Source organism: Chloroflexota bacterium, assembly GCA_020850535.1.
Taxonomy (GTDB): domain Bacteria; phylum Chloroflexota; class UBA6077; order UBA6077; family JACCZL01; genus JADZEM01.
The window spans coordinates 1-55926 of sequence record JADZEM010000049.1 but is presented as its reverse complement, the minus strand read 5'-3'; the positions used below and the strand labels follow the sequence as shown (position 1 = coordinate 55926).

General features: G+C 68.3%; 40 protein-coding genes. 25 read left to right on the top strand and 15 right to left on the bottom strand.

All coding sequences use genetic code 11. From position 1 onward, the window contains the following. Window positions 1-565: 565 nt before the first annotated feature. From IT306_07880 to IT306_07820, 13 genes are all read left to right on the top strand, one after another. Window positions 566-3244 carry a hypothetical protein gene (locus IT306_07880; protein MCC7368325.1) on the top strand — a complete coding sequence of 893 codons (2679 nt, stop codon included), beginning with the start codon at window positions 566-568 and terminating at the stop codon, window positions 3242-3244. A 218-nt stretch (window positions 3245-3462) separates the two neighbouring features. Continuing rightward, window positions 3463-4437, top strand: coding sequence for an aldo/keto reductase (locus tag IT306_07875; GenBank protein ID MCC7368324.1), 975 nt, complete (start codon window positions 3463-3465; stop codon window positions 4435-4437). 400 nt (window positions 4438-4837) lie between these two features. Then, a complete protein-coding gene (locus IT306_07870; GenBank protein ID MCC7368323.1) occupies window positions 4838-7450 on the top strand; it encodes a hypothetical protein in 2613 nt (870 codons plus the stop codon). A gap of 191 nt (window positions 7451-7641) precedes the next feature. Continuing rightward, window positions 7642-8583 (top strand): ABC transporter permease, encoded by a 942-nt coding sequence (locus IT306_07865; GenBank protein MCC7368322.1) that lies wholly within the window; start codon window positions 7642-7644, stop codon window positions 8581-8583. A 75-nt stretch (window positions 8584-8658) separates the two neighbouring features. Beyond that, window positions 8659-9561, top strand: a complete 903-nt coding sequence (locus IT306_07860) for an ABC transporter permease (GenBank protein MCC7368321.1) — start codon at window positions 8659-8661, stop codon at window positions 9559-9561. A 408-nt stretch (window positions 9562-9969) separates the two neighbouring features. Further along, the gene (locus tag IT306_07855; protein MCC7368320.1) at window positions 9970-11208 is read left to right on the top strand and encodes a CoA transferase; all 1239 of its coding nucleotides are present in this window, start codon (window positions 9970-9972) and stop codon (window positions 11206-11208) included. Between the two features lie 51 nt (window positions 11209-11259). Continuing rightward, the gene (locus tag IT306_07850) at window positions 11260-12474 is read left to right on the top strand and encodes a CoA transferase (GenBank protein ID MCC7368319.1); all 1215 of its coding nucleotides are present in this window, start codon (window positions 11260-11262) and stop codon (window positions 12472-12474) included. Window positions 12475-12484: 10 nt separating this feature from the next. Next, window positions 12485-13327 carry an enoyl-CoA hydratase/isomerase family protein gene (locus IT306_07845; GenBank protein ID MCC7368318.1) on the top strand — a complete coding sequence of 281 codons (843 nt, stop codon included), beginning with the start codon at window positions 12485-12487 and terminating at the stop codon, window positions 13325-13327. A 56-nt stretch (window positions 13328-13383) separates the two neighbouring features. Next, complete coding sequence (locus IT306_07840) at window positions 13384-15090, top strand: FAD-binding protein (protein ID MCC7368317.1); 1707 nt, start codon at window positions 13384-13386, stop codon at window positions 15088-15090. 349 nt (window positions 15091-15439) lie between these two features. Continuing rightward, window positions 15440-17155, top strand: coding sequence for a hypothetical protein (locus IT306_07835; protein ID MCC7368316.1), 1716 nt, complete (start codon window positions 15440-15442; stop codon window positions 17153-17155). A gap of 158 nt (window positions 17156-17313) precedes the next feature. Further along, window positions 17314-17847: a cupin domain-containing protein gene (locus IT306_07830; GenBank protein MCC7368315.1), complete on the top strand. Its 534-nt coding sequence runs from the start codon at window positions 17314-17316 to the stop codon at window positions 17845-17847. Window positions 17848-18173: 326 nt separating this feature from the next. Continuing rightward, window positions 18174-19925 (top strand): hypothetical protein, encoded by a 1752-nt coding sequence (locus IT306_07825; protein MCC7368314.1) that lies wholly within the window; start codon window positions 18174-18176, stop codon window positions 19923-19925. 58 nt (window positions 19926-19983) lie between these two features. Continuing rightward, window positions 19984-21108, top strand: a complete 1125-nt coding sequence (locus tag IT306_07820; protein ID MCC7368313.1) for a Gfo/Idh/MocA family oxidoreductase — start codon at window positions 19984-19986, stop codon at window positions 21106-21108. Between the two features lie 348 nt (window positions 21109-21456). On the opposite strand, the gene IT306_07815 is transcribed toward IT306_07820, so the two are convergent. Further along, window positions 21457-22548: a mandelate racemase/muconate lactonizing enzyme family protein gene (locus IT306_07815; protein MCC7368312.1), complete on the bottom strand. Its 1092-nt coding sequence runs from the start codon at window positions 22546-22548 to the stop codon at window positions 21457-21459. A 470-nt stretch (window positions 22549-23018) separates the two neighbouring features. Between IT306_07815 and mftG the strand changes: the two genes are divergently transcribed. From mftG to IT306_07760, 11 genes are all read left to right on the top strand, one after another. Then, the gene (gene mftG, locus IT306_07810; protein ID MCC7368311.1) at window positions 23019-24569 is read left to right on the top strand and encodes a mycofactocin system GMC family oxidoreductase MftG; all 1551 of its coding nucleotides are present in this window, start codon (window positions 23019-23021) and stop codon (window positions 24567-24569) included. A 468-nt stretch (window positions 24570-25037) separates the two neighbouring features. Next, complete coding sequence (gene queC / locus IT306_07805) at window positions 25038-25811, top strand: 7-cyano-7-deazaguanine synthase QueC (protein MCC7368310.1); 774 nt, start codon at window positions 25038-25040, stop codon at window positions 25809-25811. A 173-nt stretch (window positions 25812-25984) separates the two neighbouring features. Further along, window positions 25985-28576: a hypothetical protein gene (locus tag IT306_07800; protein MCC7368309.1), complete on the top strand. Its 2592-nt coding sequence runs from the start codon at window positions 25985-25987 to the stop codon at window positions 28574-28576. 64 nt (window positions 28577-28640) lie between these two features. Then, window positions 28641-29672 carry a LacI family DNA-binding transcriptional regulator gene (locus IT306_07795; protein ID MCC7368308.1) on the top strand — a complete coding sequence of 344 codons (1032 nt, stop codon included), beginning with the start codon at window positions 28641-28643 and terminating at the stop codon, window positions 29670-29672. A 188-nt stretch (window positions 29673-29860) separates the two neighbouring features. Further along, the gene (locus IT306_07790; GenBank protein ID MCC7368307.1) at window positions 29861-31882 is read left to right on the top strand and encodes an ABC transporter substrate-binding protein; all 2022 of its coding nucleotides are present in this window, start codon (window positions 29861-29863) and stop codon (window positions 31880-31882) included. 37 nt (window positions 31883-31919) lie between these two features. Beyond that, window positions 31920-34040 carry a beta-galactosidase gene (locus IT306_07785; protein MCC7368306.1) on the top strand — a complete coding sequence of 707 codons (2121 nt, stop codon included), beginning with the start codon at window positions 31920-31922 and terminating at the stop codon, window positions 34038-34040. A gap of 23 nt (window positions 34041-34063) precedes the next feature. Further along, entirely contained in the window at window positions 34064-36169 is a 2106-nt protein-coding gene (locus tag IT306_07780; GenBank protein MCC7368305.1) for a beta-galactosidase trimerization domain-containing protein, read from the top strand. 6 nt (window positions 36170-36175) lie between these two features. After that, complete coding sequence (locus IT306_07775; GenBank protein ID MCC7368304.1) at window positions 36176-37168, top strand: ABC transporter permease; 993 nt, start codon at window positions 36176-36178, stop codon at window positions 37166-37168. 3 nt (window positions 37169-37171) lie between these two features. Beyond that, on the top strand, window positions 37172-38323 hold the full coding sequence (locus tag IT306_07770) for an ABC transporter permease (protein MCC7368303.1): 1152 nt from the start codon (window positions 37172-37174) through the stop codon (window positions 38321-38323). Then, entirely contained in the window at window positions 38320-39339 is a 1020-nt protein-coding gene (locus IT306_07765) for an ABC transporter ATP-binding protein (GenBank protein ID MCC7368302.1), read from the top strand. The genes IT306_07770 and IT306_07765 overlap by 4 nt, the downstream gene beginning before the upstream one ends. Beyond that, complete coding sequence (locus IT306_07760; GenBank protein ID MCC7368301.1) at window positions 39336-40394, top strand: ATP-binding cassette domain-containing protein; 1059 nt, start codon at window positions 39336-39338, stop codon at window positions 40392-40394. The genes IT306_07765 and IT306_07760 overlap by 4 nt, the downstream gene beginning before the upstream one ends. 64 nt (window positions 40395-40458) lie before the next feature. Here the strand turns inward: IT306_07760 and IT306_07755 are convergent, their stop codons facing one another. The 9 genes from IT306_07755 to IT306_07715 are packed head-to-tail and all read right to left on the bottom strand — an operon-like array spanning window position 40459 to window position 48692. Beyond that, window positions 40459-41562, bottom strand: coding sequence for a 5-(carboxyamino)imidazole ribonucleotide synthase (locus tag IT306_07755; protein MCC7368300.1), 1104 nt, complete (start codon window positions 41560-41562; stop codon window positions 40459-40461). Beyond that, window positions 41559-42071 (bottom strand): 5-(carboxyamino)imidazole ribonucleotide mutase, encoded by a 513-nt coding sequence (gene purE, locus IT306_07750; GenBank protein MCC7368299.1) that lies wholly within the window; start codon window positions 42069-42071, stop codon window positions 41559-41561. The genes IT306_07755 and purE overlap by 4 nt, the downstream gene beginning before the upstream one ends. 15 nt (window positions 42072-42086) lie before the next feature. Then, on the bottom strand, window positions 42087-42482 hold the full coding sequence (locus tag IT306_07745) for a hypothetical protein (protein MCC7368298.1): 396 nt from the start codon (window positions 42480-42482) through the stop codon (window positions 42087-42089). Further along, window positions 42482-43111 (bottom strand): hypothetical protein, encoded by a 630-nt coding sequence (locus tag IT306_07740; protein ID MCC7368297.1) that lies wholly within the window; start codon window positions 43109-43111, stop codon window positions 42482-42484. Before IT306_07740 ends, IT306_07745 begins: the two co-directional genes overlap by 1 nt. A 25-nt stretch (window positions 43112-43136) precedes the next feature. Further along, window positions 43137-44084: an alpha/beta fold hydrolase gene (locus IT306_07735; GenBank protein MCC7368296.1), complete on the bottom strand. Its 948-nt coding sequence runs from the start codon at window positions 44082-44084 to the stop codon at window positions 43137-43139. Window positions 44085-44089: 5 nt separating this feature from the next. Beyond that, on the bottom strand, window positions 44090-45598 hold the full coding sequence (gene crtI, locus IT306_07730; GenBank protein ID MCC7368295.1) for a phytoene desaturase: 1509 nt from the start codon (window positions 45596-45598) through the stop codon (window positions 44090-44092). 48 nt (window positions 45599-45646) lie between these two features. After that, window positions 45647-46657: a phytoene/squalene synthase family protein gene (locus IT306_07725; GenBank protein MCC7368294.1), complete on the bottom strand. Its 1011-nt coding sequence runs from the start codon at window positions 46655-46657 to the stop codon at window positions 45647-45649. Continuing rightward, complete coding sequence (locus IT306_07720; protein ID MCC7368293.1) at window positions 46654-48213, bottom strand: FAD-dependent oxidoreductase; 1560 nt, start codon at window positions 48211-48213, stop codon at window positions 46654-46656. Before IT306_07720 ends, IT306_07725 begins: the two co-directional genes overlap by 4 nt. A 5-nt stretch (window positions 48214-48218) precedes the next feature. Beyond that, window positions 48219-48692 (bottom strand): hypothetical protein, encoded by a 474-nt coding sequence (locus IT306_07715; GenBank protein ID MCC7368292.1) that lies wholly within the window; start codon window positions 48690-48692, stop codon window positions 48219-48221. 218 nt (window positions 48693-48910) lie between these two features. Between IT306_07715 and IT306_07710 the strand changes: the two genes are divergently transcribed. Next, on the top strand, window positions 48911-49714 hold the full coding sequence (locus IT306_07710) for an SDR family oxidoreductase (GenBank protein MCC7368291.1): 804 nt from the start codon (window positions 48911-48913) through the stop codon (window positions 49712-49714). Window positions 49715-49717: 3 nt separating this feature from the next. On the opposite strand, the gene IT306_07705 is transcribed toward IT306_07710, so the two are convergent. From IT306_07705 to IT306_07685, 5 genes are all read right to left on the bottom strand, one after another. Next, window positions 49718-50671: a sugar phosphate isomerase/epimerase gene (locus IT306_07705; protein MCC7368290.1), complete on the bottom strand. Its 954-nt coding sequence runs from the start codon at window positions 50669-50671 to the stop codon at window positions 49718-49720. Between the two features lie 186 nt (window positions 50672-50857). Further along, entirely contained in the window at window positions 50858-51973 is a 1116-nt protein-coding gene (locus tag IT306_07700; GenBank protein ID MCC7368289.1) for a cellulase family glycosylhydrolase, read from the bottom strand. 308 nt (window positions 51974-52281) lie between these two features. Beyond that, the gene (locus IT306_07695; protein MCC7368288.1) at window positions 52282-54006 is read right to left on the bottom strand and encodes a hypothetical protein; all 1725 of its coding nucleotides are present in this window, start codon (window positions 54004-54006) and stop codon (window positions 52282-52284) included. A gap of 148 nt (window positions 54007-54154) precedes the next feature. Beyond that, window positions 54155-55018 (bottom strand): glycerophosphodiester phosphodiesterase, encoded by an 864-nt coding sequence (locus tag IT306_07690; protein ID MCC7368287.1) that lies wholly within the window; start codon window positions 55016-55018, stop codon window positions 54155-54157. After that, complete coding sequence (locus IT306_07685) at window positions 55015-55608, bottom strand: hypothetical protein (GenBank protein MCC7368286.1); 594 nt, start codon at window positions 55606-55608, stop codon at window positions 55015-55017. Before IT306_07685 ends, IT306_07690 begins: the two co-directional genes overlap by 4 nt. Window positions 55609-55926: the final 318 nt, after the last annotated feature.

Below are 55926 nucleotides of genomic sequence, written 5' to 3'. Positions count from 1 at the left end.
GGTCAGCGTGGTGTCCTTCGCACGTTCACCATCGCTTACCGGCGGGGCCCTCCGGCCGGCTCATTCAATCGCGAGGCGGGGACTTTTCGTGGCCACCACTGGGGACTTTAACTTGGCCACGGACAATACGATTGCACTGGTAGCAGCATCAGGGCGATGGCATGTTCATTGGTGTCCCCGAAGCATCATGGAACGGGCGGTCGGGGACTGAAGTCCCCGCCTACAGTCATTCAGTCGCCGCGCGACGGACGCCGGGCACGGACAGGGACTGGTGAGACTACAGCGTCGCGCAGCGACTGCAGGCGTGTAGGCGGGGCTTTCAAGCCCCGACGCGGCGGCACGACGACATCAACATGCAATCGCCCTGACGGCCATCTGTCATTGCGTTCCCAGGGTCGCCTCGGTATGCTTCGGTGGTGACGGCCCAGATTCGCGACGGTCAGAGCGCGATCAGGTCGTCAGCGCGGCACGATCCGTTCGCCATCGTAGCGACCTCTGGCGCCTGCTGATGACCGGTCCACCTCACGATTCCGACGACAGCAGCCACGGCCCCAGGCCAGTGCATGTGCGAGACGTACATGTCAGTCCGGTCGGGCTGGCTCGTCTTTCGAGGGCACCGGTCGAGGCGCCGTTCGTTGGGCGCGAGCAGCTCCTGGAGTACATCCATGAGTTTGCGGACATTGCGCGCAGCGGCAACGGCATCGTGGTTGCCCTGTCGGGTGAGGCCGGTATCGGCAAGACTCGCCTGCTCCACGAGGTCAGCCGACGCGCGCCCGGATTCGGCTTTCAGGTCGACTGGATCCGCGACGTGCTGCGGATGGAAGAGGTTCTGAGCGGCCTCGCCCTGGGCGGCTCCGCCTCTCCCGATCTCCATCAGTGGGGCGAGCCGGTTCCCTTCCCGCTGCTCAAGTGGTCGCGAAAGCCACGGATCGTCATTCTTGACGATGCGCTCCAGTCGGAGCGTCTGCCCGCCCTCACGGTACTGGCAACGGCTGGCGTCGCTCGCCTTCCGGTGCTGGTGCTGCTCGGGCTGTCGCCTGACCTGGATCGACCGACCCTGGAGGCTCGACAGGCCTTGGCATCGCTGGCGCGCCAGCGAGCACTCGCCCAGGTGCCGGTGCCGCCGCTCGCAGAGTCCGAGCTATCGGAGCTGGCGACGCATCTGCTCGGCGGCCGCCCAGACCCACGCCTACAGTCGGCGATCAGCTCGCTGACCGAGGGCAACCCGCTCCTGGCGGAAGCGCTGATGGCAGATCTCCTCGAGCGCGGCCAGGTGAGCCTGTCGAGCAGTGGCTGTAGCCTGCTCGGCGAGATATCCCCCACCTACACGCCGCCGTCCATCGGTACGATGATCGGGCATCTGTTCGAGCAGCTCGACGCTGAGATCGTGCAATCGCTGGCTTCGGCAGCGGCCCTCGGATCCGGCTTCCGATGTACAGCGCTGGAGGAGGCCACCGGTCAGCCCCCAGACCAGCTGCTGAAGCATCTGGAGGCCGGGCTCGCGTTCGGGATCCTGCGCGAGACGACTGAGCCGCCCGACGACTTCCAGTTTGTCCACGAGCTGGTGAGACGGACGCTGCGCGGCGGCCTGAGTCGCGTGCGCGAGCGCCGTCTGCTCCGAGCGGCAGCGCAAGGGGCTGCCCGTACGGGCGGCGCAGCGCCGGGCGGCGGGCCGGCGTCGTCACGCGCCGACGATGGGCGGCGGCGAGGCGATGGCGAGGAATCCCTCCCTGCGACGCTCCAGCTGCTGGAGCGTGCGGAGCGGCTCTGCAGCTGGGAAGAGGCGATCCGCCGATGCCGATCCGCGTTGGATCTCACGCGGCACGACGACACGACGACCTGGATCGACGAGATTCAGCTGCTGGATCGGTTGGCGGCGCTCTACTTCGGTCGCGTGCAGTCGTTCGCGGCCGGGGCCTGCCTCCGAGAAGCGCTCCAGCTCTGCGAGCACGTCGAAGAGCCGCTTCGCCGCCTTGTCCTGACCGCGCGCCTCGCCGCGCTTGGCCCCTCCTGGTGTTCCGTTCAGGCGGCTGAAGCGCTCTTCGAGCAGGTCGTGCAAGCAGCGCCGGATGTCACCGCATTCGACCGCGCAGCACTCTTCGACGCCCACATGGAGCTTGGATTTGCCCATCAGCGGCACGGAACGTTGAAGTCTGCCCGACCGTACATTCAGGCGGCCTGTGAGATCGTCGACCCGGCCGACCGCGCGAGACAGAGCCTCGGGCAGTATGCGCTCGGCTCCCTGCTGCTCTCGATTGGCGAGGCCCCCCGCGCCTGTGCGCTCCTGCGTGCCGTGGTCACGTCGCTCGACTTCGGGATGGCGGAGGGGTGGAGTCACGACGACCTCGCGCACTGGCGTGACCCGAGGCGGACGCGTTGTCTGGCCCTCGCCGAGCTGGCGCGGGGACTGGATCTGCTCGGACGAGTGGACGAGGCGGAGGGGTACGCCGAGGCGGCCCGCGCCGAAGAGGTCCGCTTCGGGATTCTCGGGGGGCGCTCGCATCGTGCGAGCGCCCTGGTCAAGCTCCGTCGCGGCGAGCCTGCCGCGGCCCTGCGAGAGCTTGCCGTCACCTCAGGCGAGGCCGTGCCGGGCACCCTCGGGATGCGGCGCGCAGCGGATCTCGTGGTGGCGTCGGCGTGTCACCTGGCGCTGGGCAACGTGCACCTCGCGCTTGAGCGGGCGATGGAGGGTGTGTCGATCTGCGTCAGGATGGAGGCTGGCGAGTTTCTGGCTGGCTTGCAGCTGGCTCGCGCCCGTGCCCTGCTCGCGTACGGCCGGCTCGACGAGGCCCACGAGGCGGTCATGGCTGCTGGCCGCGCGATTGACGATATCGGCGCTGGCGTGTACCGGGAGGAAGTCCAGGATGTTGCGAGGCAGGTCACATCGGCGCTCAACGTCGGGCGGCCGCACGTCGGCGGCGCTCCGCATGATGCGGTCAACGATGCGATGATGCGTGGTGGCGCCCGGGCATCTGCCGCCGGCGTCGAAACCGATGCGGCCAGACCGGTCGAGATCGAGTACGTGCGCGGCCGGTCGCTGACCGTTCGCGAGCGACAGGTTCTCGCGCTGCTCGCCTCCGGCAAGACCAACCGGCAGATCGCCGCCGACGTCGGCGTCAGCGACAAGACCGTCAAGCGTCACGTGAGCAACATCTTCAACAAGCTTGCCGTGAACAGCCGCGCGATGGCCGTTCGGCAGGCGCTCGAGGCCGGACTGCTGTCGGTGAAAGGCCAGGCTCCGTAGAGGCAGCAGCCGCACTGCTGCTCGACCGCGCCGTCTCGGCTGGCCTGGATGCGATCCGGTCGAGCAGCCACTGAAGGCGCCGTGCCCGTTGCTCTCGGAATGGGCCGTTCGGACGATGCTCGGCCACGGGGGCGTCGCTACGCTTGCCTTCGTTCGGTGTTCGCCGTCGCACACAGCGTTCCGCATGTCCGTGCGGAATCCAGCGTGGGAGAATGGCTGTGAGATATCGAGAGCTTGGGCAGACCGGCCTGCAGGTATCTGAGATCGGAATCGGAGCGTGGGGCATCGGCGGCGTCATGATGATCGATGGCCGCCCCGGCTCCTACGGTGCTGCCGACGACGCCGAAGCGATCAGAATGATCCATTGGGGGCTGGATCAGGGGATCAACTTCATCGACTCGGCCCCGGCCTACGGCTTCGGGCACAGCGAGGAGCTGGTCGGACAGGCGCTCAAGGGCCGCCGCGACAAGGTCATCGTCGAGACGAAGGTCGGCGAGCACCATGTTGACGGCCGGCAGGTCTGGCGGTTTGACCCGCCGTTCGTGCGCGAAGCCATCGACCAGAGCCTGCAGCGACTTCAGACCGACTACATCGACAGCTACGTGCTGCACCTGCCGGCCGCCGGCGGCGTCAGCACCGAGGAAGCGCTCGAAGCCATCGAGACGGCCCGCGACACGGGCAAGGTGCGCTTCGTTGGGGCCTCCATCTACAGCAATGCCCAGGGCGTGGAGCTGATCGAGAGCGGGCGTTGCGATGTCATCCAGCAAGTCGTGAGCCTGCTGCAGCCCGAGGCGACGCAGGCGCTCCTGCCGGCCGCCATCGAGCACGGCGTCGGGATCGTGGCGCGGCAGGTGCTCTTCAAAGGCTTCCTGACGGATGCCGTGACGCGCGAGACGGTGTTCGCCGAGACTGACATGCGGTCGCGCTATCCGAAGGACGCCGTACGCGGGTACTTCGACCGCATCGACGAGCTGTCGTTCCTCTGGTCGGATGGACGCCGCCGACGGATCGAGGCGGCGATTCAGTTTGCGCTCAGCCAGCCGGCCGTCGGCACCGTGATCTGCGGCGCCGTCACGCAGCAGGAGCTTGCCGACGCGGTCGCAGCCGGCGATGCTGCCGCGCTCTCGGACGAGGAAGTGGCGCGCGTCGCCGATATCCAGCAGCGGCAACTGGCGGCAGCAATCGCGCGCTGATCCAGCGCGGCGCTCGTGTCGGCTGCCTACGACGCCAGCGCCGCTTTACGCTCAGTGCATCGCGACGTAGCCCCAGCGGGTGGTGACAAACCCGCCGGGGCTACGTCACTGTCCGGCGCGTTGCACGACGAGCCGTAGGCCTGAATGAGACTGACGTGAGGCGCGCAAGGCGTGCAAGCATTGTCGGTCCAGCCGTCGGTCATCCGGGTATACTGCAAACGGTGGTCGCTGCTGTTGCGACGCCTGGACGTTCGACCACCGGTGCGCTGGTCTTCGCGGTCTGGGAGGAGGGGGAAGCGCCTTCCACCGCGGCTCGTCAGCTGGGAGGAACGGGCCCATGATGGTCCCGCGATCCGCGCAAGAGTTCCGATCATCCCTCCATGACTGGCGGGTGGCAGCGATGCCACAGAACGGTATCGCCGCGGGGCTGAGACGCCACGAATCGCCGTTCGTCGGCCGTGAGCCGCTCCTCGGCCTGTTCGACAACACGGTGGAGCGGGTCCAGCAGTCTCGACGCATGGTCGTGCGCCTCGTGGGCGAGGCGGGCATCGGAAAGACCCGACTTCTCAGAGAGTTTGCGCACCGTGGCGAAGATCGCGGCCTCGATGTCCGGTGGATCGACGATGTGTCGCCAGGGTTCGACCGACGCGCCGACAGCAGCGAGTTGTCGGTCATCTCATCTCCCTCGTCCCGAGACGGTGACGTGCCGCCGTGTGTCGTCCTCGTCGACCTCACCGGGCGGCCGGATCGCCTGCACAGCGTTGTTGACCTCGTAGAGGACGCTGCGCCCTCACGTCCGATCATCGTCTTTCTGGCCCTGTCGTCGGTCGGGTCGTCACTGTCGCCTGTTCGCCGCGTCCTGGCCCAGCTTGCGCGACAGCGGCTGCTCTACGAGATCGACGTCCCGCCGCTCGCCGATCCGGAGGTGCTCGAAGTCGCCGGCCACATCCTCGGCGGGACTCCGCACGCACGGCTCCATCAGACGATTGGCTCGCTCAGCGAAGGGAACCCCGCCCTCGTGGAGGAAGTCGCGTGGGATCTCCAGCGTGTCGGACTGGTCCGGCAGCAGCGTGGTACGTCCTACCTCCTGGGCGATGTCTCCGACACCTACGTGCCCTCTGGCATTGCCGCGGCCTTGACGGTGGAGCTTGATGCTCTTGAGCCAGAGGTCATCGAGACACTCAGCGCAGCCGCCGTCCTCGGTCCCGCCGTCGACTTCGATGTGATCGCCTCCGCCCTCCCCGACGCCGAGGGACAGATCCTGCGGCAGCTCGAAGCAGGGCTCACCCACGGCATCCTGCGCGAGGCGGTTGACTCGTCAGCGGATTTTCACTTCACTCACGAGCTTGTCCGCCGCATGCTCTATCGCCGCCTGAGTCAGACGCGCCGACGGTCCCTGCACCGGGCCATGGCGGAGGCGCTCGAACAGGTCGAAGGCCCAGGGCGCACGGATCGGAGCGCGACGCTGGCGCACCACTTCACGCTGGGACGCGATCCGGGACGCGCGCTTGACTACGTGCTGCAGGCCCAGGAGTCTGCCGAGCGAGACACCCGCTGGGACGACGCCATTCGCTACTGCCGGCGGGCACTGGATCTGGCGCGGCAATCGCGTGCGTCCGACCGAGGCCTCCAGATCGAGCTGCTCGAACAGCTCGGTGCGCTGTATTTCGGGCGGGCCGAGACGTTCGCAGCCGGCGCCTGCTGGCGAGAGGCCCTCCAGTTCTGCGCCGAGTCCGGCAGCCTGACGCGGCGTGCCGCGCTCGCCGCGCGACTCGCGGCGCTTGGCTCATCGTGGTACGCCATCGAGGACGCTGAATCCGCCCTGGAAGAGGCTCTGCAGTCTGATTCCCCAGACGCCGCGGACCACGCCGTGGCCGTCGCAGGCTGGTGCAGCGACGCGCACTACGAGCTTGGCCTGGCCTATCAGCGCCAGGGGCGGCTGTCGCCGGCCATCGACCATCTCCGAACCGCCTGCCTCACGGCGCTGCCTGATGACTGGCCGCGTCGAGTCCTCGCGGAGGCGTCGCTTGCTCGAGCGCTCGTCACGGCCGGGCGCGCACACGATGCGCTCGCGATACTCACGGCGACGGTCGACCGGCTCTCCGACGACCCGGCAGCGCCGGCCGGCCGCTCTGGCCGTATCGACCATCTGCGGGACGCACGGCGAGTTCGCTGCGTCGCGCTTGGCGAGCTGGCGCGGGCGCTCTCGTATCTCGGTCGTTTCGACGAGGCGGCGGACGTAGCAGCCACGGTCATGAACATGGAGCAGCAGTTCGATATCCTGGGCGGCCGTGGGCGGCGCGTGATGGCCCAGGTGGAGCTCGAACGGGGACGCCCCGAGATCGCGATTGAGGTGCTCACCGAGCGGACCCGGAAGTCAGCAGCCGGCTCCCTCAGCGCTCACCGCGTGGTCGATCTGCTCCTGCTGGCTGAAGCGCACTTCGCCAGTGGGGCGATGGATCTCGCGATGGAAGCCGCGAACGACGGCGTTCACCTCTGCCGGCGCACCAGTGCCGACGAGCACCTCGCGGGCTTGCAGAGTGTGTTGGCGCGTGCGCTCCTGGCGCGTGGGGATGCTGGCGCAGCGAGCGCCGCCATCGCGGCGGCGCGGCAGACCATCGCGGCGACCGGGGCCGAGGTCTACCGTCCGGCCGTTGTGGCGGCCGAGCGTGCGTACCTGGCCGCCCGCTCGCCGGTGCGCCTGGGACAACCAGCGCAATCTGCCCTGGACGCGGCTGTGGGGGCTGTGCACCGGCCGGACACCGGCCCGTCAGGCGGCGTCACGGCCACACCTGAAGGGCGTCGCGGCCGTGGCCGTCAGCAGGTGCTGACCGAGCGTGAGCGCGAGGTGCTCAGCCTGATGGCGGAGGGCCGCACGAACCGCCAGATCGCAGCGGTGCTGATCCTCAGCGAAAAGACCGTCAAGCGACATCTCAGCAATACGTTCGCCAAACTCGGCGTGGGCACCCGCGCCGCCGCCGTCCGACGAGGGTACGAGGCCGGCATGCTGTAGCACGCGCTGCGCCAGCGCTCGCGTCGATGGAATGGGCCGTTTGGCCGATGTTTCGCTCAAAACCGCTACCTAGAGTAAAGGTCTGTGCTCGGTCGGGCCTGGCGAGATCCGGCCCCGGACGCTGGCTTCACTGATCCAATGGCGGGTTGGTGCTGTCCTGCATGCCCCCAATGAAGGGAGACTCGTCCGCGATGACGACGTACATCGCGCAGAAGCTGCTCGCCACGATTCCGGTCATGCTGCTGGTCTCGGCAGGCGTGTTTCTGCTCTTGCACTTGATCCCTGGTGACCCGGTCGCCGCGATGTTGGGAGACAACGCGACCCCCGAGGCCTACGCGAATCTCAAGCGCGAGCTTGGGTTGGATCTTCCGCTGCACGAGCAGTACGTCCGCTGGCTGGGGCGCGTCGTGACCGGCGACCTGGGGCGGTCGATCCGGAGCGGCCAGCCGATTGGCGCGGCGCTTCGGAACGCTGTCGGGCCAACTGCCGAGCTGACGGTGCTCGCCCTGCTGTTCGCCATCGTGGTCGGGTTACCGGCCGGGATCATCGCGGCCGTCCGGCCCGGTTCGCTGCCCGATGTGCTGCTCAACCTGTTCGCGCTGCTCGGCGTCAGCATGCCGACCTTCTGGTCGGGCCTCCTGCTCATCTTCCTGTTCTCGCTGGGCCTGGGGTGGCTCCCGCCCTCGGGCTACGCCAGCCTCTTCGATTCGCCGGTTGAGTCGCTGCGGTACATGGTGCTGCCGATGATCGCGCTCGGCTCGACGGTGGCGGCGGTCGTGATGCGCCAGACCCGGGCCAGCATGGTCGAAGTGCTCTCGAATGATTACATTCGCACGGCCTGGAGCAAGGGGCTGGTCGAGCGCTCGGTGATCCTGCGCCACGCCCTCTGGAACGCGCTGATCCCCGTCATCACCGTGGTGGGGCTGACCGGCGGCCTCTTGCTCGGGGGCGCGGTGATCACCGAGACCATCTTCGCGATCCCAGGGATGGGACGCGTGATCGTCACGGCGATCTTCGAGCGTGACTTCCCGACGGTGCAGGCGGGGGCGCTGTTGATCGCATCGACCGTGATCATGATGAATCTGGTGGTCGACGTGTTGTACGCCTACGTCGATCCCCGTGTTCGGTACTAGACCGGTCAGGTCAGATCAACCGGCCCGCGTAAGGTAGGAGAGAGGACGAGGACCGTGGCATCGACCGTTCATGACATGGCAGCACCGGCACTCAAGGAGGCGGATCGCGCCGAGGTCGGCCGGTCCCGCTCCAGGCAGGCCAGGCTGCGGCGGCTCGTTCTGCGGATGGGCGTGCGCGGCGTGCTCGGATTCTGCATGGTGACCGCGATCACCCTGGTCGCGTTTCTCGCGCCGGTCCTCGCGCCGTACGATCCCGGAAAGCAGGACTACACGGCGATCATGAAGCCGCCGAGCGCCGCTCACCTCCTCGGCACCGACAACCTCGGGCGGGATGTCCTCACGCGCGTCATCTACGGGGCGCAGGCGTCGGTGCGCGTCGGCCTGATGGCGGTCACCCTGGCGCTCGTTCTGGGGACCATGATCGGACTCCCTTCCGGGTACTTTGGCGGCTGGGTCGACAAGGTCATCATGGGGCTTATGGACGCCCAGTTGGCCTTCCCGGGGCTGGTGCTGGCCCTGGGGATCACCGCCGCGCTCGGGCCAGGGCTGAACAACCTGATCGTCGCGATCGGCATCACCGCAACCCCGACGTTCGGGCGCCTCTTACGGGCGCAGGTGCTGACCCTCCGCGAGCGCGAGTTCATCCAGGCTGCCCGGTGCATCGGTTCGAGCGACCTGCGGATCGCGCTGCGCCACATCCTGCCGAACGCCGTCAGCCCGCTGATCGTGCAGTTCTCGGTCGCGGTCGGCGCGGCGATTCTGACGGAGGCCAATCTCAGCTTCCTGGGGCTGGGCGTCCAGCCGCCCGCGCCAAGCTGGGGCTCCATGCTGCGCGAGGGGTACGGCTTCATGGACCGGGCCATGTGGTTCCCACTCTCGGCTGGCACGGTCATCACGCTCACGGTGCTCGGTGCAAGCTTCCTGGGCGATTCCCTGCGCGACCTGTTCGACGTGCGGGCGCGGGCCGACGTCTTGTAGCTCTGTGCGCCCGATCGGCGCCTCGGAGAGCGGGCCGGCCGCGCGAGCGCCGGCCCGCTCACTCTGTCTCATGCTGGCCGTCCAAACGCATCTGCGCGCGGCCTGCCAACGAGCGGGCGTTCGTAGCGGATCGGCCGGCCCGGCGCCCGTCGGCGCACAAGAAATGGTCCGTTTGGCCGATGTTCCCGCCCCGGGATGCACGTAGCCTTCGATCAGATGACCATCCTCCGGTCGTCTGAGTTTGGGCCTGCCCTCCAGGCCTGACTCATCGGGTCGCGCACGTGCAGCGCTCGCTGTTCACTGGCCGACCGTATCCCACTGCTTTCAACACGTTCAGCTTCGGGTGGTGGACGGTGCGCCAGCACCGCGTCTTTCGGTGCAGCGGCGTGCCTCCCCGGGAGGATCACGTTGAATCAAGACGATGGATCTGTCGGTGCTCTGAGTCACGTTCGGGTTCTTGACCTTTCTGACGAGAAGGGCGTCTACGCCGCCAAGCTCCTGGCCGACCTGGGAGCTGACACGATCAAGGTCGAGCCGCCGGGTGGCGATCTGACGCGTCAGTTCGGCCCGTTCGTGGACGACGTCCCCGATCCAGCCAGGAGCCTCTTCTTCTTCCACTACAACACGAACAAGCGCGGGATCACGCTCGACGTCGAGCGTGCCGAGGGCAGACGGCTCCTGCTCGAGCTTGTGCGTCGCGCAGACATCCTGATCGAGAGCTTTCCGCCCGGCTTCCTGGCCGGCCTGGACCTGGCCTATGCGGACCTGGCGCGGATCAACCCGGGTCTGGTGATGGCCTCCATCACGCCGTTCGGGCAGCACGGCCCCCATGCCCACTACAAGGGGTCCGATCTCGTGGCCTGGGCCATGAGCGGCTACATGGCGATCATGGGCTACGAGGATCTCAGCCTGCCGCCGCTGACCGTGCCCTTCCTCCAGTGCTGCCACACAGCCGGCTACTACGCGGCGACCACCGCCCTTGCGGCCGTCCTCTACCGCGCGACGACCGGACGCGGCCAGCACATCGACGTGTCGATGCAGGAAGCGATGGCCACCATGTCGGAGACGCCGAACGTCTTCTACAGCATGGACGAGGTCGTCCTGACGCGCCAGTGGGGCTACAACGGCGATCCGAGCGGGCTGCGGGTCTTCCGCTCCAAAGACGGCTACGTCGATATGGGCCTGGGGCCGTTTCGGCGCGATATCTGGCCCCGCTGGATGACCTGGATGGACGCCGACGGTCAGCTCGGTGACCTGGGTGACGAACGGTGGCTGGATCGCGAGTGGGGCATGGCGCACTGCGACCAGATGTATGGACAGGTCGAAGCGTGGACGACGACCCGGACCGGCTACGACCTCTTCAACGAGGCGCAGACACGTCGGCTGGAAGTCGCGCCGGTCAACGACATCCCGGCCGTGTTGGCGGACCCGCAGCTCAACGCCAGGGGCTATTTCGTCCAGGTGCCGCACCCCGAGCTTGACCGAACAGTCACCTACGCCGGGGCGCCCTACGACCTCCACGGGACGCCCTGGAGCATCCGGAGGCGAGCGCCGCTGCTGGGCGAGCACAATCGCGAGATCTACCTGGGCGAGCTTGGCCTCACCGAGCAGGCTCTGCAGGAGCACCGCGAGCACGGCGTGATCTGACCGCTGGCTGACTGCCCACGCATCCACGATGGGCAGAAAGGGGACAGGAGCATGGTTCCTACTGGTCCTCTCCAGGGCATCCGCGTCATGGACTTCGGCTGGGTCGTCGCCGGGCCTCGCTGTGGGAAGACGCTTGCCGACCTGGGGGCAGAGGTGATCCGGATCGAGGGACGCGGCCGGATCGACACGTTCCGCCAGGGTGGCGGATTCGTCGATGGCAAGGAGCTTGCGCCGGGCGGGCGCTTCAAGGAGATCAACCGAAACAAGGTCGCCATCACGCTGAACATGCGCCATCCGAAGGGGCTTGAGATCGCCAGGAAGCTGCTCGCGATCAGCGATGTCGTGATCGAGAACTTCACCTCGGGCGTCATGGACCGCTGGGGCTTCGGCTACGACGTGATGAAGGAGATCAACCCGGGCGTGGTCTACGTGAGCATGTCCGGCTACGGGCACTCCGGCCCCTACGAGCATTACGTCAGCCACGGGCCGATTGTGCAGGCGCTCGCAGGCTTCACCCACTGCACGGGCCTGCCGGATCGGCGGCCGGTCGTCATGGGCGCATACGCTGACTTCATCGGGGGCGCGTCGGCAGCCTTCGCCGTCGTCGCGGCGCTGGCGCACCGCCAGCAGACCGGACTCGGGCAGTACGTCGATCTCGCCCAGTACCAGGCCATTGCCGCTACGACCGGCACCGCCGTCCTGGACTACACCGTCAACGGGCGCGCGGCCCAGCGCATCGGCACCGGCAGCTACCACCAGCAGGCTGCGCCGTACGGACCGTACCGCTGCGCCGGCGAGGATCGCTGGTGCGCGATCGCCGTGACCACCGAGGCGGAGTGGGAGGCGTTTCGCGCCGCGCTTGGTGCGCCGGCCTGGACCCGGGACCAGCGGTTCGCGACGATGGCCGACCGGGTGGGCAATCGAGCGGCCCTTGATGAGCGGGTGACGGAGTGGACTCGTCAGCACAGCCCCGACGAGGTCATGTACCTGCTGCAGAAGGCCGGCTGCCCAGCCGCTGCCGTCCAGAACGCGGTGGACATGGCCCGCGATCCACACCTGCACGCGCGCGGCTTCTGGGAGTACCAGCAAGACCCACAGCTCGGCACCCAGCGGTTCGAAGGCGTCCCCGGCAGGCTCTCCGAGACGCCAGGCCGTGTGCGCCGGCCCGCGCCCCAGGTCGGGGAGCACAACGACTACGTCTACGGATCGCTGCTCGGGATGGACGAGCATCAGATCCAGCAGTACGCCGAGGAGGGCGTCTTCTAGGGAGACGAGCATGGCAGCGACAACACCCCAGGCCTATCAGTACGCCCTGTACGAGAAGCGCGACCACACCGCGATCATCACGATCAATCGGCCCGAAGTGCTGAATGCCCTGAGCTACCCTGCCAACGAGGAGCTGTACGACATCTGGACCGACGTCATGGAGGATCCCGACATCTGGACGGCGATCCTGACCGGCGTCGGCGACCGGGCCTTCTGCGCGGGCGCTGACATCAAGTACATGGCGTCGCTCACCGAGCGCCCCTCGTCGGGCGCGCGCGAGGCCAGCGACTCGCGCATCCAGTTCGCCGGCTTCGTCCATCGGCAGATCAACAAGCCGATCATCGCCGCCGTCAATGGCTACTGCCTGGGCGGCGGCCTGGAGACGGCGATGGCCTGCGACATCGTCATTGCCTCCGAGACCGCCCGCTTCGGCACCCCGGAGATCAAGAACACCGGCGGGTACCCATCCTCGGGCGGCGTTCATCGGCTGCCCCGCCACGTGCCGCGCAAGATCGCGATGCAGATGCTGCTGACCGGCGACCACATCACGGCCGAGGAGGCGCTGCGGTACGGCCTGATCAACAAGGTCGTGCCGCTCGATCGCGTGATGCCCGAGGCGATAGCGCTCGCGGACCGCATCAACGAGCGCCCGCCCGTGGCGGCCAGGGTGATCAAGGAGCTGGTCAACCGGAGCCTGGACCTGCCGCTGGAGTTCCCGGTCGATACGCGCCTGAGCGCCTGGGATCTGGACGACCTCGTGGGCGGCAAGATCCGCGACTCCGAGGACTGGCAGTCCCGTGAGGGGCCGCGCGCGTTTGTCGAGAAGCGGAAGCCCGTCTGGAAGGGTCGGTAGCAGCCGGCCTGCCACGCGGACGTGCAGACCGCGTCGTGGCAGAAACGAGGAAAGCCATGCCAGACCAGATAGAGACCGATGTCCTGGTTGTCGGTGCGGGCGGGGCCGGCATGCGCGCCGCCTACGAGGCCAGCCTGGCCGGGGCGCGGGTGTTGGTCGCCGTCAAGGGGCGATTCGGGGCTATCGGGACGCGCGGCGCGGGCGGCACCGCCGCCGCGATCTCCGAGCGGGGTGGAATCAAACGCATCGGCGCGCCGAACCGGACGCCGGAGGAGCGCCTCGACCCCGATCAGGTGTACGAAGACGTGATCCAGTGTGGGCTCGGCCTGGCCGATCCGAAGCTCGTCCGCGTCCTGGTCGAGGACGCGCCAGCAACGCTTCGCCAGCTCGAAAGGTGGGGGCTGGTGCCAAGCTTCGCCGAGGGCTACGGCGCGGGCACACACGGCGTGCCGATCTCGATGGCGTTGCAGCGAACGATCCAGAACAGCGACGTGGTCGTGCGGAACCGTACCGCCGTCTGCGAGCTGCTCGTGCGGGACGGGGCCTGCGTCGGGGCGCTGGCCGTCGACGAGACGACTGGCGAGACCGTCACCATCAAGGCCGGGTCCACCATCCTGGCGACCGGCGGGCTTGGCCGGACGTACTGGCGAAACTTCCACCCCTCGTGCGTGACCGGCGACGGCTACGCGCTCGGGTACCGCGCCGGCGCGCAGTTGTTCAACCTGGAGTTCCACCAGATCTTCATCGAGACCGTCGCGCCCAGCATCAACCTCGTCCACACCTGGCTGTGGGAGTCGTATCCGAGCCTGACCAACGCGGCCGGTGAGGAGATCCTGGAGCGGTACACCCCAGCCGGGGTGGACCCGCGCGAGTGCATGGATCAGCGCCGCCTGCACAACCCGTTCAGCACGCGCGATCCGTACTCTCGCTACATCGACGTGGCGATGGCGGGCGAGGTCAAGGCCGGACGCGGCACGCCGAGCGGCGGCGTCTACGTGACGATCCAGGATGCCGAGCGCCAGATCCGGCCCGACTTGCTGGACTGGTACCGCTATCGCGGCGTGCACTGGGACACGGGGCCGGTAGAGATCAGCGTCGGCCACCACTGCAGCGACGGTGGCCTGCGTATCGACACTGACGCGCAGACGACGGTGCCGGGCCTGTTCGCGGCCGGCGAGCTGGCGGCCGGGCCGCATGGCGCTGACCGCATGGGCGGGAACATGCTGCTGGCGTCCCAGGTCTTCGGTGCGCGGGCCGGCCGGGCCGCGGCAGCGCATGCCCGGGCCAACGGGCCGGTGTCGCTCGACGCGACGCGGCTGGCCGAGCAGGAAGCCACCCTCAGTGCGCCGGGCGAAGGCGATCTGCCGGTCGCGGACACCGTCAACACGCTCGGACGCGTGGTCTGGGATGAGCTGCTGGTCGGGCGCACTGCCGAGGGCTTGCGGCGGGCACAGCGCGAGATCGCCCGGATTCGCGCCGAGGACCTGCCGCGCCTGCTGATCCAATCGCCGCTGGACCGGGTCAGAGCGTCCGAGCTGCGAAACGGACTCCAGGCCGCCGAGCTGGTGGCGCACGCGGCGCTGACGCGGCAGGAGAGTCGAGGCGGGCATCACCGCGCGGACTTCCCGAGCCAAAACGATGCCGAGTGGCTCAAGGTCATCGTCGTGCAGGACCGCGACGGCGAGATCCACTCCAGCTTCTGGGCAGTTGATCCGGCGTGGCGGCCACGCTCGACGGACATGTTCGGTCGACGGTGGGGGTGACACCTGGGCTGGCACGATCTCGAATCCACGCAGACGCGCCCCGCGGCGCACCCTCTCCCGAGCATGAGCCGCTGAACGCGGACTCCCCAACGGGGTGAATCGCACCCACCGAGGCAGCATCGGCCCGACCGCGCATGGCGGCGTTTCTGCTGGGAAATGGGCCGTTTGGCCGATGCTCCTCAAGGTGGTGCGACCTACGTTTGGGGAGTCGTGACGCCGGACTGGACTGCCGTCCGGTGTCTCCGTGTGGGTGCTGCTGGCCAACGCGGCGGCCAGCAATCCGATCGATCAGGGACGATCGAGGAGAGGGACCACGATGCAAGGCGATGATGCTTTGGTGGATGGGCGCATGACGCGCCGACGATTGCTCGTACGGTCGGTCCAGGTGGCGGGGGCCGGTCTCGCAGCAACCTTGTTGGGGGCGTGCGGCCAGCAAGCGCCGGCGGCCGCACCGAAGCCGGCCGAGCCGGCAAAGCCGGCCGCCCCGGCCGCGACGACCGCCCCGGCGGCTGCTGCCAAGCCGGCAGAGGCGGCGAAGCCGGCGGAGGCTGCCAAGCCGGCTGCTCCCGCCGCGGCCGCTCCGGCCCAGGCTGCGCCGCCCTCGAAGCCGGCCGGCGGGTCCGGTGGCACGCTGCGGGTCGGCCACATCGCCAACCCGTCGCAGCTCGATCCGCACCGCTCGGTGGCCGGCTTCGACAAGCACGTCAGCCTCTCCATCTACGACCCGCTGGTTGGGATGGACCGCAGCCTGCGGCTCGTGCCGGGCCTCGCCGAATCCTGGGACTCGCCAGACCTGACGAACTGGACGTTCAAGCTGCGGAAAGGCGTCAAGTTCCACGATGGAACGGACTTCAACGCTGCCGCCGTCAAGTTCAACATCGACCGAATCAAGGATCCCGCCACCAAGAGTCCGCTGGCTGGCCAGGTGGCCGTCATCGACCGCGTCGAGGTCGTGGACGACTACACGGCGAAGCTGATCACCAAGTCACCGTACGCCAACCTGCCGGCGCTGCTCGCGGATCGCCACGGCTACATCAACTCGCCGGCAGCGGTTCAGAAGGCCGGGGCAGACTATGGCGTGACGTCCGTCGTGGCGACCGGGCCGTTCAAGTTCGTCGAGTGGCGCCAGAACGACAAGGTGATCCTTGAGAAGAACACGAGCTACTGGGATCCGGCCCGGCCCAAGCTCGACCGCATCGAGATCAGCGTCATCGTTGACGACAATGTCCGCCTGGCGAATGCGAAGACCGGACAGCTCGACGCGATCTACTCGCTGGCGTTCAAGGACATCCAGCCGCTCAGAAGCGACAAGTCGCTCCAGTTGACCGAGGCGCCCGGGCTGGCGTTCTGGAACGTGTACATCCATGCCCAGAACCCGCCGTTCAACAACCCCGCGCTTCGGCAGGCCTGGGCCTACACCATCGACCGCGAAGCGATCCTCCAGGCAGCCGCGTTCGGTTCCGGCACGGTCGCGAACACGGTCTTCTCGCCGGCGTTCGGGGACTACTATCAGAAGGATCTGAAGCCGCTCCCGCGCGACCTCGACATGGCGAAGAAGAAGCTGGCCGAGGGCGGCCAGCCGAACGGCTTCGAGTTCGAGTTCGTCGCCATCAACGTCGGGCCGTACCAGACGATTGCCCAGATCCTCCAGGCTCAGGCCGCCGAGGTCGGGATCAAGGCGAACATCAACGTGATGGACGACGCGGCCTGGTCCGTGCGTAACAACACGACCTGCGATGTGATGGCCGGCCAGAGTATCTGGACCGGCCGGATCGACCTGGATTCGACCCTCGGCAACATGTTCGATCCCGAGGGATCATCCTGCAAGGGCGGGCGGTACTCGATACCCGAAGCGACCGACTTGATTCGAAAGGCGCGGGGAGCCAAGACGGTCCCGGAGCGGCAGCAGATCTACCAGCAGATCGGCAAGCTGGCCGTCGACAACGTCATGGATCTCCAGCTTGTCTATCCGTCCACCAGCGTCCTGCTCTCGTCGAAGGTCGGCGGATTCCAGGTCTGGAGCGACGGCTTCATGCGCTGGGACGAGGTGACCATCCAGGGATAGCAGGCTCGTTCAAGCGCCCGATTCCGTAGCCTGGGGCCTGTTCCCTGCCCGTGCTCACGTGCAGCGGGTGGGCGACAGACCCCCAGACTACGACGTCTGCTTCTTGCGAGCATCTCGTCTCTGCCTGCGGCAGCAGCGCCGCGAGGAGGCACTCTTCTATGCCGAGAGCCATCAGGCGAGTTGTCACGGGGCACACGCCCGGCGGACGCTCGACCATCGTCATGGATGGCCCCGCCCCACAGGTCAGGCGGCGCTCGCACCCGGATGCTGGCAGCACCGTGCTCTGGGTCACCGACCGCGCGCCGGCATCGAACGTCGACGAAGCCGACGCCGCGCCGGCCGGCGTGGTCAACCCCGTACCGCCGCCCAGCCCCGGCGGCACCCTGCTGCGTATCGTCGACTACGTCCCGGCCAGCCAGGCAGCCGATGCGGCCTCCGACATGATCGGCGTCAACCATGCGCCAGACCGTGAGGCGAAGCACGCTGGCTTTCACCAGACGCACACGGTGGACTACGCCATCGTTCTGGAGGGCGAGATCTGGGCGGTGTTGGAAGAGGCCGAGACCCTGCTCACGGCCGGCGATGTGCTGATCCAGCGGGCCACGTACCACGCCTGGGAGAACCGCTCCGACCGGCTCTGCCGGATGGCGTTCATCCTCATCGATGCGGAGCCGCTGCCGACGCCCACCTGAACCTCTGACCGAGGTTCCAGGTCGGCCAGAGAGGATTGGGAGCCAGCGGCGCCGACGTGCAGGCGCCATCTCCTCTGTCGATGGCCATGAGATGTGCTCAGCAAGTCGAACCTGGGTCGCGTCGCCGACCGGTCAGCGCGCCGCGGACGGACAACATGGGCCGTTTGGCCGATGTTTGGCGGTGCGCTCGGGCCTACGTTGGGTGCATCGAGACGCTGGGACGATGACGTTCCGGCGATGTCCTTCTGGGTCGCGCTGGTGATCTGAGCAGCGGCCCGTTCGATCGCAGGTGATCGAGGAGTATCGCGATGCAGGGCAAGGATGCCATGGCACATCGTCACGTCTCGCGCCGACGGCTGCTCGTGATGTCGGTCCAGGTGGCCGGCGCGGGCCTGGTAGCCGGATTGCTGAGTGCGTGCGGCCAGCAGGCGCCGGCCGCGCCCCCCAAGCCGGCGGAAGCGCCGAAGCCGGCTGCCCCCGTTGCGACGACCGCCCCGGCGGCAGCGGCCAAGCCAGCGGAGGCGGGCAAGCCAGCGGAAGCTGCGAAGCCGGCCGCGCCAGCCGCCGCCGCGCCAGCCGCCACCGCACCGATCCAGGCTGCGCCGGCCTCGAAGCCGGCCGGCGGGGCAGGCGGGACGCTGCGCGTCGGGCACTTCTCCAACCCGTCGAATCTTGACGGCCATCGCGCGGTGGCAGGCTTCGACGAGCATGTCAGCAGGGCCGTGTTCGACGCACTCGTCGGTACGGACCGTGGCTTGCGGCTCACGCCGGCGACGGGGCTGGCGGAGTCCTGGGACTCGTCGGACCTGATCAACTGGACGTTCAAGCTGAAGAAGGGCATCAAGTTCCACGACGGCACCGACTTCAACGCCCAGGCCGTCAAATTCAACGTCGACCGGATCAAAGACCCGGCCACCAAGAGCCCGCTGGGTGGGCAGGTGGCCATCGTCGACCGCGTCGAGGTGGTCGACGACTACACGGCCAGGATGGTGACGAAGTCGCCGTACGCCAACCTGCCGGCCCTGTTCGCGGGCCGCAGCGGCTTCATCAACTCGCCGGCGGCCGTCCAGAAGGCCGGCACTGACTACGGTGTCACCGCGATGGTGGGGACCGGGCCGTTCAAGTTCGTGGAGTGGCGGCAGAACGACAAGATCCTGCTGGAGAAGAACATCAGCTACTGGGACCCGGCCCGGCCCAAGGTCGATCGCGTTGAGTTGAGCATCATCCCGGACGACAACGTCCGCCTCGCCAACGTGAAGACCGGCCAGCAGGACGCCACCTACTCTATCGCCTTCAAGGACATCCAGCCGCTCCGAACCGACAGGTCGCTCAAGCTCATCGAGGCGCCGGGCCTTCAGGCCTGGAACCTCGTCCTCCACGGCCAGAACGAGCCGTTCAAGAGCCTGGCGCTGCGCCAGGCCCTGGCCTACACCATCGACCGCGAAGCCATCCTCCAGGCCGCCGGGTTCGGGTCCGGGACCGTGGCCAACTCGATGATCACGCCCGGCCTGTCGGACTACCACCAGAAGGATCTGAAGCCACTGCCGCGCGACCTGGACATGGCGAAGAAGAAGCTGGCTGAAGGTGGCAAGCCGAACGGGTTCGAGTTTGAGTACGTTGCCATCAACATCGGGCCGTTCCAGACCATCGCCCAGATCGTGCAGGCCCAGGCCGCCGAGGCCGGCATCAAGGCGAACATCGTGGTGATGGACGACGCCGCGTGGTCGGTGCGGAACAACACGACCTGCGACGCCCAGGCCGGCCAGACCGTCACGATCAACCGCCTCGATCTGGATTCGTCGTTCGCCAATGTGCTCGACCCGGATACCTCGGCATGCAAAGGCGGACGCTTCAACGTTCCCGAGGTCACCGAACTGGTCCGCAAAGCGCGCGGCATCAAGGAGCTGGCCGCGAAGCAGCAGATCTACGCCCAGATCGCAAAGCTGCAGATCGAGAACGTCATGGACATTCAACTCGTCTACCCCAGCACGAGCGTCGTGCTGACGCCGAAGGTCGGCGGCTTCGACGTGTGGGGCGACGGCTTCATGCGCTGGGATGAAGTGACCATTCAAGGCTAGCGCGTTCGCGGGGCCACGTTCCTGGCCGCATCCTCCAGCGTGGCGGCCAGGAGTGAGCATGGTGCATACCTGTCACCTGCCCGTCAGCCGTGGAGTCTGGGCCCACTCAGGAACGAAGGATGAGCACGTGACAGCAGCGCCCATCGGATTTGCGGTCCTCGGGACGGGGATCATCGCCGAAGTCCACCGGCAGGCCATCGCGATGAACGCCGATGCTGGCGCTCGACTGGTGGCCGTCGGGCACTACGACCCGGCGCGGTTTGCCGAGATTGGCCGGCGTTTCGGGGTTCCTTGCGTGAGCGAAGCGGATCTGCTGGCGTTGCCAGACGCGGACGTCGTGTGCCTCGCAACGCCGAGCGGACAGCATGCTGAGCAGACCATCGCGGCGGCGGCGGCCGGCAAGCACGTGCTGGTCGAGAAGCCGCTGGCGCTCAGCCTCGCCGATGCTGACGCGATGATCGCGGCGTGCGACCGGGCCGGGGTTCGCCTCGGTGTGTTGCTCCAGCGCCGGGCCGAGCCGCTCTTCCGACAGGTCTACGAGGCGATCCGCGCCGGGGACCTGGGCGAGATCACCATGGCTTCCGTCTGTATGCCGTATCACCGGCCCCAGGCCTACTACGACCAGGCCGCCTGGCGCGGGACCTGGGAGCAGGACGGCGGCGGCGTCCTGATGAACCAGGGGATCCATTTCGTGGATCTCCTGCTCTGGCTGATGGGCGCCGATCCGGTGCAGATCACGGCGCGGGCGGCCACGCTCCAGCGGCAGATCGAGGTTGAGGACACCGTCGTGGCGGCGCTCGAGTTCTCGAACGGGGCCCTCGCCACCCTCTCCGCGACCTCGACAGCGCCGCCCGGATTTCGTCAGCGTGTCGAGGTGTACGGGACGGCCGGTGCGATCCAGCTCGAAGGCGATGCCGTCGTCCGCTGGGAGACTGCGCGCGGGGCAGGCCCGGATTCCGGCGATTCAGCAGGCGCGGCTGCCGACGTCGCCGCGCCGCCCGCGTCGGCGTTCCCGACCGCCGGGTCGCAGTCGCCAGTGGCGCACGCCGAGCTGATCCGCGATTTCGTGGCGGCCCTGCGGGATGGCCGCCCCCCTGCTGTGGATGGGCGCGAGGGCCGGCGGAGCGTGGCTGCCGTGCTTGGCATCTACGAGGCGGCCGGGCTGCTGCCTCGCCCGGGGTGACGTCGCTCGGCCCGCGGTGACGTCGCTCGGCCCGGGGCACTGACCGCGCCCCGGGCCGTCGAACCGACATCCTCTCGCTGCCCGCGGTCCTTGTCTAGCCCCTGGCGCGGCGATCCAGGGCGATTGCAGATTGGGCGGGTCGTGCAGCGTCGTCGGGGCCTGATGAGGATTGACGAATTGCCGTGATAAAGGCCCTCACCCCCCGACCCCCTCTCCCTGTGCGCGGGAGAGGGGGAGGCACACAAGAGGTACGTCTCCCCCTCTCCCGCGCACAGGGAGAGGGGGTCGGGGGGTGAGGGCCTTCAGGCTGACGGACGGGTGCCACGCAGGTTTCGTCGTAGCTTTAGTTCAGACCGAGTACAGGCGCACCGCTGTCGGATCGAGCGCCAGCCCCAGGCCCGGGCGGTCCGGGTACGGCGACCACATGCCGTCCTTCGGCTCGGGGAACTCGGTGTACCAGATGCGGTCGCCTTCCTCGGTCTGGCTCAGGTACTCCACCACCTTCAGATTCGGCGTGGCGCAGGCCAGGTGCAAGTGGATGACCTGATAGGCGTGGGGCGCGACCGGCAGGTTGAACGCGTGCGCCATGTGCGCCACCTTCAGCCACTCGGTCACCCCGCCCACCCGGCCCACGTCCGGCTGCACGATGTCGGCCCCGCCGCGACTGATCAGCTCCTTGAAGCCGTACTTCGAGAACTCAAGCTCGCCGCTCGCGACCGGGATGGAGGTCGCCTTGCTGATGGCGGCCAGCCCGTCGATGTCGTCGGCCATGACCGGTTCCTCGAACCAGCCGACGTTGTACTGTTCGAAGCGCTTCGCCATCGCGATGGCCTGCTTCGCGTAGTAGCCGCCGTTCGCGTCGAGGTAGATCTCGACATCGTCCCCGAGCGCTTTCCGGACAGCCGCCAGCCGCTTCACGTCCTCGGCCTCCGACTTGCCGAAGTCTTTCGCCACCTTCATCTTGACGCGCGGGATGCCCCGCTCGACGTAACTCAGCTGCTCTTTGACAAGCTCGGCTTCGGTGTAGTTCGTCCAGCCGCCCGAGCCGTAGATCGGCACCGTGTCCGTGTAGGGGCCGAGCAGGCGGTAGAGTGGGACCCCGAACGCCTTCGCCTTCAGATCCCAGAGGGCGATATCCACCGCCGAGATGGCGTTGAACGCGACGCCCTTCCGCCCGAAGCCCCGCACGCGCCAGAACATGTCGTCCCAGAGCTTCTCGTGGCAGAGCGGATCCTGGTCGATCAGCAGTGGCTTCAGCGAGCGCTCGATCACGGTGCGGGCGTTCGGCTCGGTGATGCCGAGTCCTTCCAGACCGTCGTCAGTCTTGATGTGGACAAACAGGGCTGCCCGCCCGGGCGACGGATGCCGAATTGTGGCATCCAGGTTCGGGGCCAGGTGGGGCGCGTGCAGATGGGTCGTCGTCACGTCGACGATACGCATGAGACCTCCAGCAGTGGATGGGTCACGATTACTGTACGAGCCGGCCGAGTCAAGAGCAGCGGCGCCGCGCTCCAGCGTACGCCGTGGGACACGCCTCGAAACGTATGGCTGCCGCGGATCTGGAGCATCGGCCAAACGGACCATTGACGTGTCCTGGCGGCGACGCTGGCGCGTTACGGCAAATCGTCCTCACCTTGCAGGCGATCAGCGTCAACTGAGGTGCGCAGCCTCAAGATGGGCCGAATGGCCGATACCTTCGGCCGACACCTCCACTACCCTGGAAGCGGCCCGTTCATCCTGCCGCGCGTCCGCTGTGCTACGCGGAGGCCGGCAAAGAGCCCGGTCGATGAGACACGCGGCGATGACGCCGTGTGCCCGGAGAGGAGGCGCACGCCGGCGTCTTCCGCTTCGCGCGGAGCCGAGCATTGCCTCCGACCTCGTGACGACCAACATCCTCGGAGTAGAGTGCGATGAAGTATGACCATATTGTGCTCGGTGCAGGCTCGGCCGGCGCCATCGTCGCCGCGCGGCTGAGCGAAGATCCGCGGCGTTCGGTGCTCCTCGTCGAGGCGGGACCGGACTATCCCAGCATCGAGCACCTGCCGGAAGAGGTGCGGATCGGCTTCGCCACCGGCACTGACATCGCGACGAGCGCCCACAACTGGCAGTTCAAGGGGCGCGGCACCCCCGCTGCGACGGCCATCAACATCCCGCGTGGCAAGGTCACCGGCGGATCGAGCGCCATCAACGGCCAGGTGTTCCTGCGCGGCATCCCCGAGGACTACAACCTCTGGTCCCAGTGGGGCAACGACGAATGGAACTACGAGCGATGCTTCGACTCCTTCAAGAAGCTTGAGACCGATCTCGACTACGGCGAGACGGACATCCACGGCGGCAGCGGCCCGATCCGGGTGCGCCGCTTCAAGGAATCGGAATGGCACCCGGATCAGAAGGCGTTTCGTGACGCCTGCGTCGATGCCGGGTTCTCCTACGTCCCCGATCACATCGACCCGAACTCGACGGGCGTCGGGCCGATCCCGCTGAACAACCCTGACGGCATCCGCTGGAGCACGGCGGTCGGCTATCTGATGCCGAATCAGCACCGGCTCAACCTGACGATCCGGCACAGCTGCATGATCCAGAGGCTGCTGTTCGAGGGCAACCGCTGCGTGGGCGTCGAGGTTGAAAGTGGCGGCGAGCGCTTCAAGGTCTACGGCGAGGAGATCATCCTCAGCGCCGGCGCGATCGGCTCGCCCCAGATTCTGATGCTCTCTGGCGTCGGTCCGCGAGATCATCTGGCCGAGCTTGGCATCCCCGTCGTCCACGATCTGCCCGGCGTCGGCCAGAACCTGCGCGACCATCCGATGATCTTCGTGTCGTGGAAGGTCAAGCCGGACTACAAGCAGGATCCGTATGCGCCGCGCATCCAGTTGATGTTGCGCTGGACCTCCGAGGGCTCGCCGCTCTGGAATGACCTCATCATGTACATGTCGTCGTTCGCGTCCGAGCGGCCGGAGCGTGGCGGCGACCGCATGGTGCCCACGGGGATCCGCGTGCACCCAACGCTGAACCTGGCGATGAGCAAGGGTGAGCTGCGTTTGCAGTCCACGGACCCCAACGTCCAGCCGATCCTCGACTACCGCTACATGGAAGATGAGTTCGACCGCCGCCGCATGCGCGAGATGATCCGCACGGCTGCCCGGCTGTTCGAGCATCCGTCATTCGCCAACATCGTGTCCCGGCGCAACGAGCCGACCGACGCGGAGCTGGCCGACGACGACCTGCTTGACGCATTCATCGCCCGCGACATCACCACGGGGCAGCACACCTGCGGCACCTGCAAGATGGGGCCGGCGTCTGACCCGCTGGCCGTGGTCGATCAGTACGGCAAGGTGCATGGCCTCGAAGGTCTGCGGGTGGTGGACGCCTCGATCATGCCGGATGTCCCACGGGCCAACACCAACGTCACCTCGATGATGATCGGTGAGCACGTGGCGGACTTCATCCGGCAGGGAAAGTAGCGCCTCGTGCGCTCGACGCCACGCACGGCCCTCGCGGTCAGGCTGCAACGCCCAACGGAGCGGGTGGTTCATCGGTGGACCACCCGCTCCGTGCACAATCGAGGGTGACCGTCTCGGCATGCCCTCAATGGCCCTCAATGGCCCTCACCCCCCGACTGCCCGTCTTACCGCGTTCTGCGAACGCCAACGAACGTACGATTGCCTCCAGGACGATTGCATGTTCATTGGTGTCCCCGAAGCATCATGGAACGGGCGGTCGGGGACTGAAGTCCCCGCCTACCGTCACGCCGTCGCTGCGCGACGGCCGCCGGGAATGCCAGGCACTGGTGCGACTGGCGCGTCGCGCAGCGACTGCAGGATGGTAGGCGGGGCTTTCAAGCCCCGACGCGGCGGCACGACGCGCTCAACATACAATCGCCCTGCGATTGCCTCGGGTCCACAAGCCGCGATGGGACCGCATGACCTACTATGCGGGGCCAGCGAGGGAGCGAAGGCGTGACCACGAGACTGGGACTGGTGCTGCTCTCAGGGGGCCTCGACTCGACGACCGTGGCGGCGATGGCCGTTCGCGACGGGTACGCCCTCTCGGCGGTGACGGTCCACTATGGCCAGGCCCACGCCCGCGAGGTCGAGTCCGCGCGGCGCGTGGCCGAGGCGCTCGGGATCGACCAGCGCGTGGTGGATCTGACGTTCTTCAAGGATCTGGCGTGGTACTCGGCGCTCACCCACCCGGAGCGGTTCGAACTGCCAGCCGAACGCTCCGTGGAGCAGATGGCGGCCGACATCCCCATCACCTACGTGCCGTTGCGGAACACGCTGTTCGTGACGCTGGGGGCGGCGTTCCTCGAAAGCGAGGCGCTGGATGCCATCGAGCGGCGCGGGGTCGAGCCGGGCCAGATCGAGGCGCGGCTGTTCATCGCCGCGAACGCGCTCGACTACAGCGGATACCCGGACTGCCGGCCGGAGTTCTATGCGGCGATGACCGAGACGCTGCGCCTGGGGAGCAAGCTGGGAACGCGGTACGGCATCTCGATCCAGGTCGAGACGCCGCTCATTGCGATGACGAAGGCCGATATCGTGCGGGCCGGCGTGGCGGCGCGTGCGCCACTGGAGCACACCTGGAGCTGCTACCAGGGCGGCTCCCAGCCGTGCGGACGCTGCGACTCCTGCCTGCTGCGCCAGAAGGGCTTCGCCGAGGCGGGGGTCGCTGACCCGGCCCTCGGGGGACGGCGCGCCGTCTGAGCGCCCGCGATGGATGGCAGAGGGGCGGTCTCCTTCCGTACAACCACAGCGCTCGCGCTGGCCGGTTGGCGCTGGCCGGCTGGCGCGTGTTGGGAACGGGAATACCGCGACGCCTCGCGGCTGTACGTGTCGCGGTGGGGACGAGCGCGGATGATGATGCGGAAGGAGAGTTCGTGTCGGGCGATCAGCCTGCCGCGCACGCGTTGACCTACCCGCTTCAGGGTGGCTTCGTCGTCAACTGGCTCGTGGCCGGGCCGTCGACCGGCGCCGTCGCCGCCGACTGGGAGGATGGCCCCGGCATCACTGGTGCGCCCGTCGAGCGCGGTCCGCTGGACACCGGCCTGTTCCAGGTGGGCGAGCAGCGTGGCGCCTGGGCCTACTACGCCTGCCCGGAAGACCGTGTCGTCGACCGATCTGGCGACCATCGTGCGGGGCTCGTGCTGCGATCCTGGGCGGCTGCCGATCTGGTCGTCGAGGCGGAGCAGTCTGCCACCGTCGAGTTGACGGCCTCGGGCGCGGCAGGGCTGTGGCTTGACGGCGCGGCCGTGCTGCGAGTCGAGCATGGCTCGGGAAGCGCGTCGGTGGCGCTCACGCCGGGCGTGCACGCGGTGATGGTCCGCTTCGAGGACGTGGCGGTCGGTGAGACCGCCCACACGGCAGCGCTCCGCGTGCAGGCCAGCGGCGTCCAGGTTCAGATCCCGACCCGCATCCCGGACCTCGGGCGGCGCGCTTCGTTCGAGCAACTCACCGCGCACACCTACCTGGATCGCGACGTCTACGAGGGCGGCGCGCCGATCCGTCTCTGCTGGCCCGAAGGCGAGCGGGCGTTCTGCCCCGCCCACGTCCGCCTGCACGGCACGGATGATGGCATCTTCGCCCTGGCCGACATCGCTGGCATGCCGGGCGACGCCACCGAGCTTGGGTACGCGGTGCAGCTGCCGGCCGGCCCCATGCGTGCATCGCTGAGCCCTTCGCCAGACGAGGTCTACCTGCATCACACGCGCGTCTGGCGCGATCTCCCGTTCTGGTCGCTCGGGCGGCAGCAGTACGTCGCGCAGCCATCCGACGCCGACCTCCCGGCGCGCCGGCGCGAGGCGCTCCTGGCCATCGCCGAGCACGAGCGCTCCCCGTACGGCCAGATCGCGCGGATGGCGCTCGGCGTCTGGCAGGACGTCGACGCGGGTGTGCTCGTCCGGGCGTGCGAGCAGCCCGACGCGCCGCTGCTGCTGGCGCTGGTCGGGCTGGTGTGCCGGTTCGGGGCCGAGCCGGCCCTTGATGGAGAGGTCAGGGCTATCGTTGAGGAGGCCCTGCTGCAGGTCGAGCGGTGGCCCAGCCCGACCACTTCCACGGGCCGCATCCTCCTGCACGCTGCCAGACTGCTGGCCGGACAACGCTTTCCGGACCGGCTCTTTGCCGACGGTCTGTTGGGCACGCGGCGCCAGGCGGAGGGCGAGCGGCTGGCCCTGACCTGGATGGCGGACTTCGCCGCCTACGGCGCGACCAGTCCGGGGGACTCCGAGGCCATCGCATACGAGGCCGCCGCACTCGCCTCCCTGGCCGACCTCGCCGAGTCGCCGGCGGTCTACGAGCTGGCGGCCGTCTGCCTCGACAAGCTGCTGTACCTGCTCGCGCTCAGCTCGCGCCGGGGGGTGCTCTGCGCGGCAACGACGAGCGCCCCGCCGAGCGTGGCCATCAGCGGACTGCTCCAACCGACCGCGCCGATCAGTCGGCTGCTGTGGGGTGTCGGCATCTACAATCAGCACCTGGCCGGCGTGCTCGCGCTGGCCCTCGCCACCGAGTACGAGCCGCCGGCCATCCTCGACGGCATCGCGCAGGACGCGCCAGCGGCCGTGTGGAGTCGGGAGCGGCACGCCCCGCCCGGTGCCGTGCCGACCAGTCTGGTGACGTACAAGACGCCGGAGTACGTCCTCTCGTCGCTGGCCGACGTGCCGCCCGGCGGCCCCGGCCGCACCGAGCAGCTCTGGCGCGCGACGCTGAGCCCGAGCGCCCTGGTCTTCGTCAACCAGCCGGCCTCGTCCAGCCGGTCCGACAGCCGCGTGCCGGCCTACTGGGCCGGGAACGCCCGCCTGCCCCGCGTCGGCCAGTGGCAGGATGCGCTGATCGCGATGCACCGTGTGTTCAGGACCGACCGCCTGCCGTTCACGCACGCCTACTTCCCGACGGCCGCCTTTGACGAGTACGTGGTGCGTGACGGCTGGGCGTTCGCGCGGGTCGGGGAGGGCTACCTCGCGCTGGCCTGCACGGCGGGTCTGGCGCTGACCACCGCCGGCCGCGATGCCCTGCGAGAGCTGCGGGCACCGCGGCTGGGCAGCCGGATCGGCCCGGTGGACGAGCGGGGCCCGGCCGGAGCAGGCGGCCCGGAAGGCGACGACGGCGGCCCAGAGGGCGACGGCAGCGGCCCAGAGGGCGACGGCAGCGGCCCAGAGGGCGACGGCAGCGCGGTACAGACGTGGCTCGTGCAGCTTGGGCGGGCTGCGCTCGACGGCGACTTTCCCGCGTTCCAGGCGGCCGTCCTGCAGTCGCCGTTCGACGTGGGCGACGACGGCAGCGTGTCCTGGACCACCATGCGCGGCGACACGTTCACCCTGGGCTGGGACCGGCCGCCGACGCTGAACGGCGCGCCGGTAGCTGGGCTCGAAGGCTCGCATCTCGACAGCCCCTACGCCGCCGCCACGCTGCCCTGCGCCGGCATCGACATCCGCCTGCACGAGGATATCTTGCGGCTGGATTTCATGACATCGTGATCGGGCTTGACAGGTATAGTACGGTGGTGGAAACGTTTCCAATGTTGCTGTCAGGCGTGCGGTGATGATCACCATTCGCGAAGTCGCAAAACGGGCAGGAGTCTCGGTCAGCACGGCATCACGGGCGCTCAACGATCGCGGTGAGGTCAGCAAGGATGTCCGCGCCCGGGTGCAGGCCGCTGCTTCCGAGCTGCACTACACCGCCAATCCGCACGCCCGCGCGCTCAAGGGCGCGACGACCAAGACGCTGGGCATCCTGCTGGCGGAGACCGGCGCCTACTCATTCAACGCGCGCCTCCTGAGCGGCGTCTACGATGCCGCCACGCCGCAGGGGTACAGCGTCATCGTGTGTACGGCCCAGGGCAGCGCCGAGGCCGAGCGCGAGGCCCACCAGATGCTGCTCGAAAAGCGCGTGGTCGGCGTCCTCTCCAATTCGGTCCAGAGTGGGGCGGAGCCGCTCCGCCGATTCGAGGCGGCCGGCATCCCCTGCGTGCTGGTGAATCGGCGGCTCGAAGATCTCGATTGTGATTCGGTGGTCGTGGACTACCGGCGCGGCGACTACCTCGCGACGCGCCATCTTCTCCAGTTGGGCCATCGTCGCATCCTCTGCCAGCTGGCCGGGGTCGACAATCCGCCCAGTCGGGTGCGCTTGCCGGGCTACCGCGAGGCCCTCGAAGAGTTCGACGTGCCGTTCGATCCGGACCTTGTCCTCTACTGTCACGATTTCCATGAAACGCACATCCGCGTCGGCGCGGCGATGGCGAAGCTCGATCCGCAGCCAACGGCCGTCGTCGCCTACAACGACGAGAGCGCGCTGCCGGTCATGAAGGCGCTGCGCGAGATCGGGCTGCGCGTGCCGCAGGATGTCTCGGTGGTCGGCCAGAACGACTTCACCCTGGCCGAGTACGTCGATCCGCCGCTCACCTCGGTGGCGCACGCCGTCCGCGACATGGCGCGGCAGGCGACCGAGCTGCTGCTGGAGAAGATCAACTGGCCTGAGGAGGAGCCGTGGGCGCCGCGCCGCCTCGCCTACGAGCCGCGACTGGTCATCCGCGAATCGACGTGCCCGCCGCTGAGCGTCGCCGCCGCGCACTGACGCCGGCTGCCTGCTGACGGCCGAGAGGGTGTTGACAAGCCGCGACGAGTGTGTCAGACTCCTGCTGGAAACGTTTCCGCAAACGTTCCCAGTTCACGCCTTCGAGGAAGAGGCCGGGGCTGACGATGAGCCGAATCATCTCGCGTCGATCGATGTTGCGACTGGGCGCGCTCACGGGCGCTGCCGCCATGTTGACCGCTTGCGGTGAGCAAGCGTCGACCCCACCCACGCCGAAGCCTGCCGCGCCGCCGGCTGCCGCGCCGACCACCGCCGCCGCCAGCTCGGGCGGTGGCGCACCGGCCCAGCCGACTGCCGCGCCTGCCGCGGCCGCTCAGCCGACCGCCGCCCCTGCCGCGGCCAAGCCGACGACGGCCAGCGCACCCGCTGCCACGCCGAGCAAGTTCAGCGAGTCCCCGATGCTGGCCGACCTGGTCAAGGCTGGCAAGCTGCCGGCCGTCGATCAGCGCCTGCCGGCCAGCCCGCTGGTCGTCAAGCCGCTCGAAGGCGCCGGCAAGTACGGCGGCGAGTGGCGGACCGGGACCATCGAGCGCAACGGTAACGACCTGATCCGAAACATCGGGTACGAGCAGCTGATGCGCTACACGCCCGGCTACGACGCCGTCATCCCGAACGTGGCCGAATCCGTCAAGGCCAGCGAGGACGGCAAGGAGTACACCTTCACGCTTCGCAAGGGCCTGAAGTGGTCAGACGGCACCCCGTTCACCTCGGACGACGTCCTCTTCTGGTACGAGGACGTGCTGATGAACAAGGAGATCACGCCGGCCCCGCCCAGGCCGGCGTTCGTGGTCACCAAGGTTGACGAGACCACCTTCAAGTGGGCGTTTGAAGCGCCGAACGGCCTCTTCCTCAAGGATGTGGCCCGCACCAACATCGAGCGCGCCTGCGCCCATCCGAAGAAGTTCCTGTCCCAGTTCCACAAGAAGTACAACACGACGAACCTTGACGACCTCGTCAAGCAGAACCAGCAGAACACCTGGGCGGACCTCTTCAACTTCAAGCGCGAGGTCTTCAACAACCCGGACCTGCCGACCCTCTGGCCGTGGAAGCTCCAGCAGGGCTTCGGGACGGGTGCGACCTCCGTCAGCGCCGAGCGCAACCCGTACTACTTCAAGGTCGATCCCGACGGGAATCAGCTTCCGTACATCGACAAGTACACCCAGACCCTCGCCACCGATCCCGAGGTGCTGGTGCTCAAGGCGCTGAACGGCGAGCTTGACTGGCAGGAGCAGTGGATCAACGCCCCGAAGAACAAGTCGGTGTTCTTCGACAACCAGCAGAAGGGCAAGTTCCACCTCTTCGAGCTGACCCCGACCACCGTCAACTCGATGAACATCATCTTCAACATGAACTGCAAGGATCCGGTCATCAAGGAGATCGCCCGGAACAAGGACTTCCGCATCGGGCTGTCGTACGCCTACGACCGTCAGGAAGTCATCGACGTGGTCTTCTTGCAGCAGGGCAAGGCCGCCCAGACCGCCCCACGTCCCGAGTCCAAGTACTACCACGACAAGCTGGCGACCCAGTACCTCGAGTACGACCTGAAGAAGGCGAACGAGCACCTGGACAAGGCGTACCCGAACAAGGACAGCAGCGGGTTCCGCCTCGGGCCGGACGGCAAGCGCATCTCGATCATCTTCGACATCGACAGCGGCCGAACGACCTACATCGACAGCCTGGAGCTGATCAAGAAGCAGTGGGCGAAGGTCGGCGTCGAGATCAGCGTGAAGCAGATGGACCGTGCGCTCTGGGAGCAGCGCGTCCGCATGACCGACTTCGAGTACCACGCCAGTTGCCACATCTTCGGCGGCGGCTCGGGCGACGCGGTCATCCTCGACCCGCGCTACTGGTTCCCGCAGAACACCGGCAACTCGTTCTGGGCCAAGGCCTGGGCCTGGTACTACAACAACCCCCAGAGCCCGCTCGCCGAGGAGCCGCCGGAGCCAGTCAAGCAGCAGATGAAGCTGTACGACCAGATTCGGGCCACGACCGACGACAAGAAGCAGCAGGATCTCCTGAAGCAGATTCTGGACATCCAGGCGGACCTCTTCCCGACCATCGGGACGGCGTTCGACGGCAACTTCTACGGCGTCAGCGTGGACCGGCTGAAGAACACGCCGAAGTCGCTGCCCAGCTCGTACGACTATCCGACGCCAGCGCCGGCGAACCCCGCGACCTGGTACTTCGGCTGATCGCTGCCCCCAGCGACCGGAAAGACTGAGATCTCTCGTGCCGAATACGAATCTGCCTGCATTTCCCTACGGGGCGGTCTACTTCCGCAAGTCGAACCCGCCGCGCGACGATTGGGATCGCGACTACCGGACGGCCAGCGAAGATGGCATGAACATCTTCCGCCACTGGTTCCTGTGGTCCGCCATCGAGATCGCGCCCGGCCAGTACGACTGGGAAGAGTACGACGAGCAGCTTGACCTGGCCGCCCTCAACGGCATCAAGACGATCATCGCGGAGTTCATTTTCGCCGCGCCGGAGTGGGCGTTCGTCGAATACGCCCACGCCCGGTTCATCGACGAGAAGGGGCTGCCGCTCAACAGCCAGATGGGCGGCTCGTCCGCAACGGGCGGCTATCGCGGCCTCTGCCTCGACAACGACGACTGGCGCGCCTACGCCGAGGGCTTCCTGCGGACCCTGGCCGCCCGCTACAAGGGGCACCGAGGGCTCGGCGGCTACGACATCTGGAACGAGTCCAACAACAACCCGAACTTCTGCTACTGCCCGGCCACCCTACGAGTGTTCCAGGGGTGGCTCAAGGCCAAGTACGGCGACCTGAAGACGCTCGGGCGGGCCTGGGGCCGGCACAGCTTCGCGACCTGGGAGAACGTCACCCCGCCCCGCGCCCACGGGCCGTATGCGGACACGCTCGACTGGATCGAGTTTCGCGGGGACCGTGCCCACGAGTTGATGCGCTGGCGGCGCGATGTCATCCGCGGCGTCGATCCTGACTGCGCCATGACCGCCCACGGGCTGGCGACGACCCTCAGCGCGATGCCCGCCAGCTCGGCGGACGACTGGCGGGCCGCCGCCGAGGTCGAGAGCTACGGCGTGACCTGGGGCTCGTCGCGGCACGGCGACGAGCCGTGGAAGCAGATGCAGGCGTTCGACCTGATCCGCGCGGCCTCGCGCGGCAAGCCGTTCTGGCACGCCGAGGCGTACGGCGGGCCGCTCTGGCTGGCGGCCCAGGTGCGCGGGAAGCCGCGCAACGAGGGCCGCATCGCCTCGACGGACGACATCCGCTATTGGAGCTTCGTCAGCTTCATGGCCGGCGCCACCGGCCTGATGTACCTGCGCTGGCGGCCGCTGCTCAACGGCGTGCTCTTCGGCGCGTTCGGCCCGTACGGCATGGACGGCTCGCGGACCGAGCGCTCGGAGATGGTGCGGCAGGTCGGGGCCTGGGCGACGGCAGCCGAACAGGCCCGGCTCTGGGAGTCGCGGCCGGTCCAGGGCGACATCGGCATCGTCTACGTGCCCGAGGCCGAGCGGTTCACGTTCGCGCAGACCCACGGCACCGGCGGCGTGACGCCGGGCGTCTGGACGACGCCCACGGCCTACACCCACGCCATGCAGGGGGCCTACCGCGCGTTCTGGACGAGCAACATTCAGGCGGACTGGGTCCACATCGACGATATCGACCAGTACCGCCGGCTCTACCTGCCGATGCCGATCATGCTGAACAGGCAGACGGCGGCGCGCCTGCGTGACTGGGTGGCCGCCGGCGGCACGCTCATCTCGGAGGGGTGCCCGGCCTACTGGGGCGATCTCGGCTGGGTGGGCGCCGAGCAGCCGAACCTCGGGCTGGACGAGCTGTTCGGCGCGAAGGAGAGCTACGTCGAGTTCACGCCCGACCTGCTCGCCGACCTGCGCCTGACCGTCCGTGGCGAGTCGATCAGTGGAGGCGTCTTCCTCCAGGCCTACACCCCCAGCAGCGGTGTGGCCGTCGGCCACTACGAGGACGGGCAGGTCGCAGCCGTCGAGCACACCTTCGGCAACGGGAAGACACTGCTGCTCGGGACGATGGCCGGCGCCGGCTTCTTCGCGCACGCCGACGACGCCGGCAGCGCCCGCTTCTTCGCGGGCCTGCTCGGCGGGCAGCAGGCGGTGACCAGCAGCGATGCGCGCATCAAGGCGCGCCTCCACGCAGGCTCGGGCGGCCTCTACCTCTGGGTGGCCAACCCGACCCGCGAGCCGGTCTCGGTCTCCCTCTCGATCCGCGACAGCGTGGGCGAGTTCGCGTCGGCGCGCACCCTGTGGGGAGCGGCGGCAGCCGTTGACGGACGCGCCGTCAGCCTGACCGCGCCGGCCCGCGATGTGACCGTCCTGGAGCTAACCTCATGACCAACCCCCTGTTCGACCGGGCGATGCGCTGGGCGCAGTTGACCCTGGTCGAGAACGACCCTGTCCAGTACGACGTGAAGTTCTGGCTGGACTTCTTCAAGCAGGCCCACTGCGACGCGGCCTGCCTGAGCGCCGGCGGCTGCGTCGCCTACTACCCGACGCAGATCCCGCTGCACTACCGCAGCCCGTTCCTGGGTGACCGCGACGCCTTCGGCGAGTTGTACGAGGGCTGCCGCAGCCTCGGGATGACCGTCATCGCGCGGACCGACCCGCACGCCGTCCACGACGATGTCTTCCAGGCCCATCCTGAGTGGATCATGGTCGGGGTGGACGGCAAGCCGGTGCGCCACTGGGCTGACCCCGACCTGTGGGTCACCTGCGCGCTCGGGCCGTACAACTTCGAGTTCATGACTGAGGTCACCCGCGAGATCGTCAGCATGTACCCGGTCGACGGCATCTTCTCGAACCGCTGGTCCGGTCACGGCATCTGCTACTGCGAGCATTGCCAGCGGAACTTCCGGGATGCGTCAGGACGCCACCTGCCGCGCCGGACCGATCCCGCGAGCGGCCTGGATCTCCCGCAAGACGAAGGGATGCCAGCCTACCTCAAGTGGCGGGAGAACCGCCTGTTTGAGCTGTGGGACGTCTGGGACCAGGCGGTCCGGGCGGTCGTGCCGCACGCGCGGTACATCCCCAACTCGGGCGGCGCGCACCAGATCCTCGACATGAAGCGGGTCGGCGAGAAGTCGGAGATCCTCTTCGCGGACCGGCAGGCGCGGCGGGGGCTCACCCCGGCCTGGGCCAACGGGCGCAACGGCAAGGAGTTCCGGGCGACGCTGGGGAACAAGCCCATCGGCGGTATCTTCAGCATGGGCGTCGAGGAGAAGTACCGCTGGAAGGACTCGGTCCAGAATCCCGCCGAGATCCAGTTGTTCGTCGCGGACGGCGTGGCGAACGGTCTGCGGCCCTGGTTCACCAAGTTCAGCGGCATCATCTACGATCCGCGCTGGCTCCAGCCGGTCATCGACATGTACTCCCGCTACCACGACTGGGAGCCGTATCTCCGAAACGAGGCCCCGCTGGCGCGCGTCGGCCTGCTGTACTCGCAGCAGACGTGGTTCAACTACGGCGGGACAGACGCCAATCAGAAGGTCGAGCCGCACACGCTCGGTTGGTATCACGCGCTGGTCGAGGCGCGAATCCCGTTCGAGATGGTCCACGACGGGCTGCTGGACGAGGCGCACACGGGTCAGTTTAAGACGCTGATCCTGCCGAACATCGCCGCGTTGTCCGACGCCCAGTGCCAGCAGTTGCGCGAGTTCGTGGAGCGGGGCGGCGGCCTCGTCGCCACGCATGAGTCGTCGCTCTACGACGAGAACGGCGCGATCCGCGCGGACTTCGGGCTGGCCGACCTGTTCGGCGCGTCGTACGCTGGCGGCATCGAGGGGCCGCTGCAGAACTCGTATCTGGCGATCCGCTCCGACCCGCTCACGCGCGTGTTCCATCCGCTGCTGGAGGGCCTGCACGATGCCGGGCGGATCATCAACGGCACGCATCGCGTCAAGGTCGAGACGACCCAGCCGCACGGGCCGGCGCCGCTCAGCCTGATCGAGTCCTACCCCGACCTGCCGATGGAGATGGTCTGGCCGCGCGTGCCGGACAGCGACATCCCGCAGGCGTACGTGCGGCAGATCGGCGCGGGGCGGGTGGTCTACTTCCCGTGGGACCTCGACCGGGCCTTCTGGGAAGTGCTCTGCGTCGATCATGGACGGCTGCTGGCGAACGCCGTGCGCTGGGCCACCAACGAGCCGCAGCCAGCCACCGTGACCGGACCCGGCATCCTGGACGTGACGGTCTGGAGGCAGAAGGATTCGCTGACGGTTCACCTGGTGAACCTGACCAACCCGATGCTCATGAAGGGGCCGATCCGCGAGCTGATCCCGATCGCCGAGCAGCTCGTCGAGGTCCGCATCCCGGAGGGGCAGACGGTCGAGAACGTCCGCCTGCTGCGGGCCGGCACGACGCCCGAGGTCACGCACGCCCGCGACGCGATCGCCGTCCGCGTGCCCTCGATCCTCGACCATGAAGTCGTTGCCGTTGACTTGCGCCCGGTGGCGGCCCACACTTGATGCCGTATGTTGCGCTACATCGCGTTCCGCATCCTGATGATGATCCCGACGATCTTCGTGATCTCGATCGTCAGCTTCATCATCATTCAGCTGCCGCCGGGTGACTTCCTGACGAGCTACGTCGCCAGCATCACGGCGCGCGGCGAGACGATTGACGAAAGCACGGTCGAGGCCCTACGCAATGCGTACGGCCTCGGCCAGCCGTTGCACATCCAGTACATCAAGTGGATCACCGGCGTCATGCGCGGCGACTTCGGCCAGTCGTTCACCTATCGGGTGGCAGTGTCGGCGCTGATCTGGGACCGTGTCTGGCTGACGGTTGCCATCTCGTTCATCACGCTGATGTTCACCTGGGCGCTGGCGTTCCCCATCGGCGTGTACTCGGCGGTGCGCCCGTACTCGCTGCTGGACTACGTCTTCACGTTCCTGGGGTTCATCGGGCTGGCCGCGCCGAGCTTCCTGCTGGCGCTGGTGCTGCTGGTGGTGGCGTTCGACCGGTTCGGGATGAGCGTCGGCGGGCTGTTCTCGCCGGCCTTCGAGAATGCGCCCTGGAGCGTGGCCCGGCTGATCGACCTGTTCAAGCACATCTGGATCCCGGTCATCGTGATCGGCCTTGGGGGCACGGCCAGCCTGATCCGCGTGATGCGCGCGAACCTGCTGGACGAGCTGCACAAGCCGTATGTGACGACGGCGCGGGTCAAGGGGCAGGCCGAGGTCACGCTGCTGGTGCGCTACCCCGTCCGGGCGGCGCTGAACCCGTTCGTCAGCACCCTCGGCTGGACGCTGCCGCAGCTCGTGTCTGGCTCGACCATCGTGGCGGTGGTGCTGAGCCTGCCGATGGTCGGCCCGATGATGCTGGCGGCCCTGCTCTCGCAGGACATGTATCTGGCCGGCTCGTTCATCCTGATTCTCAGCGTCCTGACCGTCATCGGCACGCTGATCTCCGACATCCTGTTGGCGTGGCTCGATCCGCGCATCCGCATGAGCAAGGCAGGCTGACCCATGGACGTGACACCTGCTGGACCGCCGACCGCCGCCCCCGCTGGCCGGCCCTCTGAGAAGGCAGCACGGGTCGAGGTCGCGTCGCAGTGGAAGCTGATGTGGTGGCGCTTCAAGCAGCACCGCGTGGCGTTCGCCAGCGCCATCGTGGTGCTGCTGATCTACGTCGTCGCCCTGATCCCGGAGTTCATCGCGCCGTTCCCGTCAGACGTGGTCAACGCCCGGTTCCTGTACGCGCCGCCACAGCCGCTCCACCTGTTCCGCGACGATGGCGGCTGGCGCTTCGAGCCGCACGTCGTCGGCTACCGCTCGACGGTGGACGCGGCGGCCGGCCGGCGGACGTTCGTGGTGGACGACACGCAGATCATCCCGATCGGGCTGTTCGTCAAGGGGAGTCCGTATCATCTGTTCGGGCTGATCCCGATGGAGCGGCACCTGATCGGCCCGATTGAGGCCGGCCAGCCGATGTATCTGCTCGGGGCGGACCGTCTCGGCGGCGACGTGTTCAGCAAGATCATCCACGGCACCCGCATCTCGATGTCCATCGGGCTGGTCGGCGTGGCGATGAGCCTGATGCTGGGCATCGTCCTGGGCGGGATGTCGGGCTACTACGGCGGCATCGTCGATACGGTCATCCAGCGCATCATCGAGTTCCTGCGCTCGATCCCCACGATCCCCCTCTGGATGGGCCTCGCCGCCGCGCTGCCGACCAACTGGCCTCCACTGCGCATCTACTTCGGCATCACGATCATCCTCTCGCTGATCGGCTGGACGGGCCTTGCGCGGGTGGTGCGCGGCCGGTTCCTGGCGATGCGGAACGAGGATTTCGTGACCGCCGCGCAGCTCGACGGCGCGAGCGATATGCGGATCATCCTCCGCTACATGGCGCCATCGTTCGCCAGCCACATCATCGCCTCGACCACCCTGGCGATCCCCGCCATGATCATCTCGGAGACGTCGCTCTCGTTCCTCGGGCTGGGACTGCAGCCGCCGCTGGTGAGCTGGGGCACGCTGCTGAAGGAGGCGCAGAGCGTTCGGAGCGTCCTCCAGGCGCCGTGGCAGCTCTGGCCGGCGGCGGCCGTGATGATCGCTGTGCTGGCGCTGAACTTCCTCGGGGACGGCCTCCGAGATGCAGCGGACCCGTATTCGTCATGACACTGCTGGACGTCGAAGACCTGCGCGTCGAGTTCCCCACCCGAGACGGCGTGGTCAGGGCCGTGGACGGCGTGGATTTCTCGATTGAGCGGCAGTCCACCGTGGGGCTGGTGGGTGAGAGCGGCTCGGGCAAGTCGGTCACGGCCTTCGCGATTCTCCAGGTGGTGACCCGGCCCGGCAAGATCAAGGGCGGACGGGTGATGCTCCACCAGACCGATGGCAAGACCGTCGATCTGGCGAAGCTCAACCCGCGCGGTCGAGAGATCCGTGCCATCCGTGGCAAGGACATCTCGATGATCTTCCAGGAGCCGATGACCTCGTTCAGCATGCTGCACACCATCGGCTTTCAGATCATGGAGGGCATCTTCCTCCATCAGAAGGTCAGCAAGGCCCGCGCCCGCGAGATCACCATCGACATGCTGCGCCGCGTCGGCATCCCGAAGCCCGAGGAGCGCATCGACGCGTACCCGTTCGAGCTGTCGGGCGGGATGCGCCAGCGCGCGATGATCGCGATGGCGCTGGTGACGCAGCCGCAGCTGCTGATCGCCGACGAGCCGACCACCGCCCTCGACGTGACGATGCAGGCCCAGATCATGGAGCTGATCCGCGACTTGCAGCGTGAGATGGGGATGTCCGTCCTGCTGATCACCCACGACCTGGGCGTGATCGCCGAGAACTGCGACGAGGTCATCGTCATGTACCTCGGCGAGGTCATGGAGCGCTCGGGCGTCAAGCAGTTGTTCGCCGAGCCGCTCCATCCGTACACGCGGGCGCTGCTGCGGTCGATCCCGCGCCTTGGGCACGCCAAGGAGTGGGAGCTTGAGCCGATTGAGGGCATGGTGCCCAGCCCGTACAACCGCCCGACCGGCTGCCCGTTCCACCCGCGCTGCGGCGCATTCATGGCCGGCGTCTGCGACACGACTCGGCCGGTCTTGACCACCTTCGACGATGGGCGGGCCGTCCGCTGCCACCTGTATCCGCAGACCGACGCTGTCGTGCCGGCTGAAAAGAAATGACGCTGCCTGTGGACGCACCTGACATCCTCCAGCTCAAGAACGTCAAGAAGTACTTTCCGATCCATCGCGGCATGCTCGGGCGGGTGCGCGGCTACGTGCGGGCCGTGGACGATGTCAGCCTGACGGTCAAGGCCGGCGAGACGCTGGGGCTGGTGGGCGAGAGCGGCTCCGGCAAGACGACGCTCGGGCGGGCCATCGTGCGCGCCCACGAGCCGACCTCGGGATCGATCCTCTACCGCACGGCGGCAGGCTCCACCGTCGACCTGGCGACCCTGAACCGGCGCAGCCTGAAGCCGTACCGCCGCGAGCTGCGGATGATCTTTCAGGATCCGTTCTCGTCGCTGAATCCGCGCATGACGGTCATGGACATCGTCGGTGAGCCGCTGCGGATTCACGGGCTGGCGAGCGGCCGGGCGCTCGAGGAGCGGGTCGCGACGACCCTGGAGCGCGTCGGCCTGCCGGCCGAGTACATGCGGCGGTATCCGCATGCGTTCAGCGGCGGCCAGCGGCAGCGCATCGGGATCGCCCGTGCGATTGTGCTGGACTCGCGCATCGTCGTGGCGGACGAGGCCGTCTCGGCGCTCGACGTGTCGGTGCGGGCGCAGATCCTGAAGCTGTTGATGGGCCTGAAGCGCGAGATGAACCTGACCTACCTGTTCATCTCGCACGATCTGAGCGTGGTCGAGTACGTGGCGGATCGGGTGGCGGTGCTGTACGTCGGCAAGGTGGTCGAGCTGGCATCGACCACCGAGATGTATCAACGGCCGATGCATCCGTACACGGAAGCGTTGATGTCGGCGGTCCCGAACCCTGATCCAACGGCCCGCTCGAAGCGAATCGTGCTGAGCGGTGAGATCCCGGACCCGGCCAACCCGCCGAACGGCTGCTATTTCCACCCGCGCTGCCCGTATGCGCAGCCGCGCTGCCAGACCGAGACGCCCGCCCTGCGCGAGGTCTCCCCGGGCCGGTTCTCAGCGTGCCACTTCGCAGAGGAACTGACCCTGCGCGGCGCGACGCACGAGGAGCCGGCCGCCGTGGAATCGTCAGTCCTGTAGGCGGTCAGGGCTGACCAGCGCCGTCCGGACGGTGGCGGCCTGCGTTTCTCAGGTTGGACCTGGTTTAGGCGGCGGCGTCCGCCAGCGCCACGACCTGCGCCAACGAGGCATCTCGTTCTGCGGCTGTCGCGGCGACGACGTTGACGTGCCCGATCTTGCGGCCAGGACGCGGCGACTTGCCGTACAGGTGGACATGCGCGCCTGGAATTCTCAGCAGCGACTCGATGGGCGGGGCCGTCCCGATCAGGTTGACCATCGCGGCGTGGCCCCGCGCGGCCGTCGAGCCGAGCGGCCAGCCGAGCACTGCCCGCAGGTGATTCTCGAACTGGCTGCACTCCGCGCCCTCGATGGTCCAGTGTCCCGAGTTGTGGACCCGTGGCGCGATCTCGTTCGCCAGCAGGCGACCGTCGCGGTCGTCCACGAACAGCTCGAACCCGAGGACGCCCACGTACTCCAGCGCCGACAGCACGCGCTCGGCGTACGACTCGGCCAGCGCTTGCAGGGGGCCGGCCGTGCCCAGAGCGGGAGCCACGGACGTTCGGAGGATGCCCTCGCGGTGCACGTTCTCCACCAATGGGTAGAACGCCGTCTCGCCGGTCCGGCCGCGCACAGACAGGACCGACAGCTCGCGCCGCAAGGGGATGCGCTCCTCAAGCACGCACGCCACGCCGCCCAGCGACGCCCATGCCGCTGCCAGGTCGTCGCCGTCGCGGATCACCACCTGCCCCTTGCCGTCGTAGCCGAGGCGGCGCGTCTTGAGGATCGACGGCCGGCCCAGCCTCGCCACCGCCGCTTCCAGATCGGCAAGCGATCCCACCACCGCGTACCGTGGCAGCGGAATCCCGAGTTGCTCGAAGAGCCGCTTCTCGGCCAGCCGGTCCTGGGCCGTCTCCAACGCCAGCGCTGGCGGGTAGACCGGCGCCCGCGCCGCCAGCGTGCGCGCCGCGATCTCCGGCACGTTCTCGAACTCGTAGGTGGCAGCCGTCAGCCCATCGGCAAACCGCTCCAGGGCGGCCGGATCGTCGTACGGGCCGACCTGCAGCTCGGCGAGGTGGCCGCCCGGCGACTCCGGCGACGGATCGAGCAGTCGAAAGCGCAGGCCGAGCGGGTAGCCGGCCAGTGCCAGCATCCGCCCGAGCTGGCCGCCGCCCAGGATCCCGACGATCACCCTTCGAGCGTCTCGCGCGGGTCGGGATGGGCCAGCACGGCGGCCGTCTGGGCCTCACGATACTGCCGCAGCGCCTCCCGGATGGCCGGGCGCTGGTTGCCCAGGATGCTGGCCGCCAGCAGCGCCGCGTTCACCGCGCCCGCCCGCCCGATGGCGAGCGTCCCGACGGCGATGCCGGCCGGCATCTGGACAATCGAGAGCAGCGAATCCATCCCCTTGAGCGCATGGGACTCGACGGGCACGCCGAGGACCGGCAGCACCGTGAACGACGCCGTCATCCCCGGCAGGTGGGCCGCCCCGCCCGCCCCGGCGATGATCACCTGGAGGCCGCGCGCCTCGGCGCTCGACGCGTACTCGACCAGCTGGTGCGGCGTCCGATGCACCGAGCAGACCCGCACCTCGTGTGGCACGCCCAGCCGTTCGAGGGTCTCTGCGGCGTGGGTCATCGTGGCCCAGTCCGAGCGTGACCCCATGATGATGCCGACCAGCGGTGCAGCAGGCTCAGTCATGCGGCGAGTGTAGCATCAGCGGGCGGCGCGCGGGCGCAGCAGGAACCGCTCGCGGTGCGTCAGGTCGGCGGCCATCGGCACGTCCACGTTGACCTCGATGGCCCAGATCACCGAGACCAGCCGACCGGAGTAGCTCCACGGCTGCTGCGGCAGTTGGAACTGAAACGCCCCCTCGACCACCATCTCGGGGACGAGCCGCCCCTGTGTGATGCTGGTCTCGGCTACCTGGTCCGAGGCCGGATTGCCGCGCCCCTCCGTGAACCAGATCAGCCGGACGGTCAGACTCCGGCACTCCATCGAGCGGTCTGGCTGTACGACCACGCTGCCGGAGACCGCCTGGCCCGGCTCGAAGCACGGGACGCCGTTGACCAGCTCGCCGCCGTCGAACCTGACCGTGAACTGGGTTGCCATCAGCCGCCTCCGTCGGCAGCGACGCTCGGGAGGACGTTCACGACGGTCTCTTCGTCCAGGTCCGGCGTGCCTGGGATCTGCACCGTGATTCTGACCAGCCAGGACAGCGCGTTGTCCGGCGTATTGAACGAGTGCATGCCGCTGCGCGGCACGCGCAGCGTGCAGGTCTCGGTCAGCAGCTCGCCCCTGGCAAGCTGCTGACCGGACGTTTCGTACTGATCGATCACCGTGGAGGTCTCCGAGGTGCGAGTGTTGCGTCCTCGCCGGTAGGTCGCCGACTCACGGAACACGAGCTGGATCGCGACCTTCCCGATCTCCTGGTCTCGCCGTGACGCCTGCTGAAAGCGCACCTGGAGCTGATCCCCCAGGCGAACCTGTGAGGCCGACAGCTCGATGGACGGCGGCCCGAACGCCCGTGCGATCAGCAGCCGGTACAGGAAGAGGTTCCAGACCCCGATGCCGACCATCCCGAAGCCGACCGCCAGGAACGGAAGCGTAAACAGCAGGAAGAACCAGGGCGCGCCGACCGCCCACATGACGGAGACCACGAAGACGCTGACCGTCGAGAAGAACAGACCGAACAGGAGTATGCAGCCGCCCCCGGCCACCTTGCTCATGTCACGCGGCATCTGCTGCATCAGCGGAGAGTCTAGCTCATAGCTCGGACATGGCGAGGGCCGTACTCTCGCGGATCAGCCCGAGCACCGCGTCGGCGGCCTCGTCGTGCGGCAGCTGCCCGACGTTCGGCAGCGTCTCGACGTGGACGCGCGGCCCCAGCCGCCGCAGCTCCAGGTCGGAGGCCTGCCGGCCGATGCCCGGCACCTCTCCTCGAATGACCAGGATCGGCGTGCTGATCTGTGGCAGCCCGATCTCCGCCGGCAGGTCGAGCGCGCCAGCGACGAACGCGGCCGGGGCCAGCCGGGCGTTCGGCTGATGGGCCGTCGCCCACTGCTGCCCGATGACCGTCTCGTCGGCCAGCGCCGGATCGGCGTACGCGCGCCGCATGTAGCCGCGGATGCTGGCCCGGGAGACCAGCCCGTTGAACAGCGCCGTCCCGAGCAGCGGTGTCCGCAGCAGCCATCCGCCCGCGCGCCCGGCCGGTCCGATCTCCGTCTGAAATGTCGGCGAGAGCAGCACCAGCCCCGAGAGCAGCTCGGGGGACTGCCGCGCGACGGCCACCGCGTAAGCGGCGCTCAGCGACGACGCCACGACCATGCCCGGCCGCTGCACCACCTCCTGGAGGAAGTCCGCCAGCAGCGCGGCGTACTGGCTGCCCGTGTACGACGCTGCCGGCCGCGCCGACTTGCCGAAGCCCGGCCAGTCCAGGGCGTAGACGGTGCGGTCGTGGCTCAGCGGCTCGAAGACCTGCCGCATCTCGAACGACGAGGCGGCAGCGTGGATGCCGTGCAGCAGGATGATGGGCGGCCCGTTGCCGAGTGTCGTGTAGCGGGTGCGCCAGCCGCGCCACTCCCAGTCGTGCATCGCGCCCGGCAGCGTCGGGGGGAGGTCGTCCAGCAGCAGCCGGCGGTTCAGCAGGGCCAGCGCCCCGCCGCCCAGCCCAGCCAGAATGATGCTTGCCAGCCGCCACCGTCCGAGACCCATGTCTGTCAGTGTGCCAGGGTGGCCGTGCCGTATGCGAGGGGAACGTCGGTCGCGACGAGCCGATCCACGATCTCCGCCGAGAGCAGCGTTCCGGGCAGGCCGGCCCCGGGGTGCGTGCCAGCTCCCGCCAGGTACAGCCCCTCGACGTCCTCCGAGCGGTTGTGCGGGCGGAAGTAGGCCGATTGGAGAAGGACCGGCTCGATGGAGAAGGCGCTGCCCTGGAAGGCGTTGAGCTGATGGCGAAAGTCGAGCGGCGTAAACGTGTGCTCGACCTCGATGCTGGCCTCCAGGCCGTCCAGCCCAAAGTCACGCTCGAGGAAGCGGATGATCCGGTCGCGGAAGGGCCGGGCCATCGACTTCCAGTCCGTCTCGGCCGTGAGGTTGGGGACCGGCGCCAGCAGGTAGACGCTCTCGTGGCCGGGCGGCGCCATGCTCGGATCGGTGCGGGTCGGGGCGTGGACGTACAGGGAGAAGTCCTCGGCCAGCAGCTTGCGGTCGAAGATGTCCCCGATCAACCCCTGGTAGCGTGGCGACATGATGATGGTGTGGTGCAGCAGCCTGTCGTACTGGCGGTTCAGGCCCAGGTAGAGCAGGAAGCACGACATCGACTGCTTCAGGCGGGTGATCCTGCGGTCCGTCCAGCGGCGGCGATGCGTGCGGTCGATCAGCCGCGCGTAGGTCCAGACCACGTCGGCGTTCGACACCACCGCAGCGGCGGGCCAGCGCCGGCCGCCCTGCGTGACCACGCCCCTCACTGCCCCGCGCTCGACCTCGATCTGGATGACCTCGGCGCTGCACTCCAGGTGGCCGCCCAGCTCGCGGAAGCGCCGCACCAGCGCCTCGATCAGCGCGTAGGCGCCGCCCATCGCGAAGTGGACGCCGCCGCCGCGCTCCAGGAACGGCACGATGCTGTAGATGGCCGAGGCGCGGAACGGGTTGCCGCCGATGAACAGCGGGTGGAAGCTGTACGCCATCCGCAAGGATGGATCCGTGAAGTAGTCCGACACCAGGCTGTAGACGGAGCGGTCTGCGCGGAGCATCGCCAGCTCCGGCACGACCTTCAGGAAGTCGCCCACCGACAGGAACGGCTGGTGCGCGAGGTCGGCGAAGGCGCGGCGGTAGATGTCGCCGGTCTTCTCCATGAAGCGGGCGTACTGGGCCGGCGCGTCCGGATCGAACTTCCGAAGCTCGTCTGTCAGCCGCTCCTGATCGCCGCCGTAGTCGAAGTGGCGGCCGTCGCCAAAGTAGATGCGGTAGTACGGCTCCAGCGGTTTCAGCGTCAGGTACTGGTCCAGGCGGACGCCCGCCGACGAGAACAGGTCGTCGAGCAGGTCCGGGGCCGTGATGATGCTCGGCCCCATGTCGAAGGTGTAGCCGCCATCCTTGAGCTGATACGCTCTGCCGCCCGGCCGGGACCGCTTCTCCAGCAGCGTGACCTCGTAGCCGCGTGCCTGCAAGCGCAACGCCGAGGCCAGCCCGCCGAAGCCGCTGCCAATCACGACGATCCGTGTCATCGGTGCCTCACCAGTCGACAGACGTGGACAAACGCAACCGCATCGTCCTCATGCGCTGGCCAGCGCTGGCTGATTGTCAGGGGTGGCGCGGCGTGCGCCGGGCTGGACCCCCACCCGCTGAAGCTCGGAGAGCGCGGCCGGCCCCAGCACGTCCAGGGGCGTACGGGTCGGCTGCGCGTAGCCGGTCAACTGTCGCAGCGCCACCCGCCCGGCCAGCAGCGCCTTTCGCGGCCGGCCCACGACGACCCGGCCGTCAAAGACGTTCAGCGCCCGGCGCTCGACCGCCCGCAGGATCTCGCGGTAGAGATCGATGGCGACCAGGATCGGGTAGCGGACGCGCGCGGGCAGCTCCGGCACACCAGCCGAGCCTGCCAGGTAGTAGCGGTCGGCGCGCTCGACGTGCAGCTGAAGCAGGTCGCCCAGGGCCGGCGACATCCGCCGACGCTGCAACGCCTCCTCGGCCCCGCCGAACCGCGCGATCTCCTCGGCCGGCAGGTAGATTCGGCCCTGGCGCAGGTCGGCGTCCACGTCGCGAACGATGTTGGTGAGCTGCATGCCGATGCCGACAGCGGAGGCGGCGGTCAGCGCGCTCGGGGTCGTCGCGCCGAGGACGTGGCACATGGCCAGCCCGACCGTCCCGGCCACGCGAAAGGCGTACCGTTCGAGATCGGGGAACGTCAGGATCGGGCGGTTGTCCAGGTCGTCGGTCAGCCCATCCAGCAGAGCATGCAGGTAGGCGGGCGGGATGGCGTGCTCGGTCATCACCCGCCCGAGTGCGCGCGCCAGTGGTGAGCATGATACCTGGGCCGCCTCCGGATCGGATACGAGCCTGTGCCAGCGTTCCAGCTCAACGTGGATCTCGCGGAGGTCGGCGTCTGCCGGGCGCTCGTCCACCAGGTCGTCGACCGTCCGAAAGAAGGCGTAGAGCACCTCGGTGGCCGCGCGTCGGTTCGGGTCCAGAAAGCGGGCTGCCAGCGAGAAGGTTCGCGCATGCTGCCGCATGATCTGACCGAACGGCGCGCCGTAGCGGGCGGAACGTCGCCACGCCCGCACGCTCACGGGCGGACCTCGACGGCTGTGGCCGCTCTCCCACCGGGACGGCCCCGCCCGGCGCGCGTGCGACGTCGGTGCTCGTCGAGATGCCGCAGTGCGTCGCGGGATGCGTTCAACCCGCTGAGCGTGACGCCGATGGTGCCCTGTCCGGGGAAGACGGAGTCGCCGCACTGGAACAGGCCCGGCAGTCCGGTCCGGTGGGACTGGGCCCGCAGGTTGGCGTGGCGCAGCGACTGTGGCACGCCGCCGACTCGTCCCTCGTGGCGGCCGGTCCAGCGCCAGTAGCCGCGGGGTGTCGCCACCTCCGAGAAGATGATCTTGCCGCGGAGACCGGGCACGACCCGCTCGGCGGCAGCCAGCAGGCGTTCCCCGATCCTGGCTTTCCGCTCCAGGTAGGCCGGCCGGCTGGCCAGCCGCCACCACGGATCGACCCGGGTATGGGTCGAGATGGACAGCGTGGCGATGGACGGGTGACGCGGCGGCTGCGGCCCGAAGATGGACAGGAAGCTGCTTGCGCCGTCCTCAAGCTCGTCCGAGTACGTCTCGACGATCTGGTGGTACTGGGGAAACGGTCCCGGGAGGTCCGTCGCGTCGAGCGCGGCGTAGCAAACCACGGCCCCCCACGGCTGCACGCGCTCGTGGGGAGCACGGACAAGCTGAGGCGGCGGCTCGTCGACCATCAGCGCAAGATCGGGCGTCGGAATGTTGGCGATCACCGTTCTGGCCAGCAGGCGATCGTCGTCGGCCGTCGTCACGGCCCACAGGCCGAGGGTCCGTTGCACGCGGCGCACCCAGGTGCGGAAGTGGCAAGCGGCGCCCCGCGCTTCGAGCGCTCGCACCAGATCCTGCGCGATGGTCGCCGTGCCGTGCGGCAGGTGGAAGACGCCCCGCCGGTACACGTCGAGTGCCAGCGCGCCGTTCATGGCGACGGCCTCGTCGGCCAGGCACTGCATCGAGATCAGCAACTGGTTGTCGACAAAACGTCGGTGCGGCACGTCCCCGGCGATGCCGGCCGAGGCGAGCAGGTCCGCCACGCTCTGCCAGAGTGTCGGCGCGGCGGCCAGCAGGCTCGGGCGGGCGAGGCGGGCGGCGTTCCAGAGGTCGCGGACGCTCTGGAGCGGCAGGCTCGGGCGTGCCGCCGCCAGATCGTGCGCCGTGTCCGCAAGCCGCCTGACATCGGCCCAGAAGCGGTCGCCGCCCGGCCCGATGCTCGGGAAGGCCCGCTGCCGCTCGTGTTCCCAGTGGCGTCGATCCGTGGAGATGGTGACCTGCCGGTCCGGGAGGTGGACGGTCATCGCGGTGTCGAGGGGCAGCGCCGAGATCGGGATGTCCAGCCGCTCGTAGACCCAGCGGTGCAGGCCGCCCGGCTCGAAGCCCAACACGACCGTCGCGCCGGCCGGGAAGAGGATGCCCCGCCGGAGAAAGTCGCCAGCGCAGCCGCCCGGCCGGGTGTGACCTTCGAGGACGGCGACATCCAGGCCGGTATCAGCGCAGAGGGCGGCGGCGGTGAGCCCGCCGATGCCCGCGCCAATGACCAGGACGTCGTAGACGCGCTCGGCCACGACCGTCAGCCTGCCGTTCCGGCCTGCTGCTGGCCGGCGGTCCCAGGGGGCGGCAGCAGCAGCCCGATGACCGCGCCAAGCGCCGCGTGTCGCCAGACGGCCTGGAGGAAGTACGTCGGCGTGCTCATCGGGGCGAGGTGGCCGCGCTTGACGGCGACGTGGGACCGATCCAGGAGCAGCACCACCGGCCAGAGGGTCGTGTTCTCGATCTGGGCCAGCAGGACGCCGCGCAGCCACATCGGCCCCCGCAGGCGCGGCGCGGCGACCCGGTCGAACAGCAGGCCAAACGTCGCGCCGGCCGACAGGTGCATCAGGAGTCCGAGCGGCGGCCAGGCGGCCTCGTTGCCGGTCACGAGGCCGCCCAACAGCAGGAGATCGTTCGTCCCGCGGTTGACGAGCCGGCGGTCGATCTCCTGCGCGGCGAGATAGGCCAGCGCGCCAGCTACGCCAGCGGCGAGCGCGCGAAGTGATCGGCACATCGAGGTGCTCCGTGGCTGTGCTGCGCGTGCAAGCATCTGCGCCCCCGCTTCACCTTTCGAGTGTACATATCCTGTTCATGATGTGTCAATGAATGGCCTGTGCATGGGCCGGGCTGGCAGTGTCGCCCGCGCCCGCATGCCCTTCTGCTTTCGCCGCCGGTCGCCTGCCGGCGCGGCTACACTCTCGGGCATCCGACCCTTGTTGTGAGTGTGCGCTGATGGCCGACGATGTCCACCTGCTTCCCGCCGATCTCGCCCGACTTCCTGCGCTGTTCGACCTGAGCGGCAAGGTCGCCCTGGTGACCGGGGCCGCGTCCGGCCTGGGCCGAGCCATCGCCATCGGGCTGGCGGTCCACGGCGCAGACGTGGTAGTTGCCGATCTGAACCTGGCCGGCGCGCAGGCGACCGCTGGCGTCATCGCTGGCCTTGGTCGCAAGACGCTGGCCATCGGCGTGGACGTGACGAGCTGGGAGCAGGTCGTCTCGATGGTCGAGCAGACGGTTGCAGCCTTTGCCCGCATCGACATCAGCTTCAACGTGCCGGGCATCAACGTTCGCAAGCCGGCGTTGGAGATGACCTCGGAGGAGTTCCGCTCGGTGATCGACGTGAACCTGACCGGCGTCTTCCACTGCGCCCGGGCCGTGGGCGAGGTGATGGTGCGGCAGGGAGGCGGGCGGATGGTCAACATCGCCAGCATGTTCGGGCATGCGGGGTCGCGGCGGTCGGCGGCCTACACCGCCTCGAAGCACGCCGTCGTCGGGCTGACCAGGGTGCTGGCCCTGGAGTGGGCCGAGCACGGCGTCCGCGTCAACTCGCTGGGGCCGGGCTACACGCGCTCGGCCCTCACCGAGCCGTGGATGTCCGATCCGGTCACGGCCCGCGACCGCGAGCAGGCCACCCCGATGGGGCGTTTTGCCGATCCGTGGGAGATGGTCGGCCCGGCCATCTTCATGGTGTCGGACGCGTCCACGTTCATGACCGGCGCGGGGCTGATCGTGGACGGCGGCTACACGACCGGCTGACGCTCAGGCTGACGCGGTCGTCTCGTTGGGCGTGCCCATCCCGAGCGCCAGCAGCATCTCGACGCCCGGTCCGATGTGCTCGGCCAGCACGTCGGCGTGCAGCTCCAGGGTCAGGATCGTGTCCGGGCGGACGTACTTTGCCAGCATCGCGAAGTCCGTCCCACCCTGTCCGGGCGCGCGGTGATCGCGGGCGGCCTGGGTGTCGTGGACGTGCATCCCGACCAGGCGGTCGGCGTACCGGCGCAGGTACTCTTCGTGCTCCACGAAGCCGCAGTATTCGAGCTTCGCGCCGTGGCCGGCGTCGTGCCAGTAGCCGACCGGGAGATCCGTGCAGGCGTCCAGGACCGTCGCCATCTCGTCCAGGCTCGGGATCTCCTGGTAGCCGTCACGCGCTTCGACGCCGAGGCGGACGCCGGTCCCGACGGCATGCTCGCCCAGCGCCAGAATGCTCTTGACGGCGGCGTCAACGTGGGGCGGCGCGTTGGCTGCCCGGTCCTGCTGGGCCTGCTCCAGCAGTTGGCGATGAGCGGGGCTGTCGCGGCCATCCCGAGCGATGGTGTCTACGATGGTCCGCTGGCGGGACCAGACGGATGTCGAACCCAGGTGGATCACGATTCCGCGCGCGCCAAGCTCGGCGGCGGCGTCAATCGTCTTCTTGACCGTGTCCACCGCGAACTGGCGATCCGTCGCGTTGGTGGAGGCGAGCCAGTCTCCCCAGCGGGCGCGCATGCCGCGCTCGTCGACGGCGATGGGGCAGGGGCTGTGGAGGCTGGTGATCTCGAAGCCGCGCGCCCTGGCCTCGGCGCCGAGGTCCGCAAGCTGGGCCGGTGTGTGCAGGCAGTACGCTTCGAGTCGACGGAAGCCGAGCCGCTCGTGCTCGTCGAGGAGATCGGCCGGGCGACTGTGCCGTCCGCCGTTCCAGCAGGTGGAGAGGCCAAAACGATGACGCTCGATCATGCTGGAAGTATACGGCTGAGGTCGAGGGTCGAGGGTCGAGGATCGAGGGTCGAGGGTCGAGGGTCGAGGGTCGAGGGTTGTGGGTCGAGGGGTGTGGGTCGAGGGTCGTAGGTCATGGGGGTGGTTCGAGCCGATCTCCCCACGACCCACGATCTACGATCCTCGACCTGCCTCTCGACCTGCCTGTTACGGGAGGGCGCCGCTCGTGCGGGCCGCCGACAGCGCGTCGAAGGCCGGCCGGGTGGTGCCGTCCGGGTTGGTGATGCTCCACCAGTACTGCTCGAACTCGGGCGTCCAGGCCGGGTCCGAGATGTTCCAGACGAACATCGGGCCGATCCACGGCGACCACGAGCTCTTGGCGTACTTGTAGGCGCGGACGATGTAGTCCGCCTGCTGCTCAGGGGTCACGGCGTACCAGGAGTACTGCGGGTTGACCTGGTCGGTCGTCCAGCCGAACTCCAGCAGCCAGACCTGCTTGGCGGAGTCGCCGTTCAGCACCATGATGTTCCGCAGCTCTTCCACCCGGCGGAAGTAGAACGACGAGTGCGGGAACCGCGAGTCCGAGTTGACGGCGACCTCGGGGGCCGAGCCGTAGCCAGCGCCATGCACGCCGACGGCGTCCGAGAACTGGGCGAGGCCCTCTTCGTACAGCCAGCCGAGGTAGACATCGTCCGGCATCGCCGTGCCGTCGTTCGTGCCCGTCGGCGAGAGGCCGGCGCTGACGATCAGCTTGGACGGATCCTCGGCCTTCACGGCCTGGTAGGTCCGCTTGAGCATGTACATGTACTGCGCGGCCTGATCGCGGTTGATCGGCGCGCCGCCCCATTCACGCGAGAGGTTCGGCTCGTTCCAGACCTCGATGGCGTGGATGGCGCCCTTCGGCGACCCCTGGCGGTACCGCTTGGCCATCACCGAGACGAAGTCGGCGTAGTCAAAGATGTCGTCCGGCGGGCCGTTCTCGGCCTTGACCGTCCGCGACCAGTCCGGCTGGTGATCGACGCGGGCCAGGATCTTCAGGCCCGCCTGCGAGGCCGCCAGCACGACGCGGTCGAGGTCGTCCCAGTCGATGCAGTTCTTGCAGCTGGGCTCGATGCTCCGCCACGGCACCGCCAGCTTGACCCAGTTCAGGCCGGCCTTCTTCACCAGCGCGATGTCGCGCGCGGTGGTGCTGGGATTACCGAGAAGGAAGACACTCGCACCGTAGTCCGGGCTGCCACTGGTCTGGGCCTGGGCTGTGCTGCTCGACGGAATCGCCGTCATGAGCAGCGCGGCGAGCGCTACCAGGGAAAAGAGCCTCTTCAAGCTACGAACCTCCTGACACGTGGATCGGAACATGCGACATAAAACGCACAGCATGCCCGCCGGTTCTGACGGCCAACGCCCGGCGCATCCCCTCTGACATCGTTGTCAGGTCTGTTGCGTCTCTATCTCGGCGCATTCGCGTGCGGCAGCGCGATCCACTCTCCGCTGCCCGGCAGGCAAGGCGCGGGATTATAGGGGCGTATCCGGCCGCGCAGAAGGTCCAAACTCGTGCAAAACGGGCGTTCTGTGCCTCACCCAAGACACGAGTCGGGGGCTGTTGCGGGTGCAGCACTGCCCCTGACGGCACGCTACCGCTTGTTGTAGACGACCTCGACGCCCGTCGCGAGCATCACCCCGTCGCCCATCGGCCAGCCGCGCGCGCGGACGTTGTCGCCAACGTTGAAGGTCTTGACGGACTGGTTCCGTGGCATCCGCAGGCGGTAGGTCGCCTTCTTCGTGGTGGTGATGATGAGTGTCGGGTCGTCCACGCTGGTGCTGATGCCGGTGACCACGCCGGTGATGTCGAGCGGGGCGGTCGGGGAGGCTGACGGACGCGCCATCAGCGGCGGTACGGGCGTCGGCCGGGTGGCCGGCGCACCGCCGCTCTGGCGTCCGGAACTGCTCACGCTCGTGCAGGCATTGGTCAGTCCGGTGCGGGCGTTCTGATACTCAAGGTCGGCCGCCACGCCGGTCCAGACCTGCCACAGCTCCATGCCCTCAGGGGCGAGGCTGATGCCGCGCCGCCGGTCCAGATCGCTGCCCAGATCGGTGTCCGGGTTCGGATAGGGCGAGCCCCACGGCGCGGCGCCGTTCATCTCCAGCTCGCGGATCGCCTCGGCCAGCCCCCACTGGGCGTCGTGCCATTCGCCGTTGATGTCCTGCCAGGGGCGCTTGATACCGGCCCGCAGCGCGGCCACGCGGCTCCCACCGAAGCGGGCCTGATCCTCAGACGGCGTGCCCAGGGTGAACCCGTACTCCGTGGCCAGCGTGGCGACGCCACCCCGGTGCAGCACCATCGCATCGTCGGCAGGGTAGGCGTTGAAGTCGTAGAACGTCAGCGGCCAGACGTTCCAGCAGTAGGCGCCGCAGGCTCGCGCCATCTGATCGGCGGCCTTCAGGTACTTCTGACGCAGGTAGCTGTCGATACCACCCGTGCCTGGTCGATACGGGATGTCGGTCAACTCCGCGAAGTACTGCGCGCCGACAAAGACGAGATGGTTCTTATCGACAGAACGGATGGTGTCCGTCATGTCTTTGACGAAGTCCAGGTACCAGTCGTAGCCAGTTTCGACGCCGTTGCGGACGTTGTTTCGGGCCTTCAGCTCGTTGCCAAGCTGCCAGCCCATGATGGCCGGACTCTCGGCAAGGTCGCTGACGAGTTGCCGCACCCACGGCTTGTAGTTCACCTCGTAGTTCGGCACGTCCGAGACCGGGGCGTCGCCGCACTCCGGGTTGAAGTTGAAGCGCTGGTAGCCACGCCGGAACCACGGCGCCGGCAGCACGTAGAAGTCGCAGCCGGCCGGGTTGTCGCGGAGGTACTTGTCGCCGGGGATGCCGTGGCCGTAGTAGTCGGTCAGGACGATCAGCAGGTAGATCGATTCCGAGCGCCCGACGGACTTGTTGTACGCCTCGACCAGACTGGTCAGCTCGCGGACCATCCGCGCGTGGGCGTCGGCGTCCAGGTCGGGCGCTTCCCGGTGGCCGGTGGCGAACACCCGAATCCAGCGAACCTTGTTCCGCCGCATCCACTCCAGGTTCTGGACGATGGACTCGCGGTAGATCAGGTTGGGGACGTTCGCGCCGACCGCCTGGAGCGGCCAGCAGTCCGGGTCATACATGACGCCGTCGATGACGCCGACGAACCCGGGCGAGCGCCAGTCATGGTCCGGCCAGTCGGCGTAGGAGATCGGCTGGTCGGGGTCGGCGTCCTGGCCAAAGGCGACCTGGAACGGTCCGGCGACCGCGCCGATGGCGATGGCGGCAAGCATCAGACGAAGAACGAACAGCCCCAGCCCTCGAGAAACGGGAAGCACGATGGTGCGGCCTCGCGTCAAGTTTCGCTCAGTCACCAGCGCAGTATGCCCGAAACCGCAAGAACGGGCAGCCGTCCGGTGCGCCATAGTCTAGCAGGCGTGTCAATCCGCCGCCTGCGGCTTTCGTCGTCACTGGCTGCTGCTCCGGTCATCGCTGGGCTTCGAGCGCCGCGCGGACCGCGTCCGGCCGGCCGGTGATGATGCCGTCCACACGGGCGTTCGCCAGCGTGCGCACGCTGGCCACGTTGTCAACCGACCAGACCACCACCTGCCGGCCGCTGGCGTGGATGTCGCGGACGAGGGATGCGTCCATACCGACAACCTCCCAGGGCGGCCCGATCACCGTCACGCCGGCCGGTGGCTCGCCCCGCAGGGGGCTCGTTGCCGTGTAGAGCGCCGCCAGCTTGATGTCGGGGTTGATGCGTCGGAGCCGTTCCAGCGAGGCCATGTCGAACGACTGGACGATGGTCCGGTCCTCGTAGCCGGCCGCGCTGATGACCGCGGCGACCCGCTCCTCGATCCCCGGCGAGAGGCGCGGGTCCTTCATCTCGGGGAAGATGCGCACGTTGTGCTGGCTGGCAAGCGCCAGGACCTCCTCGAAGGTCGGCACGCGCTCGCCGGCGAACTGCGCCCCGAACCAGGCGCCGGCGTCCAGCTGCCGGACCTCCGCCAGGGTCAGATCGCGCAGTGCGCCGCGCCCGTTGGTCGTGCGCTCCACGCGCAGATCGTGGAAGACCACAAGCTGGCCGTCCTTGGTCTGCTGGACGTCCATCTCCAGCCAGTCGGCGCCCTGCTCGATGGCCAGTTTGAAGGCGGACATCGTGTTCTCAGGGGCGTAGGCAGATGCACCCCGGTGGGCCAGCACCTGCACCCGCACCGCCGCCGCACCGTTCTGGCGCAGCGTGGCGAAGAGGGTCACGCTGGCGACGAGCACCAGCAGCGCGCCGAGGGCCACGGCGATGCGCTCGCGGCGCGCCCCCAGCTGGATCTTGACCGGCTCGGGGACGCTCATACCTCGATCACGTCGTCCGGCGAGGCCCCGACAAAGAGGCCCGCGTAGAACCGGCGCACGTACGGCGGGAGCATAGTCATGTCGCCCATGACGCCGCTGGCCAACCCGGCGAACATCTCGGTGTCGTTCTCTTCGACCAGCATGCCGCGCCAGAAGCCGGTCGGGCTGCTCGCGTCGGGCTGGGTCGGGATGCCGTGGACGTAGTGATGCGCCAGCGTCTGGGCCCGCTCGTACCGTTTGTCGGTCTCCGAGGAGAGCCGCACGACAGCGTTCATGATCGCCCGCGCGTTGTCGTTGATCTCACGGGCGTCGTGCCAGAAGGCGTGAGCCAGCTCGTGGATGGCGGCCTCGTCCTGTGCACCACGCACCTGCACGAGGCCCCGATCCCCCCACCAGAAGCCGCCGCCCCACTCGGCTGAGAGGTCACCGGCCTCCAGGCGCAGCGTCCGAAAGTAGCTGATGGCCTGGTACGTGAAGTCGTAGCGCCGGAACAGGGCTTCGAACCACGCACGGGCGGTGTCTGGCGACTCCATCGTGGAGATGCCGAAGCCCTGGCGCATCTCTTCGCTTGCCCGAACGTGCTGGGCCATGCACCACCTCCCGCCGGTCAGGATGCCTGACCGGTGCTACCCGGAGAACGGTGCCAGAGTATAGCGGCGGGCGGCTGGCTGGTTCTCGTCATTCGGCAGGGCGCTCAGGGCGATGGCATGTTCATTGGTGTACGCGAAGCATCATGGAACGGGTGGTCGGGGACTGAAGTCCCCGCCTACACGCATGCAGTCGCTGCGCGACGGCCGTCGGGAACGGCCGGCACTGGTGCGACTGGAGCGTCGCGCAGCGACTGCAGGATCGTAGGCGGGGCTTTCAAGCCCCGACGCGGCGGCACGACGCGCTCAACATACGATTGC

What these genes read in the sequence shown, in the direction of transcription:
- IT306_07870 (MCC7368323.1), top strand. Translation starts at nt 4,838, where the DNA reads ATGCCACAGAACGGTATCGCCGCGGGGCTGAGACGCCACGAATCGCCG.
- IT306_07865 (MCC7368322.1), top strand. Translation starts at nt 7,642, where the DNA reads ATGACGACGTACATCGCGCAGAAGCTGCTCGCCACGATTCCGGTCATG.
- IT306_07860 (MCC7368321.1), top strand. Translation starts at nt 8,659, where the DNA reads ATGGCAGCACCGGCACTCAAGGAGGCGGATCGCGCCGAGGTCGGCCGG.
- IT306_07850 (MCC7368319.1), top strand. Translation starts at nt 11,260, where the DNA reads ATGGTTCCTACTGGTCCTCTCCAGGGCATCCGCGTCATGGACTTCGGC.
- IT306_07845 (MCC7368318.1), top strand. Translation starts at nt 12,485, where the DNA reads ATGGCAGCGACAACACCCCAGGCCTATCAGTACGCCCTGTACGAGAAG.
- IT306_07840 (MCC7368317.1), top strand. Translation starts at nt 13,384, where the DNA reads ATGCCAGACCAGATAGAGACCGATGTCCTGGTTGTCGGTGCGGGCGGG.
- IT306_07835 (MCC7368316.1), top strand. Translation starts at nt 15,440, where the DNA reads ATGACGCGCCGACGATTGCTCGTACGGTCGGTCCAGGTGGCGGGGGCC.
- IT306_07830 (MCC7368315.1), top strand. Translation starts at nt 17,314, where the DNA reads ATGCCGAGAGCCATCAGGCGAGTTGTCACGGGGCACACGCCCGGCGGA.
- IT306_07825 (MCC7368314.1), top strand. Translation starts at nt 18,174, where the DNA reads ATGGCACATCGTCACGTCTCGCGCCGACGGCTGCTCGTGATGTCGGTC.
- IT306_07820 (MCC7368313.1), top strand. Translation starts at nt 19,984, where the DNA reads ATGGTGCATACCTGTCACCTGCCCGTCAGCCGTGGAGTCTGGGCCCAC.
- IT306_07815 (MCC7368312.1), bottom strand. Translation starts at nt 22,548, where the DNA reads ATGCGTATCGTCGACGTGACGACGACCCATCTGCACGCGCCCCACCTG.
- mftG (MCC7368311.1), top strand. Translation starts at nt 23,019, where the DNA reads ATGAAGTATGACCATATTGTGCTCGGTGCAGGCTCGGCCGGCGCCATC.
- queC (MCC7368310.1), top strand. Translation starts at nt 25,038, where the DNA reads ATGCGGGGCCAGCGAGGGAGCGAAGGCGTGACCACGAGACTGGGACTG.
- IT306_07795 (MCC7368308.1), top strand. Translation starts at nt 28,641, where the DNA reads ATGATCACCATTCGCGAAGTCGCAAAACGGGCAGGAGTCTCGGTCAGC.
- IT306_07790 (MCC7368307.1), top strand. Translation starts at nt 29,861, where the DNA reads ATGTTGACCGCTTGCGGTGAGCAAGCGTCGACCCCACCCACGCCGAAG.
- IT306_07780 (MCC7368305.1), top strand. Translation starts at nt 34,064, where the DNA reads ATGCGCTGGGCGCAGTTGACCCTGGTCGAGAACGACCCTGTCCAGTAC.
- IT306_07775 (MCC7368304.1), top strand. Translation starts at nt 36,176, where the DNA reads ATGTTGCGCTACATCGCGTTCCGCATCCTGATGATGATCCCGACGATC.
- IT306_07770 (MCC7368303.1), top strand. Translation starts at nt 37,172, where the DNA reads ATGGACGTGACACCTGCTGGACCGCCGACCGCCGCCCCCGCTGGCCGG.
- IT306_07765 (MCC7368302.1), top strand. Translation starts at nt 38,320, where the DNA reads ATGACACTGCTGGACGTCGAAGACCTGCGCGTCGAGTTCCCCACCCGA.
- IT306_07760 (MCC7368301.1), top strand. Translation starts at nt 39,336, where the DNA reads ATGACGCTGCCTGTGGACGCACCTGACATCCTCCAGCTCAAGAACGTC.
- purE (MCC7368299.1), bottom strand. Translation starts at nt 42,071, where the DNA reads ATGACTGAGCCTGCTGCACCGCTGGTCGGCATCATCATGGGGTCACGC.
- IT306_07745 (MCC7368298.1), bottom strand. Translation starts at nt 42,482, where the DNA reads ATGGCAACCCAGTTCACGGTCAGGTTCGACGGCGGCGAGCTGGTCAAC.
- IT306_07740 (MCC7368297.1), bottom strand. Translation starts at nt 43,111, where the DNA reads ATGCCGCGTGACATGAGCAAGGTGGCCGGGGGCGGCTGCATACTCCTG.
- IT306_07735 (MCC7368296.1), bottom strand. Translation starts at nt 44,084, where the DNA reads ATGGGTCTCGGACGGTGGCGGCTGGCAAGCATCATTCTGGCTGGGCTG.
- crtI (MCC7368295.1), bottom strand. Translation starts at nt 45,598, where the DNA reads ATGACACGGATCGTCGTGATTGGCAGCGGCTTCGGCGGGCTGGCCTCG.
- IT306_07715 (MCC7368292.1), bottom strand. Translation starts at nt 48,692, where the DNA reads ATGTGCCGATCACTTCGCGCGCTCGCCGCTGGCGTAGCTGGCGCGCTG.
- IT306_07710 (MCC7368291.1), top strand. Translation starts at nt 48,911, where the DNA reads ATGGCCGACGATGTCCACCTGCTTCCCGCCGATCTCGCCCGACTTCCT.
- IT306_07705 (MCC7368290.1), bottom strand. Translation starts at nt 50,671, where the DNA reads ATGATCGAGCGTCATCGTTTTGGCCTCTCCACCTGCTGGAACGGCGGA.
- IT306_07690 (MCC7368287.1), bottom strand. Translation starts at nt 55,018, where the DNA reads ATGAGCGTCCCCGAGCCGGTCAAGATCCAGCTGGGGGCGCGCCGCGAG.
- IT306_07685 (MCC7368286.1), bottom strand. Translation starts at nt 55,608, where the DNA reads ATGGCCCAGCACGTTCGGGCAAGCGAAGAGATGCGCCAGGGCTTCGGC.